Genomic DNA, 57671 nt, shown 5'->3' on the forward strand with positions numbered 1-57671 from the left:
CGCCGGCGGTGCGGTGGGCGACGGGCGGGCAGATGGTCGAACCCATGCGGTGGACTCCCTCTCCTACGACGTCGGTGCCTGGGACCAGCACTTCTGTCGGGCTCAACAGCGTTGGGGGGTCCGGCATTCCCGGCCGTCACCCGAGTGACGCGACCCACTGGGCGACCGCCTCCGTCAGCGTGCGCAGGGCCTCCTCCCGGGTGGTGTCCGCCCGCTTGGGAACGGCGAAGCCGTGATCGCCGTACGGGATCTCGATCAGCTCGTAGGGGCCCCGCGGGAACTCGGCGGGCTTCCCGAACGGGTCGTTGCCGCCCTGGACGACGAGCGTGGGCACCCCGGTGCCGAGCAGCTCCCCGGCACGGGACTTCTCCGGCCTGCCCGGCGGGTGCAGCGGGAAGCCCAGGGCGAGCACGGCGTGCGCCCCCAGCTCGGCCGCCGTACGGCAGGCGACACGCGCCCCGGCGCTCCGGCCGCCGGCGACCACCGGCAACCCGGGGCCTGCGAGGGCGGGCCAGAGCCCGCGCCAGCCGGCGTCCAGCGTCCCCGGCGCGGGCGCCACCTTCTTCCCGGCGACCCGCCAGGGCTGCTCGACCAGCGCCACGGTGACGCCGTGCCCGGGCAGTTCCCCGGCCAGTGCCTGGAGGTCCCGCGCCTCGATGCCGCCGCCGGCGCCGTGGCCCACGCCGAGGACGAGCCGCGCCCGCTCCGCCCGGTGCCAGGTGACACGGGCCGTGCCCGCCTCCGTCTCGACGATGTCGACGATCCCGCTCACGTCCGTAGTCACCTCGGATACCACCTCGGGACAACCACCCTGGAAGTCACGTCAGAAGAGTGTGCCCTCTTCCGGCGCGGGCAGCTCCTCGAGCAGCTCCGGTCCGTTGTTGCGGACGTTGCTGACGGCGGTGGACACCGGATAGGCGCGCATCAGCCCCGCGGCGGGCGGGTCGAGCAGGGCGCGCAGCTCCTCCGGGTCCGTGCGGGCCGGGTCCAGCCAGGCGTCCCAGCGGTCGGGGGTGAGCATCAGCGGCATCCGCGGGTGGATGTCGGCCAGTGAGCGCGGGCCCTGGGCCGGGCCCGCCGCCAGCGGTGTCCGCTCCGCCTCCGTGGTGATCACCGAGCAGGTCACCCACCAGGCCCCCGGGTGGTCGTCGGGGAGCGTGCGGTCCCGCCAGAACTCGTAGAGCCCCGCCATCGCGAACACCGACCCGTCGGCGGGGGTCACGAAGTACGGCTGCTTGCGCGGCCGCTTCCGCTTCCCCTCGACCTCCAGCTCCCGCTCCTCGGCGCCGGTGACCCACTCGTAGTAGCCGTCGGCGGGCACGATGCAGCGCCGGGCGGCGAAGGCGCGGCGGTACGACGGCTTCTCGTGCACGGTCTCCGCGCGCGCGTTGATCATCCGGGCGCCGCCCTCGGGGGACTTCGCCCACGACGGCACCAGCCCCCACCTGAGTTTCCGCAGCTGGCGAACCGGCCGTTTGTCGTCGGCGTCCTTCAGGGGGCGGTCGAGGACGACGTGGACCTCCTTGGTGGGGGCCACGTTGTAGTCGGGGGCGAGTGCCTCCTCGGGCTCCCACTTCTCGACCTCGAAGATTCCCGCGAGATCCTCGGGTCCGCGACTCGCTGCATACCGTCCGCACATACGTGCAACACTGCCAGACCCGTCCTGCGCAAGGGAGTCACTCCGCACCATGGACAGCCTCGCCTCGACCGCGCTGCCCGACCTCTGGGACCGGCTCCTCGGCACCCAGCCCCACCCGGACCTGTGGGTCGTGGTCGGCACCGCGCTCGCCGCGCTCGCCGTCGTCGTGCCGCACGCCCCGTGGCGTGTGGCGCGCAACGCGATCACCATCGCGCACGAGGGCGGCCACGGCCTGGTGGCGCTGCTCACCGGCCGCACGCTGACCGGCATACGGCTGCACTCCGACACCAGCGGCCTCACGGTCAGCCGGGGCAAGCCGCACGGCCTCGGCATGATCCTCACGGCCGCCGCCGGCTACACCGCTCCCCCGCTGCTCGGCCTCGGCGGCGCGGCCCTGCTCGCCGCCGGGCGCACCACGCTGCTGCTGTGGGCGGCCACGGCGTTGCTGGTGGCGATGCTGGTGATGATCCGCAACGCGTACGGCGTGCTGACCGTGGTCCTCACCGGCGGCGCGTTCCTGCTGGTGTCCTGGCTGGCCGGGTCCCAGGTGCAGGCCGCCTTCGCCTACGCGGTGGTGTGGTTCCTGCTGCTCGGCGGCGTCCGGCCGGCCTTCGAGCTACAGGTCAGGCGGTCCCGTGAGGGCGCCGGGGAGTCGGACGCGGACCAGTTGTCCCGGCTGACGCACGTGCCGGCCGGCCTGTGGCTGTTCCTGTTCCACGCCGTGTCGCTCTGCTCGCTGATGGGCGGGGGCCGCTGGCTGCTCGGGGTGTGACCGGGGCGGACGGCGACGCCAGGGCGACGGCCCGTCCGACGCCACCCCGTACGCGTCCCGCCCCGCCGCGCCGCCACCCCCTCCGGACGGCGGCCGCCCGTCGGACCCGCCGCCCGGACGTTCACGTCCCCGCCCGGAACCGCTGTCCGGACGTTCACGTCCCCGACCGGATCCACCGCCCGGCCGGTCCCGCCCCCGCCCGGATCCCGGTCCGTCCGGTCCCCGCCTCCCCGCCCGGAGGACGGCTCGCACGACCGCCTCCTTATAGAGTGGGCCCATGGTCCCGAACCCCGCACACACCGCCCTGTGGCCCGCCCCGCACGCGAGCGGACCCGTCGACGCGACGGTCCACGTACCCGGGTCCAAATCGGTCACCAACCGCGCCCTGGTGCTCGCCGCCCTCGCCTCCGAGCCGGGCTGGCTGCGCCGCCCGCTGCGCTCCCGCGACACGCTGCTGATGGCCGGCGCCCTGCGGGCGATGGGCGTCGGCATCGAGGAGACGGTGTCCTCCACCTCCGGCGCGGGCGGCTCCGGCGAGGCCTGGCGCGTGATCCCGGCGGGGCTGCAGGGCCCGGCGACGGTCGACGTCGGCAACGCCGGCACGGTGATGCGCTTCCTGCCGCCGGTCGCCGCGCTGGCCGACGGTCCGATCCGCTTCGACGGCGACCCGCGCTCCTACGAGCGGCCGCTGAACGGCGTCGTCGACGCGCTGCGGGCCCTGGGCGCCCGGATCGACGACGACGGCCGCGGCGCGCTGCCGCTGACCGTGCACGGCAGCGGCGCGCTGGACGGCGGTCCGGTGGAGATCGACGCCTCCTCCTCGTCCCAGTTCGTCAGCGCCCTGCTGCTGTCCGGGCCGCGCTTCAACCAGGGCGTCGAGGTCCGCCACGTGGGCGCCACCCTGCCGTCGATGCCGCACATCCGGATGACGGTCGACATGCTGCGCGCGGTCGGCGCCCAGGTGGACACCCCCGAGTCGGGCGGCGAGCCGAACGTGTGGCGGGTCACCCCCGGCGCCCTGCTCGGCCGGGACCTGACCGTGGAACCCGACCTGTCGAACGCCCAGCCGTTCCTGGCTGCGGCGCTGGTGACCGGCGGCAAGGTCGTCGTCCCGGACTGGCCGACCCGGACCACCCAGCCGGGAGACCGGTTGCGGGAGATCTTCACGGAGATGGGCGGCTCCTGCGAGCTCACCGACTACGGGCTGGTGTTCACCGGCTCCGGGTCCGTGCACGGCATCGACGTGGACCTGAGCGAGGTCGGCGAGCTGACCCCGGGCATCGCCGCGGTCGCCGCGCTCGCGGACTCGCCGTCGACCCTGCGGGGCGTGGCCCACCTGCGGCTGCACGAGACCGACCGGCTGGCCGCGCTGACCAAGGAGATCAACGAGCTGGGCGGCGACGTCACCGAGACCGCCGACGGCCTGCACATCCGTCCCCGCCGCCTGCACGGCGGGGTCTTCCACACCTACGAGGACCACCGCATGGCGACTGCCGGTGCGATCATCGGCCTGGCGGTCGAGGGCGTACAGATCGAGAATGTGGCGACGACGGCGAAGACCCTCCCGGACTTCCCCGAACTGTGGACCGGGATGCTCGAGGCGTAGGACGCGGGGATCAGGTCATGCGCCGCTACGGCAAGCACACCGACGAGGACGACATCCGTGCCCGGCCCAACCGCCGGGGCAACCGGCCGCGCACGCACATCCGCCCCAAGCACGAGGACGCCGCCGAGGGCATGGTGCTCACCGTGGACCGGGGGCGGCTGACCTGCCTCGTCGACGGCCGTCCGGTCGTCGCGATGAAGGCCCGCGAACTGGGCCGCAAGGCCGCCGTCGTGGGCGACCAGGTGGCCCTCGTCGGTGACCTGTCCGGCAAGAAGGACACGCTCGCGCGCATCGTCCGCATCGAGGAGCGCAGCTCGGTCCTGCGCCGCACGGCGGACGACGACGACCCGTACGAGCGCGTGGTCGTGGCCAACGCCGACCAGCTCGCCATCGTCACCGCGCTCGCCGACCCCGAGCCGCGCCCGCGTCTGATCGACCGCTGCCTGGTGGCGGCGTACGACGCCGGACTGGATCCGCTGCTGGTCATGACCAAGTCCGACCTGGCACCGCCGGACAAGCTCCTGGAGCTGTACGGGGCGCTGGACATCCCGCACGTCGTCACCAGCCGGGACGAGCTGGCGAGCGGCGACGCGGCCGACCGGGTGCGCGCACACCTCGACGGACGGGTCACGGCCTTCGTGGGCCACTCCGGCGTCGGGAAGACCACGCTCGTCAACGCCCTGGTGCCCGAGGAGCGGCAGCGGACGACCGGGCATGTGAACGCGGTGACCGGCCGGGGCCGGCACACCACCACCTCGGCACTGGCCCTGCCCCTGGCCGGCGCCCGGGGCTGGGTCGTCGACACCCCGGGCGTACGGTCCTTCGGGCTCGCCCACATCGACCCGTCCCGGGTCATCCACGCCTTCCCCGACCTGGAGCCCGGTACGGAGGGCTGCCCGCGCGCGTGCAGTCACGACGAGCCGGACTGCGCGCTGGACGCGTGGGTGGCCGAGGGTCACGCCGACCCGGCCCGGCTCTACTCGCTGCGCCGGCTGCTGGCCACCCGGGAGCGCACGGAGGGCGACTGAGCGGCGACGGAACCGCGCGGCCGACCGGTGATCTCCGAGTTGTTTGCCGCCGCCCCGGGCTGGTAAGTGCATAATCGCACCCAGCCGGAGCGGTCACGGAGACGCGGACACGACATACGGAGGACGGCACATGGCGTGGCTGCTGGTCATCGTCGCGGGGCTGCTGGAAACCGGCTTCGCGGTGTGCCTGAAGCTGTCCCACGGTTTCACCCGGCTCTGGCCGACCATCGCCTTCGCCTGCTTCGCCCTCGGCAGCTTCGGTCTGCTCACGCTGTCCCTGCGCAAGCTCGACGTGGGCCCCGCGTACGCGGTGTGGACCGGCATCGGGGCCGCGGGCACCGCGATCTACGGCATGGTCTTCCTCAACGACCTGGTGTCCACGCTGAAGATCGTCTCAATCAGCTTCGTCATCATCGGCGTGATCGGTCTCCAGCTGTCCGGCTCCTCGCACTGAGACCGCCGTGTCCACCGGGGCGGCCGACGGGCCGTGACTCAGACGGCCCGGTGCCGCCGGAGCGCGTCGCGCACCAGTTCGGCCGTCCCGCCCTCGCCGGGCGGCGCCGCCACACAGGACAGGGCCAGGCGGAACACCAGCTCGCAGGCGGCGGCCAGGTCGGCGCCGTCCGCGTCGGGCCCGCTCGGCGCGGACGCGGCGGACACCGCGGACAGGGCGGCGACGGCACGGTCACGGACGGCGGCCAGTAAGTCGCCGGGCGACGGCAGCGGGCCGTCCGCCCGGCGCTGCGCCGGCACGGCGGAGGCGGCCGGCGCGGCGGAGAGCGTGGGCGTGGGCAGCCGCTCGCTCCAGCAGCCGGTGAGCATGGCCCGCACCAGCGCGTTCCCACGGGCCGCCGAGGCGGTCCACTCCGCGGCGGCGGTCAGCCGCTCACTCGGGTCGGAGTGAGCGGCGAGCGCGTGTTCGACCCCGGCGAGATAGCAGTCCGCCTCTCTCCTGACGAGCGCACGCGCCAGGCCCTCCTTGCCGCCGAACTCGTTGTAGAGGGTCTGCCGGGAGACTCCGGCCGCCGCGGCCACGTCCACCATCCGCACCGTCGGCCACGGCCGGCGCGCCAGCGCCGTGTACGCGGCGTCCAACAGGGCTTCCCGCGCTGCAGGCATCGTCGCCTCCCCGGGCCGAGCGGCTCCGCCCCCAGATTTGACGCGCCCCCGGGCACTGTCAAGGGTCCGCGGAACAACCCGCCCGTCGCCCGCCGTGCGGGCCCCGTGTGCCTCCCCCACCGGCCCCGCGCCCGTCCTCACTCCCGCCCGCGCCGGGCCCTACGCCCGCCCGCGCCTCGGCCTCACGTTCCCCCGCGCCCCGGAATCGCGCCGCGACACGCCGCGACACGCCGCCGCGCGACCCGGCCTCGCCACGGCCGTACACCGCCCCGCACCTCGGCGCCGCGCCGCGCACGCCCGACGCCGGGCCCTCCCGTGCCCGGCCCCCGGTAGCCCCGCGCCGGGCCGGACGGATACCGTTTCCACCATGCCGGACTACCTCGACGACCTGCGCCTGGCCCACGTGCTCGCGGACGCGGCGGACGCCGCCACCATGGACCGCTTCAAGGCCCTCGACCTCAAGGTCGAGACGAAGCCGGACATGACCCCCGTCAGCGAAGCGGACAAGGCCGCGGAGGAACTGATCCGCGGCCAGTTGCAGCGCGCCCGCCCCCGGGACGCGGTCCTCGGCGAGGAGTACGGCGTCGAGGGCACCGGCCCGCGCCGCTGGGTGATCGACCCGATCGACGGCACCAAGAACTATGTGCGCGGCGTCCCGGTCTGGGCCACGCTCATCTCGCTGATGGAGGCCGGTGAAGGCGGTTACCAGCCGGTCGTCGGGGTCGTCTCCGCGCCCGCCCTCGGCCGCCGCTGGTGGGCCGCCAGGGGACACGGCGCCTTCGCCGGCCGCAGCCTGTCGCAGGCGTCCCGGCTGCGGGTCTCCCAGGTGGCGAAGCTGGCGGACGCGTCCTTCGCCTACTCCTCGCTCAGCGGCTGGGAGGAGCAGGGCCGGCTGGACGGCTTCCTGGACCTGACCCGCGAGGTCTGGCGCACCCGCGCCTACGGCGACTTCTGGCCGTACATGATGGTCGCCGAGGGCTCGGTCGACTTCTGCGCCGAACCCGAGCTGTCGCTGTGGGACATGGCCGCGAACGCGATCATCGTGACCGAGGCCGGCGGCGCCTTCACCGGCCTGGACGGCCGCCCCGGCCCGCACAGCGGCAACGCGGCCGCGTCGAACGGCCTGCTGCACGACGAGATGCTGGGGTACCTCGACCGGCGCCGCTGAGCGGAGACAGTTCTCTGCGCGCGCCCCCAACCAGCCGCGCGCGCCCCCTTGTTGACCCTTGCTTTGCCTGCGACTCTGAGAGTCCCCCCACTTGTGAACTTGTGAATCCACGCACGAAGTGGGTTCCTCGAGGAGGTGGCTCCATCCCATGCTCGTCCGCGACGCCATGAGCACGGTGGTCCTCGTCATCGGCCCCGCCCACACCCTCCGCCAGGCCGCCACGCTGATGTCCGCCCGCCGGGTCGGCGCGGCCGTGGTCCACGACCCCGACGCCGACGGCATCGGCATCCTCACCGAACGCGACATCCTCGACTCCGTCGGCCTGGGCCAAGACCCGGACGCGGAACCCGCCCACGCCCACACCACCACCGACGTGGTGTTCGCCGCCCCGTCGTGGACCCTGGAGGAGGCGGCGCGCGCCATGGCGCACGGCGGCTTCCGTCATCTGGTCGTCCTCGACCGCGGCGAACCGGCGGGCATCGTGTCGGTCCGCGACATCATCCGCTGCTGGGCGCCGGTCCGGCGGCGCTCGGAGCGGGTGCCCGCCTGAGGAACGGCGACGGGCCAGGCCCCCGAAGGGACCCGGCCCACCGCCTACGACAAGCGGTCCAGTCGCTGGAGTCAGCCGCGCAGGGCCTGGACCGCGGCCTCCAGCCGCTTGCCGAAGTCGCCGTCCGCCTGGCGGAAGTTGTTGATCGCGCGCTCGGCGATGTCCTCGCGCGAGACCTGCGAGATGGCGCCCGCCAGGTTGCCGATCAGACGGTCCTTCTCCTCGTCCGTCATCAGCCGGTAGAGGTTCCCGGCCTGCACGAAGTCGTTGTCCTCGGCGTGCAGCGGCGCCTCGTGGTCACCGGTGACACCGGAGACCGGAACCGGCTGCCACAGCGGCCGGTCCGTCTGGAACGGGCCGCCGAAGCTGTTCGGCTCGTAGTTCTTCGCGCCCTTGTGGCGGCCGTCGTACAGGTAGCCGTCACGGGAGTTGGTGCGCGCCTCGGTGGCGTGCGGGCGGTTCACCGGCAGGTGGTCGGCGTTGATGCCGACGCGGTAGCGGTGGGCGTCGCCGTAGGCGAACAGGCGGCCCTGGAGCATCTTGTCCGGCGAGGGGCCGATGCCCGGCACGAAGTGAGCCGGGGAGAAGATCGACTGCTCGACCTCGGCGAAGATGTTCTCCGGGTTGCGGTTGAGCTCCAGCTTGCCGATCTCGATGACCGGGTAGTCCGCGTGCGGCCACACCTTGGTCAGGTCGAACGGGTTGAAGCGGTAGGTCGCGGCCTCGGCGGCGGGCATGATCTGCACGCCGACGGTCCAGGACGGGAACTCACCGCGCTCGATCGCCTCGCGCAGGTCGCGCTGGTGCGAGTCGGGGTCCTTGCCGGCCAGGACATCCGCCTCCTCGGCGGTCAGGCACTTGATGCCCTGGTCGGTCTTGAAGTGGTACTTGACCCAGAAGACCTCGCCGGCGGCGTTGTTCCACTGGTAGGTGTGGGAGCCGAAGCCGTCCATGTGGCGGTACGACGCCGGGATGCCGCGGTCGCCGAACAGCCAGGTCACCTGGTGCGTCGACTCCGGGGACAGGCTCCAGAAGTCCCAGACGTTGTCCGCCTCGGTCGAACCCGTGTAGGGGTCGCGCTTCTGGGTGTGGATGAAGTCGGGGAACTTGATGGCGTCCTTGATGAAGAACACCGGGGTGTTGTTGCCGACGAGGTCGTAGTTGCCCTCCTCGGTGTAGAACTTCAGCGCGAAGCCGCGCGGGTCGCGGACGGCGTCCGCCGCACCCAGGTTGCCGGCCACGGTGGAGAAGCGGAGGAAGGTCTCCGTCTCCTTGCCGACCTCGGAGAGGAAGGCGGCGCGGGTGTACTTGGTGACGTCGGCGGTGACGGTGAAGGTGCCGTAGGCGCCGGCGCCGCGGGCGTGCACCACGCGCTCCGGAATGCGCTCGCGGTTGAAGTGGGCGAGCTTCTCCAGGAGGAGCTGGTCCTGGACGAGAACCGGGCCGCCGACACCCGCGGTCTCGCTGTTCTGGTTGTCGGCCACCGGAGCACCGGCCTCCGTAGTGAGCGGTCCCTGGGTCACGTCGCCTCCTGGGGCAATTCCGTAAGTTCCTGTCGCTTGGCCAAAGCCATGCTCGATCCTACAATGGACAATGTCTAAGTCAAGCAGAGCTCCAAAGTCACACTCGTTCGGGATCTGTTTCCCCTGCTGTTAGGCTGGTGAGTATGAGCGACCTTCTGGAACGGCTGCGTGGACGCGGGTGGCGGATGACCGCACAGCGGCGCGTCGTCGCCGAGGTCCTGGACGGCGAGCACGTGCACCTGACGGCCGACGAGGTGCATGCGCGGGCTGTGGCCAAGCTGCCCGAGATCTCCCGCGCGACCGTCTACAACACGCTGGGCGAGCTGGTCACGCTGGGCGAGGTGCTCGAGGTCAGCACCGACAAGCGAGCCAAGCGGTACGACCCCAACGCCCACCGGCCGCACCACCACCTGGTCTGCGCCGGCTGCGGTGCGATCCGGGACGTCCATCCGGGCGGCAACCCGCTGGCCGACCTCCCGGACTCGGAGCGCTTCGGCTTCACGGTCTCGGACGTCGAGGTGACGTACCGCGGACTCTGCCCCGCCTGCTCGGCGGCCTGACGGACACGGAACAGAAGCCCCGGCACGGGAGTGCCGGGGCTTTTCGCCGCGCGCCGACGGCTCCCCGTACGCGGACGCCCGGGCGCGAAGCCGTCGGGCGGACACATCACCGGCGCAAACACCGAGGGCCGGAACCCTGATCGGATTCCGGCCCTCGGCCTTCAGTAGCGGGGACAGGATTTGAACCTGCGACCTCTGGGTTATGAGCCCAGCGAGCTACCGAGCTGCTCCACCCCGCGTCGATGAATAGAACACTACGTGACCGGCGGGGGAAGAAGCAAATCGCTTCCGCCAGGCGGCACGGACAGCGCGACGCGCGGCCCGGCAGGCGGCTGACGCGCGGCCCGGGTCGCACCGGGCCGGCCGCACGCGGACCGCGTCCCGTACGGACCGGCTCACGCGTGCGCGGGCACTCGGGCCGCTCCCGGGCCGGGCGGGCGGCCAGCCCGGCCTCACGCGGACAGTTCCTCGCGCAGCGCGTCCCTGAGCCGTGCCGCCCGCTGCGCGACCTCGCGCGGCCCCAGCGCCACGGCCCGGTCGGCCCACCGCTGCCCCTCGTCCAGTTCTCCGCGCCGTGCGTAGACCAGGGCGAGGCGCAGCGCCGCCCGCCCGTGTCCCGCGTCGGCGGCCCGGGTCCACCACACGGCCGCCTCCGGCTCACTGCCCTCCCGGGCCAGCAGCAGCCCCAGGTTGAACGCGCCGTTGCGGGAACCGGCCTCCGCCGCGGTCCGGTACCACCGCGCCGCCTCGACCACGTCCCCGCGGGCCGCGGCCAGCATCCCCACCCGTACCTGCGCCCGCCGGTGCCCCTGGGTCGCCGCCCGCTCGTACCACTCCTCGCACTCGCTCTTCTCGTGGGCCGCCGACTCACCGAGCTCGTGCGCGGGAGCGGGCGGCCGCCGTGCGTCGAGCACGGTCGCCAGCCGGTACGCGGCCTCCGCGCTGCCGCCACCGGCCGCGCACCGCAGATGCCGCTCGGCCCCCTGCTCGTCGCCCGCGCGCAGCCGGGCGATCCCCACCTGGAGCGCCGCCTCCGTGTGCCCGGCGGCGGCCGCCCGCTCGTACCAGCGCAGCGCCTCGGTCTCCTTGTCACGGCCCGCGTAGAGGATCCCCAGGTTGAACGCCGCGTCCACGCTCCCGGCCTCCGCGGCCTTAGAGAACCACGGCTCGGCGCCGGTCGTGTCCCCGCCCTGGAGCAACAGGATGGCCAGCGCGTTCGCGGCCTCGCGGTGGCCGGCGTAGGCCGCGCGCCGGTACCACTGCTCGGCCTGCGGGGTCCGGCCCTGCTCGGCGCAGAGCAGGCCGAGGTTGTACGCGCCGTTCACGTCGCCGGCGTCCATCGCCGCCCGGTACCACCGCTCGGCGGTCTGGGTCTCGCCCCGCTCGGCGTGCAGCGCGCCGAGCGCGTTCGCCGCGTTGCCGTCGCCGTCCTGCGCGGCCCGCAGCCACCACACGGCGGCGCTCTCGGTGTCCCCGGCGTCGCGCAGCAGGAACCCGAGCGCGCAGGCGGCCCGCGCCTCGCCGTCCTTGGCGGACGTCAGGTACCAGCGGCCGGCCTCCCTGAGCCGCCCCCGCTTCTCCAGGATCGCGCCGAGGTGCAGCGCGGCCCGCCTGTGGCCGCGGGCGGCGGCCTGCCGGTACCACTGTTCGGCCTCCGTGCGCGGACCGGCGTCCTCCGCCGTCCCCTTCAGGGGGCGCCGGTCCAGTGCGCGGGCCAGCCGGTAAGCGGCCTCGCGGTGCCCCCGCTCGGCGGCGACCCGCATCCAGCGCTCGGCCCCGGCGTCCCCCCGGTGCTCCAGCAGGTCGGCGAGCGCGTAGGCGCCCAGGACGTGTCCCTGCTCGGCGGACTGGCGCAGCCAGTACTCGGCGGCGGGCTCGTCGCCGCGCTCGCGGTGGTGGCGGCCGAGCGCGTGCGCGGCCGGCGCGGAACCGGCTACGGCGGCGATCCGCCACCAGCCGGCCGCTTCGTCCGGGTATCCGCGCTGCTGGAGGAGGACACCCAGGTTGTTGGCGGCGGCGCGGTCGCCGGCCGCGGTGGCGGCCCGCAGATGAGGTTCGGCTCCGTCGAGATCGCCCCGCCGCAGCAGCATGGCGCCGAGAACGCTCATCGCCTCGGTGTCCCCGCCCTCGGCGGCGAGCCGGCGGCGCGCCAGCTCGGCGACCTCCTCGGCGGCGGCGCCGGTCTCGTCCCGGGCTTCACCCGCGATCTCCACGGGATCGGAAGCCTGCACAAATCGCCCTGACTCGAACAGAGTTACCTTGTCCCCCATAACGTCCATCGTCGCACCACCCGCTACCCGGGTACACCTGGTATACCGCAGCCAGTGAGGTCACTTCAGCGTTTTGTCGACATGCCCACAGAGAGACAAGTCAAACACAGATCGCCCAACTCCCCACCACGGCACGGCGGCCCCGCGCGTCGGCACATGCGTTCGTCCACCACGAAGGCCCGGATCCGCACCGGATCCGGGCCTTGTGTCGAGCGCGCCGTGATCAGCCGCCGCTCTTGTCTCCTCCGGCGGTACCGCCGCCACCTCCGGAGCCCCTGCCGCCGTCACCGGCGCCGTTCTTGCCGCCAGCGGCGGCCTTGTCCGCCTTGGACTGGGCGTCCTCGGCCCGCTTGAGCGCGTCCTCAAGGGCCTTCTGCGCCTTGTCGTACGCCGCCCAGTCGGGCCCCTTCCGCATGGCCGCCTGGCCGTCGTCGAAGGCCTTCTGGGCGTCCTTCAGCGCCTGTTCGACCGTCGGATTGCCGGACTTGGGCGGATTCGTACCGCCGGTGCCCGGTGGCGGGTTCGAGGAACCCGACTTCCCGAAGACCTTGTCGAGGGCTTCGCCGAGGGTGTTCTCGAACGCGGTGGTACCGCCGTAGGTGACCAGGACCTTGCGCATCAGCGGGTACTTGAGCTGCCCGCCGCGCACGTACACCGGCTCCACGTACAGCAGTCCGCCGTCGAGCGGGATCGTCAGCAGGTTGCCGTACTCGATCTCCGAGTCACCGCCCCTGATGAGTTTGACGAACTCGGCGATGTTCTGCTGCGAGTTGGAGTTGAACTGGCTCTGCACCTGTTTCGGGCCGCCGACCGTCGTGCTCGCCGGCAGCTTCAGGATCCTGATCTTGCCGTAGTCGGGCGTGCCCGCCTGGGAGTCGACCGCCATGAAGGCGCTCAGGGTCTCCCGGCCGTTCGGCGTGAACGTCGTCGTCAGCGAGAACGCCTGCGCGTCCTGGTCCGGCATCTTCATCGTCAGGTAGTACGGCGGCACCGCGTTGCCCGACTTGTTGGTCGGGTCCTCCGGCACCCGCCACACCTCGCTGCCGCTGAGGAAGGTCTGCGCGTCCTGCACGTGGTAGCGGGTGAGCAGCTCGCGCTGGACCTTGAACAGGTCCTGCGGGTAGCGCAGATGGGCCATCAACTCGGGCGAGATGTCCGCCTTGGGCCGCACCGTGTCGGGGAACGCCTTCATCCAGGTCTTCAGGACCGGGTCCTCGGTGTCCCACTGGTACAGCCTGACCTCGCCGGTGTAGGCGTCGACGGTCGCCTTCACCGAGTTGCGGATGTAGTTGACCTGGTTCTGCTGGGCCACCACCGCGCGCTGGTCGTTGTTGTAGGTCAGCGAGTCGGCGGTGGTGTCACCGAGGGTCGTGCGGGAGGCGTACGGGTACCCGTTCGTCGTCGTGTAGGCGTCGACGATCCACTGGATGCGGTGGTCCACCACGGCCGGGTAGGCGTCGCCGTCGATGGTCAGCCAGGGCGCCACCGCCTCCACCCGCTCCTTGGGCGTGCGGTTGTACAGGATCCGCGAACCGTCGCCGATCGCGCCGGAGTAGAGGATCTGCGGCTCGCCGAACGCCAGCGCGTACGCTGCCCGGTTGAGCGGGTTCGACAGGCTGACGCCGCTCTTGCCCTGGTACCTGGTGCTCTTCTCACCGCCGTTGTCGGAGTAGTCGATCTCCTCCTGGGGACCGCCGACGATCGAGTAGGTGGTGGTCTTCTCGCCGTAGTAGACCCGCTGTTCGTACGACGGCAGGTCGCCGGAGGACGGCAGGTTCTTCTCGGTGAAGACCGGCTCGCCGTTGGCGGTCTCGGTGCCCTTGGCCGCGACCATGCCGTAGCCGTGGGTGTAGCGGAAGTGGCTGTTGATCCAGTTCTTCTTGACGCCGGCGAGGTTCAGCTCGCGCAGACCGACCACCGTGTCCTGGGACTTGCCGTCGGCGGTGGGGTACCGGTCGACGTCCAGGTTGTTCGGGAACGCGTAGAAGCCCTTGATCTGCTGGATCTGCTGGAAGGTCGGCGAGACGACGTTGGGGTCGAGTATGCGCATGCTCGCCGTCTTGTCGACCTCGTCGCGCAGCGTCGATCTGTCCTTGGCGTTGCCCGTGCCGGAGTACCCGGACACCTTGGTGTCGTCGATGCCGTACGCCTCGCGCGTCGCCTCGATGTTCTTCGCGACGTACGGGGCCTCCTTGGCCTGCTCGTTGGGCTGGACCTCGAACTTCTGGACCAGCGCCGGATACAGGCCGCCGATGAGGATCGCCGAGAGCACCATCAGGCCGAAGCCGATGACCGGCAGCTGCCAGGTGCGCCGCCACAGGGTGGCGAAGAACAGCAGGGCGCAGATGACCGCGATGCAGAACAGGATGGTCTTGGCCGGCAGGTAGGCGTTGGCGTCGACGTACCTCAGGCCGGTCCAGTCGTCGGTCGCCTTGAAGTCGCTGGACTTGACCGCCAGTCCGTACCGGTCGAGCCAGTAGGCGACGGCCTTGAGGGCGACGAACACGCCGAGCAGCACCGACAGGTGGCCGGTCGCCGCCGCCGTGGCCCGCGCGCCGGGGCTGGTGACCCGCAGCCCGCCGTACAGGTAGTGGGTCAGCGCCGCGGCGATCAGCGACAGGACCGCGGCGGCGAAGCCGAAGCCCAGCAGGAACCGGTACCAGGGCAGGTCGAAGGCGTAGAAGGACACGTCGAGGTGGAACTGCGGGTCCGTCCGGTGGAACGGCACCCCGTTGACCCAGAGCAGCCAGGTCCGCCACTGCCCGGCCGCCGATGCGCCCGCGACCAGGCCGACCACGGCGGTGACCCCGCTCAGCAGCCACTTGCGGTACGGCGCGATGCCCATCCGGTAGCGGTCGAGGTTCTGCTGCTCCAGCGACATCGCGCTCAGCGGGGGCCGCAGCCGGTGCGCGAGCCAGATGTTGAAGCCGACGGCCGCCGCCATCAGCAGTCCGAAGACGAAGAACAGCCCGATCTTGGTCGACAGGGTGGTGGTGAAGACCGACGAGTACTTCACCGACCGGTACCACAGCCAGTCCGTCCAGAAGCCCGCGAACATCGTGAACGCCATGCCGAGGACGGCAAGGACGCCCAGTGTCGTCAGAAGGGTCCGGGCCCGCCGGGACGGGCGGCCGACTCTGATCCGCGGCCCCGTGGGGCCTCCGCCGCGGTCCGGCATCTGGAAAGCCAAGGTGCGCACCTCGAAGTTCGCTGTTGGTTCGCTGTCGTCGCGTCTGGCCCCCGTGTCCGCGGACCGTACGGTGCGCCCCCGATCGCGGGCACACACCTATGCAACTTACTCACCGTTTACTCGGTTCCCGATTCCGGGCCGGAACGAGGCAGGATTGTGACCATGTCCAACACTCCCATGGCAGCGAGCCCGCTCACCCGGGCCGTACTCGAGATCGACGAGTACGCCTCCGGCCTCGGCTGGGACCAGCCCGCCCGCCTCTTCGCCCTCGTAGACACCGCGCGGCTGCGGTCCCAGGAACCCGCCCTCGCGGCCCAGCTCGGCCTGGAGGACGAGCAGGAGACCACCGGTCTCACCCCGATCGAGCAGGACGAGATCCCCGCGGGCCGGCCGCTCGACGAGTTCCTCGGCACGATCGCCTGGCCCGACGCGGTGGCCGGCTGCGCGCTGACCGTGGAGCGCCTGATGCTGCCCCCGTCCGCCGAGGCTCAGGTCCCCCAGGGACTCGACGGGGCCAAGCTGGCGAAGTGGGTGGCCGAGCACCCCGAGCGCCAGGAGGTCCGCATGACGGTCGCGGTGCTGCGCGACGGGGCCCGGGAGTCGGCGCTGCGGCTGCGCGAGAAGGACTCCGCCACGGAGGTCCTCACGGGCTCCGGGCTGGTGCCGGGCCTGGCGGACGCGCTGGCGGCGACGTTCGAGGACTGAGGCCGGCCCGGGTGCTGCCCGCCGCCCGGGCCCCTTCCCCGCCGCTCCCGGCCTCTTCGGCGCCGGCCTCTTCCGCGCCCGGCCGGCGGCCCGGCGCGGGGGCGGGGGCCGGTCCGGGGACGGGAAACCGGTCCAGAGGCAGGGACCGGCGTGCGGGCGGGGCCCGCTCCGGGCCGTGGTCCGGTACGCGCACGGGGCGCCCCTGTCACGGGGCCCCGGCCCCCGGGTTCCTCAGCCCTTGACCGTGCACTTCGGCAGGCCGGCGGTGTTCCCCGAGCGGATGTCCTTCAGGGCGCCGAGGGCGTCGCCGATGGTGTTCACCTTTACGAGGGTCAGCCCGGAGGGGGTGTCCTTGGCCGCCGCGGCGCAGTTGTCCGCGGGCGTCAGGAAGTACCGGGCGCCCTTGCCGCGCGCGCCGACGGTCTTCATCTCGACGCCGCCGATCGGGCCGACCTTGCCGTCGTCGTCGATCGTCCCGGTGCCGGCCACGAACTTCCCGCCGGTCAGACTGCCCGGGGTGAGCTTGTCGTAGATGCCGAGCGCGAACATCAGACCCGCGCTGGGACCGCCGACGTCGGCGAGCTTGATGTCGATCGTGAACGGGAACGTGTGATCGGTCCCGGCGGAGATCCCGACGATGGCGCGCTTGGCGCCGGTGTCGTCGGACTCGGCCGTCCTGATGGTGATGTCCCGGGTGGTGGTCGCCGTCCTGTGCTGCTTCGCGGCGGCGGCCTGGTCCTTGGCCGGCACGACGGTGAAGACGACGTTCTGCCCGGGCTTGTGCCTGGTGACCAGCTTGGCGACGTCGGTGGGCTGCTTGACCGCGGTGCCGTCCACGGCCTTGATGACGTCACCGGCGTGCAGCTCGCCCTGCGCCGGGGTGCCCTTGACGACCGTGGCGACGATCACCCAGGACTGCACCGGGATGCCGAGCTCCTTCAGGGCCGCGACCTTGGCGCTCTCCTGGGACTGGCTGAACTCCTCGGCGTTCTCCTGGGACGACTGCTCCTCCGTCTTGCCGTCCGGGTAGAGCGTGTCGTGCGGGACGATCTTGTCGTCGTGCGCGAGCCAGCCGTAGACGGCCTCGACGAGGTTCATCCGGTAGTCGGCGCTGGTGACCCGGACGGTGGTCATGTTGAGGTGGCCGTCCGTCGGGTAGGTCTTGTGACCGGCGATCTGCAGCACCGGTTCGCCGCCGTGCTCGCCCAGAGTGTTGACCGTCGGCCCCGGGGACATCTCCGAGTACGGCACACGGAGGAAGACCCCCGCGCACAGGATCGCGATCAGCATCAGGGTGGAGGCGAGCATCGTCGCGGTGCGGCGTGGCATGACTCGACAGTACGGGACGGGTGTGTCGGGCCACCGTCAGGGCCGCGGTCCGCCGCCGCCTCAGGTGCCGGACGTGGAGCGCTCCATGGCCTCGCGGAACCGGGCGTACCCGTCCAGCTCGGGGCCGTCGCTGCGCACCTTGCGGGTGCGGTTGGCCCAGCTCCCCCACAGTCCGGCGACTATCGCCGCCACGAGCGGAATCAGCAACCAGGCGAGCGCCGCCATGCCGACCTCCCAACCCCAATCGAGCGACCGCAACTGACTGATCAGCAGATTAACCATCCGCTGTGACAACGCTCATGCCCGGGGGGCGGTTACGCAACCGGAGGGCGCGGCGCGGCCGTGCGGGGGCACGGCGCCCGCGGGGCCGGTCAGCAGGCGCCCACCCATTCCTCGGTACCGTCGGAGAACCTCTGGTGCTTCCAGATCGGCACCTCGTGCTTGAGGTCGTCGATCAGCTTCCGGCAGGCTTCGAACGCCTCCCCCCGGTGCGGGCACGACACGCCGACGACGACGGCGAGGTCCCCCACCCTCAGATCCCCCACCCGGTGCACGGCGGCCAGCGCCCGCACCGGGTACCGGGCGACGACCTTCTCGGCGATCCGCCGCATCTCCGCCTCGGCACTGGGATGGCAGGAGTAGCCGAGCTCCTCGACGTCGGCGCCCCCGTCATGGTCGCGCACGGTTCCCACGAAGAGCGCGGTGCCGCCGGCGGCGTCGTCCCCGACGGCCTTGAAGACCTCGTCCAGGCTGAGCGCGGTGTCCCGGACGGCGATCAGCTTGATGGGATCGTCGGCTGCGTGCTCGCCGGGGTGGTCGTAGGTCGGTGCCATGCGTCCATCCTCCCGCACTCGCGCGGCGAGGCGGAATTGCTTTATCACCCGGCACGCGCGCGTGGGGGTTGGAGCCTCCTACAGACCCGGCCGGCCCGCGAGGACCACGCTGTCCGGGCCGGCCGCCGGTCCTGCGGCCGACGGGGACGGGAGGCGCTGGGGGCGAGGAACGCGGGCGCCCCCGCGAGGGCGCACGGCCGCCGCCGGGACGGGCGCCTGCTCAGATCCGCCGCCGGGCCTTGCGGGCCCGCCGCACCACCGCGGCGGCGCCCAGCAGCGCGACCGTCGCGCCCGCGGCCCCGGCCGCCGTCGCGTCCTTGCGGCCCAGCCGTCGGCCGGCCACGGTGTGCCGCCCGGCGGCCTCCTCCAGCAGTTCCGCGAGGACCTCCTCGTTGGTCCACTTCGGCCGCCACCCGGCGTCGTGCAGCCTGCTGCCGCTGACCACCCAGGGGTACATCGTGTACGCCAGGTCCCCCGCCGGGGACGGCGTCAGGCCGATCCGGTGCAGCCGGGCCGCCGCGCCCAGCGCGACCGCCGACGGCAGCTCCATCCGGCGGATCCCGCTGAGCTCCTCGACCTCCTCCTGCTCCAGCCAGCCGTCGCACCCGACGGCCAGTTCCCCGTCGACCTTCTCCAGCACGGCGTACTCCAGCGCGCCGCACAGGTCCTCCACGTGGCAGAACTGCCACGCGGGCCGCGACCCGGCGACGACCAGCAGCCGGGGCGACTCGAAATACCTGGTCAGCGCGGTGTCGGTGCCTCCGACCAGCACGGCGGGCCGGACCACGGTGACGTTCAGCCCGGGGTGCGCCCGCGGTGCGCGCCGCGCCAGCCGCTCCACCTCCAGCAGGTCCCCGACCCCGGTCGCCTCGGCGGTCGCCCGCAGCTCCGCGTCCTCCGACAGCGGCAGCTCGTTGTCGGGCAGCGCCCCGTAGACCATCGCGGAGGTGCACAGCACGACCCGGTGCACTCCGGCGGCCGCGGCGGCCGTCAGCACGGTCTGCGTCCCCCGGACGTTGTAGGCCGTGCGCGCGACGGCGTCGGTCTCCAGGTCGAGGTCGAGCGCCAGGTGCACCACGACGTCGGCGCCGCGGAGCTTGTCGGCGATCGCCGGGTCCCGCACGTCGAGGACGTGCCAGCGCGCCGCCGCGCACTCACCGCGCCGCTCGTCGATGGCGATGACCTGCCTGATCTCGTCGGACGCGGCCAGCCGCTCGGTGAGCAGGGCGCCGACGCCGCTCGCGGCTCCGGTGACCGCGACGACGGGACCGCGCACGGCGGGAGTGCTTTCATGGTTTCGCGCTGCGCGAACCTGTGGATCTGGGGAACTCACCGGGCGTCTCCAGCGGTTGTCTTCCATACGGGCGCGAAGGACGCGTACGTACCAGGTGGCTCCATCCTGCCGCAGGCCTCCTGTCGGCGAAGCACCGAGGCCCTAACGGCTCGGGGTGTCTACGCTGGGTGGTGTTGTCGGGCAGCCGCGCCGCCGGAGAGAACCGGTGGCCTTACCAGCCGAGGAACCCCGTGAGTGACACCCCATTCGGATTCGGCCTTCCGCCGGAGGAGCCGGACGACGGCGACGAGGGCAAGAAGAAGGACCAGCAGAGCGGTGGTGGGCAGGGCCCGGCCAACCCGTTCGGTTTCGGGCTGCCCGGAGCCGGAGGCCTGGGCGGGCCCGGCGCAGACAATCCGCTCGCAGCCATGTTCGGCTCGCTGAACCCCACCGACCTGGGCGCCGCGTTCCAGCAGCTCGGCCAGATGCTCTCGTACGAGGGCGGCCCGGTGAACTGGGACATGGCCAAGCAGATCGCCCGCCAGACGGTCGCCCAGGGCACCTCTGACGGCACCAAGGACGCGAGTGTCGGCCCCGCCGAGCGCTCCGCCGTCCAGCAGGCCGTCCGCCTGGCCGACCTGTGGCTGGACGACGTGACGTCCTTGCCGTCGGGGGCGGCCTCCGCGGTGGCCTGGTCCCGTGCGGAGTGGGTCGAGGCGACCCTGCCGGCCTGGCAGGAACTCGTGGACCCGGTCGCCGAGCGGGTCGGCACCGCCATGGGCGATGTGCTGCCCGAGGAGATGCAGGCCATGGCCGGCCCGCTGATCGGCATGATGCGCTCCATGGGCGGCGCCATGTTCGGCACGCAGATCGGCCAGGCCGTCGGCGTGCTGGCCGGCGAGGTCGTCGGCTCGACCGACATCGGCCTGCCGCTCGGCCAGGCCGGCAAGGCCGCGCTGCTGCCGGTGAACATCGAGAAGTTCGGCAAGGACCTGGGCGTGGCGCAGGACGAGGTGCGGCTGTACCTCGCGCTGCGCGAGGCCGCCCACCAGCGCCTCTTCGCTCACGTGCCGTGGCTGCGCTCGCACCTGTTCGGCGCGGTCGACGGGTACGCGCGCGGGATCAAGGTGGACACGGCCAAGCTGGAGGACGTGGTCGGCCAGTTCGACCCGCAGAACCCCGAGCAGTTGCAGGACGCGCTCCAGCAGGGCATGTTCCAGCCGGAGGACACCCCCGAGCAGAAGGCGGCGCTGGCCCGTCTGGAGACCGCCCTGGCGCTCGTCGAGGGCTGGGTGGACGCGGTGGTGCACGCCGCCGCGAAGCCCCGGCTGTCGTCCGCGGACGCGCTGCGCGAGACACTGCGCCGCCGCCGGGCCTCGGGCGGCCCGGCCGAGCAGACGTTCGCCACGCTGATCGGCCTGGAGCTGCGTCCGCGTCGTCTGCGCGACGCCTCCCGCCTGTGGGCGTCGCTCACCGACGCGCGCGGGGTGGAGGGCCGTGACGCCCTCTGGGCGCACCCGGACATGCTCCCGACCGCCGGCGACCTGGACGACCCGGACGGGTTCGTCCACCGTGAGCAGCTGGACTTCTCCGAGCTGGACAGGATGCTCGGCGAGGCGGCGAGCGGCAACGCGCCCAAGCCGGACCTGCGCAAGAAGGACGCGGAGGAGGACGACGAGGGCGACGACGCCGAGTGAGCCTCCACGACGACGCGGTCCTCGTACTGAAGGAGTACGGGGACCAGGAGGAGCTGCGCCAGGTCTACCTGGACCATCTGGCCGCCCATCCGGACGGCATGTGGAAGTCCTGCGGCGAAGGGCACATCACGGCGAGCGCCCTGGTGATCGACCCGGAGCGCGGACGGGTGCTGCTGACCCTGCACAGGAAGCTCCGGATGTGGCTGCAGACGGGCGGGCACTGCGAGCCGGGCGACCCGGCGCTCGGGGCCGCCGCCCTGCGCGAGGCGACCGAGGAGTCGGGCGTCCCGGGCCTCGCCCTGCTGCCCGGAGGCCCGGTGCGCCTGGACCGGCACCACACTCCGTGCGCCTGGCACCTGGACGTCCAGTACGCGGCGATCGCGCCGCCCGGGGCCGTGGAGGCCATCAGCGACGAGTCGCTCGACCTGCGCTGGTTCCCCTACGCCGAGGTGGGCGACGTGGCGGACGACTCGGTCGTACGGCTGCTGGAGGCCACGCGCGCCCGGCTCTGACGGGCCGGCCGAGCGAGCCGGACCGGCCCCCGCGGGGCCGGTCCGGTCACGGGTGAGGGGCCCCCGACGGCCCGGGCTCAGCTCCAGACGTTCCCCTGGTTCTGCCCTCGCGCTCCCTGCTGGCCCATGCCGAACTGCGCGGCCAACCCCTGCCCGATCACCGCGTTCTGCGGCGGCAGCAGCTCGCTGGGCTGGACCAGCGCGTAGCCGTTGCCCATGAAGCCGAGCTCCCAGCCCTCACCGGTGCTGCCGCGTCGCCGCCACACCCCGGAGGAGTGCGTCTGGGCCTGCATCTGCACCCGCAGACCGGTGGACCAGGCCACGATGGCGTCGGCGTCGCAGTTGACGTACTTGTCGGGCGTCACCTGCATCAGCAGCGGCGCGCCGGAGGTCATCAGGGCCACCTTGCCGCGGCCGGTGATGTTCAGCTGGTACTTCCCGGAGCCGGAGATGCCGTACATGCTGTCGACGGCGATGACCTCGTGGTGCAGCGAGGAGTCCATCGCCAGCACGTAGGCGCTGTCGACCGTGAGGCCGTCCTGCTCGACCTCCATCACATGGACGTACTGGGCGAGGTTGGCGAGGTAGACGATGCCCTGCCCGTGGCAGCGCATCAGGTCCAGGCCCTCCCCGGTGTACGCGTGCGAGCGGGCCTGGTCGTTGCTCCGGTACTCGGCGTCGAACTCGACGAGACCCTGGTAGGCGACCATCGTGCCCTTGCGGGCGAGGATGTCGTCGTGGCCCTCCAGGGCGACGCGCAGCATCTGCTTGTTCTGCAGGCTCCAGCGCTCCTGGGTCTGGACGTCGTTGAAGGCGAAAAGCGGGCTCTGCATGTTCCTGTCTCCCCCTCAGCCCCGGATCCGGAGGCGGTCGGTGCTGTCCTCGCTGGGCTGCACAACGACGATGCCCTGGCCGGAGAAGGCCATCTGGTAGGCCTCGCCGCTGCCCCGCCCGATGAGGGACTGCGCCTTGAAGCTGCGCTTGCCCTTCACCTTCAGGTTCGGGGACCAGGCGACGAGCGCGTCGGGGTCGACGTAGGTCTCGTCCTCGCCGCCGCCGCAGTCGACGACGATCGGCTTGCCGCGGGAGGTGAGCGCGACCCAGCCCTGTCCGGAGATCCTGGTGTTCCACAGGCCCTGTCCGGCGAACTTCGCCAGTCCCTTGACCCGCTCGACGCCCCACTGCAGTCCGGCGTCGAAGGCCAGCAGGTTGGTGGCGTTGACCGAGATGGCGTCGCCGCCCAGGTTGATGACGACGACATCGGCTCCGTAGTCGGCCAGGTAGAGCAGCCCGTCGCCGGAGCACTTCATCAGGGGGGCGCCCTCGCCGGTGATCCAGTCACGGGCGATCTGGCGCACGGCCGGCGGGTTGGGCTCGTACTGGACGAAACCCTCGTAGGCGACCATCGACCCCACGCGCGCGAAGAGATCGTTGCCGGTCTGCATGGCGACCTTCAGCATGTGATTGCCGTGGTTCTCCATACGGGCCGTGACGGGTGCGGGGGCGTAGCCCGCGAGCGGCTGGTTCATGACGGGCTCCCTCTAGACCTCGTAGGGCTGGACGACGACGAAGTTGCCGGGTGCGGCCCGGAACTGCAGGTTCACGCCTTCGCCGGTGTGGCCCGGATAGGCGTTGCGGCGCATGCTCACCTGGCTGGAGACAATCACCTGGGCGGCGGCGGACCAGGCGACGACGGCGTTGGAGTCGACGAAGGTGGTCGGTGTCACGGGCAGCACGACAGGCGTGCCGTGCGTCTTGACGACGATCGTGCCGGTCCCCTGGAACTGCATGGTGAACAGGGCGCCGCCCGGGATGCCGTGCCCCTCGATGCGGCGGACCTCGTACTGGAGGCTCTCGTCGAAGGCGAGGACGTTCTCCGCGGAGACGCAGATCGCGTCGCCCTGCAGTTCGACCGGGTGCAGGTGTGCGGAGTTCTCCGCGAAGAAGACCTGGCCCTGCCCGGTGCAGCGCATCAGCTGCATCTCCTGGCCGGTGGCGTTGCCCACGATGCGGCCGGCGAATCCGGCGCCCTTGTAGCTGAAGTCGACCTTGCCCTGGTAGAGCACCATGCTGCCCTGCCGGGCCAGCACGGGCCGGCCGTCCGTGCCGAGGTCGGCGCGGATGAGCTTGGCGTTCTGCGGCGTCCAGCGCTGTCCGGTGGGCGTCTCCTTGAACCGCTGCAGCGCGGCGGCCACACCGGCGGTCTGCGGGGCCCCGTACGGCGCGGGCTGTCCCGGGGCCTGCCCGTAGGGCTGCTGTCCGTACGGCTGCTGTCCGTAGCCGGGCGGCGGCGTGGGCTGTCCGTAGCCGGGCGGCGGGGGCGCGCTCGGGGCGGGCGCCTGGTGGCCGTACTGCGGCTGCTGACCCGGCTGACCGTAGGGCGGCTGCTGGCCGGGGTGGCCGTAGGGCGCGGGCGGCGGGACGGGCGGCGGGACGGTGCCGCCGGGCGGAGCCATGGGCGCGACGATGGTCGGCGCCGCGTGCAGGGAGGGCGCCGGGGCCGTGGGCGGCGGCGGGGTGATTCCCTGAGGCGGGGGCGGCGGCGGGGTTGCCCCGGGCGGCGGGTAGCCCTGCGCGGCGGGTTGCGGCGCGGGGGCGGGCGGAACGGGCGTCGACGGTCCGGAGGGCACGCCGAACGCCGGCGGCGCGGAGGCCTGTACGGGCGGGGCGAAGCCCGGGGCGCCACCGGCCTGGGGCTGCGGAGCCGGTGCCGGGTCCGGGGCCTCCTCCTCCAGGACCTCGCCGCCGAAGTTCCTCAGCAGGGCTTCGAGACCGCCGTCGAACCCCTGGCCGACCGCGGCGAACCGCCACACGTCCTTGAGGTAGACGTCGCCGAGCATCACCGCGCGTTCGGTGGAGAACTCCGAGCCGTCGAACGCGTACCGGGCCACTTCCTCGCCGCCCGCCACGATGCGCAGGTACCCGGGGGCGATCTGGGACATCTGCCCGGCGCCGTCGATGGTCGCCGTGAACGACAGCCTGCGGACGTGCGGTGGGATCCGGTCGAGCGTGACCCGGAAGGATTCCGTGTCGCCGGCCTGCGCGCCCAGCAGCTGGACGGCCTCCTCGGGGGACTTCGGCTGGTTGAAGAAGACGAAGTACCGGTCGTCGGAGAGCCGTTCGTCGGCGTCGAGGCCGAAGCAGCTGATGTCGAAGGTCAGACCCGGGGCGGAGATCTGCACGCCGACGTACAGATCCGTGCCCGCGGTCAGGTCACTGATCCTGGCCTTGTGGCCGCGTTGGAATTCCCTGGGCATGCGTGAGGACCGTCCCCCATCCCGATGTGCGAGTGCGTCGCGCCAGGCTAACGGCAAACTCCGGCGCGGGGCCGAGTCGGTACAGACCCGGTACACAATCCCTGCCGTACGGTGCCGTACGTCCTTCGAGTCTCCCGCGGCCGCGGGGCCGGGCCGGCGGTCACTCGCCGCGAGCGCCCGGCTGGTGCGGCAGGCGGCTCGCCGCGGCCACCCCTTCGAGGTAGCCGCGGGCCCGCTCGGTCCGCGGGTACGTCTCCAGCAGCCGCCAGAAGCCGGGGCCGTGGCCGGGGACGAGCAGGTGGGCGAGTTCGTGCAGGAGTACGTAGTCGACGACGTACTCGGGCATGCCCTTCAGGCGGTGCGAGAGCCGGATGCTGCCCTCCGCCGGGGTGCACGAGCCCCAGCGGGTGTTCTGGTTGGTGACCCAGCGCACCGACGCCGGGCGGGCACGGCCGTCGAGGTACTGGGCCGACAGCCGCCCGGCGCGCTCGGCCAGTTCGCCGTCGCCGAGCGCCCGTCGGCTCTCCTGGGCGGCCAGCTTGTCGAGCATGACGGTCACCCAGCGCCGCTCCTCCGCCTCGGACATCCGGGCGGGGATGAGCACGATGGTGCGGTCCCCCTCGCGGTAGGCGGAGACCGTCCTGCGGCGGCGGTCGCTCCTGCGCACTTCGATCGCGCTCGCCGCCGGGCCGCTCGGCGGCGGGCTCGTCTTGCTGCGCTGTGGCATTCCGGCACGGTGCAGTGGGTCGGCGGACACGCCCCGACGTTACCGGGTGCACGCGGGGGAAGTCCCGGGTCCGGGACGGTTCCGCACCGATCCCCCACCGACCGTCTGATTCGTACGACGAACACCCACCGCCTGTGGACAACTTTCCGCACCGATCCGCCGGTGCGGGCATGCTGGCTGTCGTCGGCGGGGCGACGACCTGCCCCGCCGGCCCGTGGCGCCCTCCGCGCCACTGCCTTTCCTTCCGCATGCGGACTACGGGGGTTCCTGTGCATCCGATGGTGAAGCCCGCGCTCCGGCGCGGCTGGCGGGACCTGAACACCGTGCAGTTCGGGATGACTCCGGCGCACGCGCTGACGCTCGGCCCCGTCGACACCGCGACGGGCAGTTTCCTGGAGCTGCTCAACGGCACCCGCGGTCTGCCACTGCTCCGGGAGGAGGGACACCGCATGGACCTCCCGGAGGGCCATGCGGACCGCCTCGTGGAGCGACTGGCCGGAGCCGGCCTGCTCGACGACGCGCGGGGCGGCGGCACTGCGGCCGCCGCGCTGCGGGAGAAGAAGGAGGTCATGGACCGGCTGCGGCCCGATCTCGCCTCGCTCTCCCTGGTGGCGCGCGAACCGGGCGAGGCGATCGACCGTCTGGCCGCCCGGCGCGCGCTTCGGGTGCAGGTCCGCGGCGCGGGCCGGGTCGGGGCGGTGCTGGCCGCCCTGCTGTCCGGGGCGGGGGTCGGCGAGGTCGACGTGCGCGACGGGGGCCTCGTCGAAGCGTGGGACGTCGCCCCGGGCGGGCTGCCGGCCGAGGCCGTCGGCGAGCGCCGGGACGAGGCGGCGCGACGGGTCGTGCGCCGGGCGGCGCCGGACCGGCCGGCGCGCCGCGGCCGGCGGGGGCCGTACGAGGAGGACGAGCCCGGGCACTCCCTGGTGGTCCTCGCCCCGCGCGACGACGTCGGCGTGCACGCGCCCGATCCGTCCGCGGCGGCTTCCCTGATCGCGTCGGGAACACCGCATCTGTACGCCGGCGTGGTCGAGGCCACGGGCGTGGTGGGCCCGCTGGTCGTGCCCGGCCGCACGGGCTGCGCCGAATGTCTGCACCGGGGCCGCACGGACCGTGACGAGACCTGGCCGCGACTGGTCGCGCAGTGGCGGTCCGGACGGCCGCGCCACGTGCGCCCCTGTGATCTGGCCCTCGCCACGACCGTCGCGGGGCTGGCGGCGGCACACGCGCTCGCCTTCCTGGACGGGGAGGCGCCCTCCAGCGCGGGCGCCCGCTGGGAGGTGTCCGCACCAGGGCTGAACTGGCACGGCCGGCCGGTGTGGCCGCATCCGGACTGTCCGTGCGCGGCGGCGCGGCGGGCCGTGGCGGAAGACACCTCAAAAGAGGGCGAGTCACGCGAGACAATGTCTGGGCAACGGCCGTCATCGACGCCATGCCGTCAGGCAGACGCGGCGCGGCTTGCTGGGACTTGGAGGGCGCATGTCTGATCTTCCCCGGAAGGCGGTCACCCGGACCGCCAAGCTCGCCGCGCTCCCGCTCGGTTTCGCCGGGAGAGCGACCTGGGGACTCGGCAAGAGGATCGTCGGCGAGTCCGCGGAGCTCGTCGGCCGGGAACTGCAGCAACGCACCGCCGAGCAGTTGTTCAAGGTGCTCGGCGAGCTCAAGGGCGGGGCGATGAAGTTCGGGCAGGCCCTGTCCGTCTTCGAGTCCGCGCTGCCCGAGGAGGTCGCCGGCCCCTACCGGGCGGCGCTGACCAAGCTCCAGGAAGCCGCGCCTCCGATGCCGACGCGCACCGTGCACGCGGTGCTGGAGGAGCGGCTCGGCGAGGACTGGCGCGAGCTGTTCGAGGAGTTCGAGGACAAGCCGTCCGCGGCGGCCTCGATCGGGCAGGTGCACCGAGCCGTGTGGCACGACGGCCGCGAGGTGGCGGTCAAGGTGCAGTACCCCGGGGCCGGGGACGCCCTGCTGTCGGACCTCGGGCAGCTCAGCCGATTCGCCCGTCTCCTGGGACCGCTGATCCCCGGCATGGACCTCAAGCCCCTGATCACCGAGCTCCGGGACCGGGTCTCGGAGGAACTGGACTACGGCCTGGAGGCCGAGGCCCAGCAGGCGCACGCGGAGGAGTTCGCGGACGATCCGGACGTCGTCGTCCCCGCGGTGGTCCACCAGTGCGACCAGGTCCTGGTCACCGAGTGGATGGACGGTGTCCCGCTGTCGGAGGTGATCGCGGACGGCACACAGGCGCAGCGCGACCGCGCCGGCCAGCTCCTCGCCCGTTTCCTCTTCTCCGGTCCGGCCCGCACCGGCCTGCTGCACGCGGATCCCCACCCGGGCAACTTCCGCCTGCTTCCCGGCGGCCCGGGCGGCGAGGAGGACTGGCGCCTGGGCGTGCTGGACTTCGGCACCGTCGACCGGCTGCCCGGCGGCCTGCCGGAGCCGATCGGCGAATCCCTGCGGATGACCCTGGACGGCGAGGCGGACGCGGTCTACGAGATGCTGTGCGCGGAGGGGTTCGTCAAGGAGTCGATCGAGCTGGACCCGGACGCCGTGCTCGACTACCTCCTGCCGATCATCGAGCCGGCCCAGGTGGAGGAGTTCACCTTCACCCGTGGCTGGATGCGCAGCCAGGCGGCACGCATCGCCGATCCCCGCTCCCCCGCCTACCAGCTGGGCAAGCGACTCAACCTGCCCCCGTCGTACCTGCTGATACACCGTGTGACCTTGAGCACGATCGGGGTGCTGTGTCAGCTGGGGGCGACGGTGCGGCTGAGGGAGGAGCTGGAGGAGTGGCTGCCCGGCTTCGTGACGGAGGCGGATGACGAGGAGTCCGCGGTCGAGGCGTGAGCGGGGACGGCCGGCGAGGTCACCACCAGGCCGAGTCGAGCCGGCTCTCGATCGAGCGGAGGTTCTCGCGGCAGCAGGCGTCGCAGAAGTAGCGGCGGACGCCGTTCTCCACGGAGCAGGTCCAGGTGGGCGGCGGGCCGTCGCCCGGGGCGCCGCAACGCGCGCACGCCAGGGGCGGGGGCTTCGTGCAGGGGCCGCCGTGGTCGGGGTCTCCGGGAAGACTCGTCACCCCGTGACGATACCGCCGCGCGGCGCGGACCGGCGGGTGCGACGCCCCGCGGGGCCGGTCCGTCTCGACGGACCGGCCCCGCGGGGGAGCTCGCCTTGAGGGCGGGAGGCCACCGCTTCGCGCCATGGGCGGTGGCGGTGGGGGGCGGTCAGTGCATGACCGCCATGGCGAGCGCACGACGGGCGCGGCGCGAGGCCCGCTCGGCGCGGCGCTGCATCCGGCGGGCGGTCGCCAGGCGCACGGCATGGCGTTCCACGTCCGCCTCCCGCAGTCGGTCGTGCATATGCGCACGAGCCATGGCTTCAGGGATGAGTTGCATCTCTCGGGTCCTGTTCTGACGCGAGGCGTTCGCGCCGGTGGTGGTGACGTGTTCGGTCGCGGAGCCTGCGGGCTCGCTGGTGGACGGCTTCATCGGGGCCTGCTTCTGGGGGTCTCGCGTGAGGGGGCGGTCGATCGTTCCTGCGGTGTTCATGCTGTGACCGGGTTCTTGCGCGGGCGGCCGCGGGGCCGCTTGCGGGCGACGACCACACCCTGGACGAACAGCTCGCCACCCCAGACGCCCCAGGGCTCACGCCGCTCCTTGGCGCCGGCGAGGCAGGCCTCGATCAGCGGGCAGGTGCGGCACAGGGACTTGGCGTACTCCACGTCCGCCGGCGACTCGGCGAAGAAGACCTCCGGGTCGTAGGAGCGGCAGGGGACGGGCACGCCGAGGTTCTCGATGGCGTCGTCGAGCGCGGTGAGCGCGGTGAGCGGGATCAAGGCGGGGTCCTCCGTGAGACCGGGCTTGGGGATCGTGTCGGAAGGCGGTACGGACGGGGCGTGCGCTTCGAGTTGCACGGATCGTCTTCCTCGTCTGGTCGGTCCGGCCGGTGGGCCGGGGGTCGGCTGGGTACCGGGTTCTTTTCTTGTCCCGAGGCCCCTTCGTTCCGCCGTCCCCGATTCGGGGAAAACAGAAGGGCCGCGGATCCCGGATGGGGTTCCGCGGCCCTGAAGGCGCCGGCCTGATCGGCGATCAGGCTGGATCACTCCAGGGTTCTGGCCCACGGAAGGCCCACATCAGGTGGTGCTGCGTCGTCTGCTTCCGGTCACCGGCACCGGCCGCCGCAAAGGCATAGGCATGCGCCTGTGCCGCTACTGCTTCCAGTGCCTTGGTCGGTCGCTCATTGCGCTCACGGACGGGAAGGCCCGCGAGGGACACGGAGGACTCCGGACGCACGGCGCGAATGCCGGACAGACCGGTGCCCTGGTCCGAGACGCCGAGCATGCACAGGGAGACGACCGAGCGATCGGTCATTTTCGCGGTGGTGAAGAAGCTGCTCTCGATGCTGATCACTGGGCTCGCCTCCTCTCGGCGTCTGGGGGACTGGGGGTGAGCCAGTCCGATCGGATGTGTAAGTACAGCACGGAATCAGGACCTCAGGAAGGTCGCCGTTCCCGTGAGCAAGAACCTATGGGGATTCGCGGGGCATGCGCAAACTATTTTTTCGACGAGTTGGCGTCAGTCCCCGGCGTCCGCGGCGGCGGGCTCCCGGCCTGCGCAGATGGCGAGAACGTCGGCGCCGTGGCGACGCAGCTTGCGCATGTTGACTCCCGGGATGCGGGCCAGTTCCCGCTCGTCGTCCGGGGCGGCCTCGGCGATGGCCATCAGGGTCCTGTCGGTGAAGACGCAGAAGGCGGGCTGCCCGCTGCGGCGCGCCTGCTCCTCCCGCCACTCGCGCAGCCGCCGGTAGAGACCCTCGTCCATGTCGGAGGGACAGTCGTCGCAGCGCATCAGTTTCATCTCACCGGCGTCGCTGAGCGTGCGGCCGCAGACCCTGCACCGGGCCGGGGTGCGCTGGGCGCGCCGCGGGACGGCCGTCAGGGGCCTCGACGCCCCGGCCCCGGCGGAGGTGCCGTACCCGCGCTCGACGCCTCCGGAGGCGGCCGCCGCGCCGGGGCGCGCCTTGGCGGCCGACCCCGGACGCAGCCCGTCGAGGAACCGGCTGGGGCGGCGGTTCGGGCGGCCGCCGGGCGAGCGGGACAGCGACCAGGAGACGTGCAGCAATTCGCGGGCGCGGGTGACGCCGACGTACAGCAGGCGGCGCTCCTCCTCGATCTGCTCGTCGGTCCTGGCGTAGGCGATCGGCATCATGCCCTCGGCCACGCCGACCAGGAAGACGACGTCCCATTCCAGGCCCTTGGCCGAGTGCAGCGAGGCGAGGGTGACGCCCTGGACCGTGGGGGCGTGCTGGGCGTTCGCGCGCTCGTCGAGTTCGGCCACGAGGTCGGCGAGGGTGGCGCCGGGCCGGGCGGCCACGAAGTCCTGTGCGAGGTTCACCAGGGCGGCCAGCGACTCCCAGCGCTCCCTGACGGCGCCGGAGCCGGCCGGGGGCTGCGGGGTCCAGCCCTCGCCGGAGAGCACGGCACGCACCTGCGAGGGCAGGTCGACGGCGTCGGCGAGAAGGGAGTCGTTGCCGCCGAAGCGGGCGGCGCCGCGCAGGGCGACCCCCGCCCTGCGCACCTCGGGCCGGTCGAAGAACCGCTCGGCGCCCCGCAGCTGATAGGGCACGCCGAGGTCCGCGAGGGCCTGCTCGTAGGTCTCGGACTGGGCGTTGGTGCGGAACAGGATCGCGATCTCGCTCGCGGGGACACCGGAGTGGAGCAGGTCGGCGATGCGGCGGGCCGCGCCCTCGGCCTCGGTGGGTTCGTCGGTGTACTCGGTGTAGTCGGGCTCCGGGCCGGCGGGACGCTGGGAGACCAGTTCCAGCCGGTGGTCGGCGGCGCGGCCCCGGGCCTGGGCGAGCAGCCCGTTGGCGAGGTGGACGACCTGGGGGGTGGAGCGGTAGTCGCGCACCAGCTTGACGACGGTGGCGCCGGGGTGGCGGGCGCGGAAGTCGAGCAGGTGGTCGGGGGTTGCTCCTGTGAACGAGTAGATCGTCTGGCTGGCGTCACCGACGACGCACAGGTCGTCCCGGTCGCCGAGCCAGAGTTCCAGCAGGCGCTGCTGCAGCGGGCTGACGTCCTGGTACTCGTCCACCACGAAGTGCTGGTACTGGGCGCGGACCTGTTCGGCGATGTCGCGCCGGTCCTGCAGGACGGCGACGGTCAGCAGCAGCACGTCCTCGAAGTCGATGACCGAGCGGTCCCGTTTGAGGTCCTCGTAGACGGAGTAGAGCTGGGCGACCTCGGCCGGGTCGCGGGGGGCCTCACGGCCGGACTTCGCGGCTGCGAGGGCGTAGTCGGCCGGTACGGTCTGGGTGACCTTGGCCCATTCGATCTCCGCGGTGACGTCCCGCAGCTCTCCCCGGTCCAGCCGGATGCGGCAGGCGGCGGCCGCGTCCGCGACGAGCTGGACCTTGCGGTCGACCAGCCGGGGCATGCCGCCACCGACCGCTTTCGGCCAGAAGTACTGCAGCTGGCGCAGGGCGGCCGAGTGGAAGGTGCGGGCCTGCACGCCGTGCGCGCCGAGCTGTCGCAGCCGGCCGCGCATCTCCCCGGCGGCGCGGTTGGTGAAGGTGACGGCGAGCACGCTGGACGGCTGGAGGATCCCGGCGCGCACCCCGTACGCGATGCGGTGGGTGATCGCGCGGGTCTTGCCCGTGCCGGCTCCCGCCAGCACGCACACCGGACCGTGCAGCGCGGTGGCCACCTCGCGCTGCTCCGGGTCGAGCCCGTCGAGCACCGCGTCGGCCGAGTCCGGAACCTGCGGGAAGAGGGTGGAGTGCGTTGCTGCTGTCACATGGCCATGCTGCCAGGTCGCGAGAGACGGCCGAGCCGGTTGTCCACAGGCGGGCCCCTGCGGTCGTACTGATGCGACAGGAGTCACGTCCGACTGACGCGGCCGGTGCCGGGAGCGGCGGTCCCGGGCCGTGCGGGCACCCATACCCCCGGTGGGAATGCGGGGCCGGCGGGGTACGTTCTCCCACTGCGACCACCAAGTCCCCGACCCGCCGAAGGAGCGCGAGAGACATGCCGGGCACCGTGACGATGTACAGCACCACGTGGTGCGGCTACTGCCGCCGGCTGAAGAGCCAGATGGACCGCGAAGGCATCGCGTACAACGAGATCAACATCGAGCAGGACCCGGAGTCCGCGGCCTTCGTGGAGAAGGCGAACGGCGGCAACCAGACGGTTCCCACCGTGCTCTTCGCCGACGGGTCGACGCTGACGAACCCGTCGCTGGCGCAGGTCAAGCAGAAGATCGGCGTCTGAGCCGACCAGCCGTCCGACCGCGTCCGGCCGTCCGGACGCGTCCGGCCCCGGGACGCGTTCCCCGGTCAGCCGTCCTCGGTCCGCGCCCGCGGACCGTCCCCGGACCGTTCGAGAAGGCGGCCCCCACGATCGTCGGGGGCCGCCTTCTCGTTCATCGCGCCGACCGTCTCAGACGAAGCCCCGCGTCGGCAGCGGTTCGCCGTACCAGAGCTCGATGAGCCGGGCCGCGATGGAGATGCCGTACGGCGGCAGGACCTCGCCGGACTCGAAGGCCGTCCGCAGTTCCTCTCGGGAGAACCAGCGCGCCTCGTGGATCTCGTCGCCGTCGACGTCGATCTCCGTCGACGTGGCGTGGGCCATGAAGCCCAGCATGAGGCTGGAGGGAAAGGGCCAGGGCTGGCTGGCGACGTACTCGACCGGGCCGACGAAGATGCCGACCTCCTCGTGGACCTCGCGGCGCACCGACTGCTCGATGGACTCGCCGGGCTCGACGAAGCCGGCGAGCGTGGAGAAGCGGCCCTCGGGCCAGTGCACCTGACGGCCGAGGAGGATGCGGTCCCGGTCGTCGGTGACCGCCATGATCACCGCTGGGTCGGTGCGCGGGTAGTGCTCGGCACCGCAGGCCGGGCAGCGGCGGATGTGACCGGCGGCGGCGATCACGGTGCGCTCGCCGCAGCGGGAGCAGAAGCGGTGCAGGCGCTGCCAGTTCTCCAGCGCCACCGCGTGCACCATCAGGCCGGCGTCGCGGGGCGACAGCAGCAGGCCGGCCTCGCGCAGGCCCGCCGGGCGGGCGGACTGGTCCATGCGGCCGGGCAGTGAGTCCTTCTGCAGCGCGAAGAAGCTCACGCCGTCCTCGTCGGTGCCGAGGAAGTAGCGGTGCGCCTCGGTGAGCGGGGCCTCGAAGGACGGGGTCATGACGAGTTCGGTGCGGCCGTCGGGCGTCTCGTCGATGAGTACCTGGCCGCCGGAGACCACGAAGCAGCGGGTCGTGGGGTGGCTCCAGGCCGCGGCGAGCCAGGCCTCGTCGAGCCGGTGGTGGGCGGCCCGGTCGATGCCGCTGGCGGCGGTGAGCGAGATGGGTCGGTCGGCGGTTCGGTCGGTCCAGGTGGTCACGGGTGCTTCCAACTCCCCCGGTGCAACGGATGGTTTCGGCGGCGGTTCAGCGGGACGTAGGGCGGGAGGCGGTCGGGTTCGGCGGGGCGCGACGGCGCGGCGGCTCCTTCAGTGTGCTCCGCGCGGGACGGCGCCCCGGACGACGGCCGCCCGTCAGGGCGCCTCGCGCCAGTGCTCGGCGAGGTCGCCCCACAGGTACGCGCTGGTCTCGACCCCCTTGAGCAGGAGGTCGAGCTCGACCTTCTCGTTAGGCGCGTGCCAGCCGTCGGACGGGACGGAGATGCCCAGGAAGAGAACGGGAGCGCCGAGGACCTCCTGGAGGTCGGCGGCCGGTCCGGAGCCGCCCTCGCGGGTGAAGCGGACGGGTTTGCCGAAGGCCCGGCCCATCGCGCGGACCACGGACTGCAGGGCCGGGTGGTCCAGCGGGGTCAGGCACGGTCGGGTGGCCGAGCCGAACACCGTGTCGTGCCGGATCCCTTCGGGCACGTGTTCGTCCACCCAGGCGCGGACGGCCTTCTCGATGTGGGCGGGGTCCTGGCCGGCGACCAGGCGGAAGGACAGCTTCACCATCGCCGTGGACGGGATGATCGTCTTGCTGCCGGGGCCCTGGTAGCCGCCGCCCATGCCGTTGACCTCTGCGGTGGGGCGGGCCCAGATGCGCTCCAGGGTGGTGTGCCCGGCCTCGCCGTGGGTGGCGTAGGACTTGGCGGTGCGCAGCCACTGCCGCTCGTCGAAGGGGAGCTCCGCGAAGAGCTCGCGCTCGCGGTCGGTGAGCTCCACGATGCCGTCGTAGAAGCCGGGGACCGCCACCCGGGCGTGCTCGTCGTGCAGGGCGGCGACCAGGCGGGCGGCGACGGTCGCCGGGTTCGGCACGGCACCGCCGAAGGAGCCGGAGTGGATGTCCTGGTCGGGCCCGGACAGCCGGATCTCGCACTCGGCGAGGCCGCGCATGCCGGTGCAGACCGTGGGGGTGTCCTCGGACCACATGCCGGTGTCGGAGACGATCACGGCGTCGGCGGCGAGCCGGTCCGCGTGGCTCTCCACCAGTGCCCGGAAGTGCGGGGAGCCGGACTCCTCCTCGCCCTCGATCAGCAGCTTGAGGTGGACGGCCGGGGCGGTGCGTCCGGTGGCGGCGAGGTGGGCGCGGACGCCGAGTGTGTGGAAGAACACCTGGCCCTTGTCGTCCGCGGCGCCGCGCGCGTAGAGGCGGCCCTCGCGGACGACGGGCTCGAAGGGCTCGCTGTCCCAGCCGTCCTCGCGGGTGGCGGGCTGCACGTCGTGGTGGCCGTAGACGAGGACGGTGGGGGCGTCGGGGTCGTCGGAGGGCCACTCGGCGAAGACGGCCGGGGCGCCGGGGGTCGGCCAGACCTCGACGGTGTTGAAACCGGTGTCCGTCAGCTTGGCGGCGAGCCAGTCGGCGCTGCGCCGTACGTCGGGCGCGTGGTCGGGCTGGGCCGACACGGAGGGGATGCGCAGCCACTCGGCGAGGTCGTCGAGGAAGGCGGTGCGGTGCTGCTCGATGTACGTGCGGACGGCGCTGTCCGGGGTCTGGCTCATGCTCCCGAGCCTAGCGGCACTCGGTGCCATCCCGTTCGGGCGGTTCGTCACACTGCTGCTCCGGCCGAGGCTCGTCGAGCAGCAGACGCTCCAGCGCGGCCCGGTCCGGCAGGTCCCGCGGGCGCACGGTCTCGCCGGTGCGCACGTACAGGAACGCGGCCCCGACGCGTTCCAGCGGTACGCCGTGCTGCTCGGCCCAGGCCAGCCGGTAGATCGCGAGCTGGAGCGGGTCGGCGGTGCGTGAGAGGTTCGTCTTCCAGTCCACGATCTCGTACCTCGCCCCGTCGCCGTCGCCCTCCTTGTAGACGGCGTCGATCCGGCCGCGCACGACGCGGCCGGCGACGGCGAGCTGGAACGGGGCCTCGACCCGGTGGGGCGTGCGCCGCGCGTACTCGGTGCGTTCGAAGGCTTCCTTGAGGGCTTCCAGGTCGCGTTCGTCGGCGATCTCGGCGTCGGCGCCGGGCAGCTCGTCGGGCTCCAGCATGGGCAGGGTGAGCTCCTCGAAGCGGCTCTCGACCCAGGCGTGGAAGCGGGTGCCGCGGCGGGCGGCGGGCTGCGGGGGATTCGGCATGGGACGCGCGAGCTCCCGCGCGAAGGCCTCGGGGTCGGCGGCCAGGCGCAGCAGCTGCGACGCGGTCAGGGTCGTCGGCAGGGGTACGTCGGTGACGCTCCGCCGGGCGCGCCGGAGCTCCCCGGCGAGCGCGTCGAGGTCACGGTCCCAGGAGGCGACGGCGCGCGCCTCCTCGGGGGTGAACGGCTCGGGCCCGGGGCCGTCGGGGTGCGGGCGCGCCGCTTCCCGGTCGCCGGGGTCCGGGCCCACGGGCTCCGGGGCGCGGGGGTGGGCGGGCTGCGGGGTGGCGCGCTGATCCGTTCCGGACGCCGGGTGTCGGCCCGGGGCCGTCGCCTGGTGCGGGACCGTGGGACGGTCGCTGCTCCAGGAGTCCCAGTCGCCGGGATCGTCCTCGAAGGGGACGTCCTCCTCGTAGGGCGGCTCGTCGTCCTCCGGGGGCGCCGGCCAGTCCGGGTCGCCGTGCGTCCCGGGGCCGTGGTCGGGGTCCGGGAAGCCGTCCGCGCGCGTGGCGAGGTCGTCCAGGTGGGCCAGGACGGTCGCCGCGGCGGCGCGCCGGCGGGCGAGCGCGGCCTCGTCCAGGGGCAGGGGCCAGACCTGGTCGGCGGCGGAACGGTGCAGGGCCGGGTTCTCCTCGTCCTCACCGGGCGCGTCCGCCCAGGCCTCGATCTCGCCGTGCCCGGCGGCGCAGTGGTCGTGCAGCGCCTGGAGGAAGTCGGACGGGCCGCGGGGCTTCTTCTGGCTCGGGCCCCACCAGTGGCCCGAGCCGAGGAGCAGGGAGCGGGGGCGGGTGAAGGTGACGTAGCCGAGGCGGAGCTCCTCGGTGTGCTGGTGCTCCTTCATGGCCTCGTGGAAGGCCTTCATGCCCCGCGCGTCCCAGGCACCGACGTCGGGGAGGGTGTCGGCGTCGCCGCGCAGCCCGTGCGGGAGCACCTTGGCCTGGGCGGTCCACTTCTCGCGGCCCTGGGCGCTGGGGAAGGTACCGGTGACCAGGCCGGGGACGGCGACGACGTCCCACTCCAGGCCCTTGGACTTGTGCGCGGTGAGCACCTTGACGGTGTTCTCGCCCCCGGGCAGCGCGTTGTCGAGGCCCTTCTCGTACTGGGCCGCGGTGCGCAGGAAGCCGAGGAACGCCAGCAGGGACGCCTCCCGCTCGTTGGCGGCGAAGGAGGCGGCGACGTCCAGGAAGTTCGACAGGGTCTCGCGGCGGCGGGCGGCCAGCGCGTGCGGGGAGGCCGACAGCTCCACCTCCAGGCCGGTCACGGCCAGGACCCGGTGCAGGACGTCCATCAGCGGGTCGGACAGCGAGCGGCGCAGATCGCGCAGTTCGGCCGCGAGCCGGGCGAAGCGCACGCGCGCCTCCGGCGAGAACGGCAGCCCGTCACCGTCCGGCCGGCCGTCCAGGGAGGTGTCGAGGAAGGTGTCGAGGGCGTCGGCGAGCGAGATCACCTCGGCGGGGTCGACGCCCTCGACGGCCTCGGCGAGCCTGCGGTCCGGGTCGTCGCCGGGCACGCCGGCGTGCGCCACGAGCGACCTGGCCCGCCGGCCCAGGAGCGCGAGGTCGCGCGGGCCGATCCGCCAGCGCGGGCCGGTCAGCAGCCGCACCAGGGAGGCGTTGGCGCCAGGGTCCTGGAGTACTTCGCAGACGGCGACGAGGTCGGCCACCTCCGGCAGGTGCAGCAGCCCGGACAGGCCGACCACCTCCACCGGAACGTCGCGGGCGACCAGGGCCGCCTGGATCTCGGCGAAGTCGGTCGCCGTACGGCACAGGACGGCGATCTCGCCGGGCGCCTTTCCGGTCCGCACCAGGTGGGAGATCGACTCGGCTAGCCATTCGAGCTCCTCGGCGTGGGTGGGCAGCAGGGCGCAGCGCACCAGGCCGTCGCGTTCCGCCCCGGGGGCGGGGCGGAGGGCCGCCACGCCCGCGTGCATGGCGCGCAGGGGCGCGGCGAGGGAGTTGGCGAGGTCGAGGAGGCGGCCTCCGCTGCGCCGGTTCTCGCTGAGCGCCTGACGGGTCGCCGGGCGGCCGTCGGCGTGCGCGAAGTGGTCGGGGAAGTCGTCGAGGTTGGCGACGGAGGCACCGCGCCAGCCGTAGATCGCCTGGCAGGGGTCGCCGACGGCGGTGACCGGGTGGCCCGTGCCGCCGCCGAAGAGGCCGGCCAGCAGGATGCGCTGGGCGACGGAGGTGTCCTGGTACTCGTCGAGGAGGACGACCCGGAACTGGTCGCGCAGGACGCGGCCCACCTCGGGCAGCCGGCCGAGCTGTGCGGCCAGGGCGATCTGGTCGCCGAAGTCGAGCAGGTCCCGCTCCCGTTTGGCGGTCCGGTAGCGCAGCACCAGCTCGGCCAGTTCCCGGCGGGCGGCGGCCGTCTCGGGGACCTTGCGCAGGTCGGCGTTGGACAGCTTGGCGTCCGCCAGGGTGCTCAGCAGCCCGGCGTCCCAGGCGCGCAGGTCCTCGGGGCGTACGAGGTGTTCGGCGAGCTCGGCGTCGAGGGCGAGGAGGTCGCCGACCAGGTCCGGGAAGGAGCGGGTCAGCGCGGGGTACGGGCCGGGGGCCTCGCGGAGCACGCGCGCCGCGAGCTGGTAGCGGGTGGCGTCGGCGAGGAGGCGGGTGGTCGGTTCGAGTCCGATGCGCAGGCCGTGGTCGGTCAGCAGCCGGCCGGCGAAGGCGTGGTAGGTGGAGATCGCCGGCTCGCCCGGGGGGTCGTCCGGGTCCGGCCGGAGGGGATCGGCGCGAAGCGCCGACGCGGGGGGCTGGTGGCCGGGTGCCGGGATGGGGTCGGGATCGGTGACGCCGGCCCTGATCAGCGCCTTGCGGACGCGCTCGGCGAGCTCGGCGGCGGCCTTGTTGGTGAAGGTGAGTCCGAGGACCTGTTCGGGGGCGACCTGGCCGGTGCCCACCAGCCAGACCACACGGGCCGCCATCACGGTCGTCTTGCCTGACCCGGCGCCGGCCACGATCACCTGCGGGGCGGGCGGCGCGGTGATGCAGGCCGTCTGCTCCGGGGTGAACGGGATCCCCAGGAGCTCCTTGAGCTGCTCGGGGTCGGTGATACGGGCGGGCACGTCGAAGAGGTTAACGGCGGGCACCGACAACATGCGGCGGATCGCCCCGCCGACCGGGAGAACCCCCAGGTCAGAGCCTGGGTGCCGTTGGTCACTCAGTTCACTCGACGACCTGCCGGCCTTCCGGCCGGGCGCTGCACGACGCACGGAACGAGCAGTGCGCGCAGTGCTGTCCGGCGGTCGGGGTGAACCGTTCGTCCAGGACCTTCCCGGCGGCGGTCGCCAGCAGCTCGCCGACCCACTCGCCCTCCAGCGGCTCCTGGGCCTGCACCTTGGGCAGGCCGTCGCCGCCGTCCCGCCTGGCCGCGCCCTGGCGCAGCTGGACGAGTTCCGCGCCGCCGGGCTCGGGGCGTGCGCCGTCGAAGGCCGCGTCGACCGCGCCCTCGCGGACGGCGAGCTGGTAGACGGCCAGCTGCGGATGGCGGGCCACCTCGGCTCCGGTGGGCGCCTGCTTGCCGGTCTTGAAGTCGACCACGTAGGCCCGGCCCTCGCCGTCCTTCTCCACCCGGTCCATGGAGCCCCGGACGCGCACCTGGTGTCCCCCGGCGGTCAGGGTCACGTCGAAGTCGTGCTCACTGGCCACCGCGGTGCGTCCGGCGCGGTCCAGGACGTGCCACCTCAGGAAGCGTTCCAGCGCCACCCGTGCGTTGTCCCGCTCCTGGGCCGACTTCCACGGCGCGTCGAAGGCGAGGGCGTTCCAGACGGTCTCCAGGCGCTCCATGAGAGCCGCGAGGTCGGCGGGGGTGCGGCCGGAGGCGACCTCGTCGGCGAGGACGTGCACCACGTTGCCGAACCCCTGGGCGGCGGTCGCGGGGGCGTCGGCCCGCACCTCGCGGCCGAGGAACCACTGCAGCGCGCAGGTGTTGGCGAGCTGGTCGAGGGCGCTGCCGGACAGCACGACGGGCTGGTCGCGGTCGCGCAGCGGCACCTGGCTCGCGGTCGGTTCGGCCATGCCCCACCACCGGTAGGGGTGTGCCGAGGGGACCAGCGGGCGGCCCTCGTCGTCGGCGAGCGCCGCGAGCCGGGCCAGTCGGCGCGCGGCCGCCTCCCGCAGGGCGTCGGACGCGTTCGGGTCCACGGTCGTCGCGCGCAACTCGGCGACCAGTGCCGCGACGGACAGCGGCCGGCGGGGGCGGCCGGTGACGTCCTGGGGCTCGACGCCGAGTTCGGTGAGGAAGCGGGAGGGCTGGTCGCCGTCGTCCGCGGGCGCCTTCACGGCGGTCACGACCAGCCGTTCGCGCGCGCGGGTGACGGCCACGTAGAACAGCCGGCGCTCTTCGGCCAGCAGCGCGCCCGGGGTGAGCGGCTCGGCGAGTCCGTCCCGGCCGATGCGGTCGGCCTCCAGCAGGGAACCGCGGCGCCGCAGGTCCGGCCACAGTCCCTCCTGGACGCCCGCGACGACGACCAGCCGCCACTGCAGGCCCTTGGAGCGGTGCGCCGTCATCAGGCGCACCGCGTCGGGGCGTACCGCTCGCCGGGTGAGGGTGTCGGCGGCGATGTCCTGAGCCTCGATCTCCTCCAGGAAGTTCAGCGCGCCCCGGCCGCCGGTGCGCTCCTCGGCGCGGCCGGCGGTCGCGAACAGCGCGCACACGGCGTCGAGGTCCCGGTCGGCGTTGCGCGCGGCGGCTCCGCCGCGTCGGGCGGCCCGCTCCAGGCGGCCGGGCCACGGGGTGCCGTCCCACAGGTCCCACAGCGCCTCCTCCGCGGTGCCGCCGCCCGCCAGGCGCTCCCTGGCCTTCCTCAGCAGCGCGCCCAGGCGCTGGGCGCCGCGCGCGTACGCCGGGTCGTGCGCCACCAGGCGCTCCGGTTCGGCCAGTGCCTGGGCCAGCAGTTGGTCGGAGGGGGGCGGCAGGGGGTTGCCCGCGGCCCGCTCCTCCTCGCGCAGTGCGCGGCCGAGTCGGCGCAGGTCTGCGGCGTCCATGCCGGCGAGCGGCGAGGCGAGGAGGGTGAGGGCGGTCTCGATGTCGAGCCAGCAGGGGTCCGTCCCGGCTCCCCGCCGGAGCTCCTCCGCCTGCTCCTGTACCTGCTCTCGCGCCGGTTCCTCCGCCTGCCCCCGCGCCCGCTCCCCCGTCGGCTCCTGTGCCTGCTCCTCGGCCTGCGCGCCCGTCGGCTCGTTCGTCTGTTCGCCCGTCGGCATGCCCTGGGGCGTGTGCCGCGGCTCCTCGGCCGCCGTCTCCGCCCCGGGGCGCCGCGCGGCCTCCGCCGTCGCCACCGCGCGCAGCGCCGTCAGCAGGGGCGTCACCGCCGGTTCGTGGCGCAGCGGCAGGTCGTCGCCGTCCACGTCCAGCGGGACGCCGGCCGCGGTCAGGGCGCGCCGCAAGGTCGGAATGGTGCGGGCGCCGGCTCGCACCAGGACGGCCATCTCGCTCCACGGGACGCCGTCCTCCAGGTGGGCGCGGCGCAGGATGTCGGCGATGTTGTCCACCTCGGTGCCCGGCGTCGGGTAGGTGTGGACCTCGACGCGCCCGCCGTCCCGTGCCGCGGTCAGCTCCCGGTGGGCGCGGATCCGGTCAGCCGGGAGGCGGGTGAGCGGCATGCGCTGGGTGAGCAGGCGGGTGGCGGCCAGCAGCGTCGCGCCGGAGCGGCGCGAGGTGCGCAGCACCGCGACGGGCGCGGGACCGCCGTCCGCACGGGGGAACGTCTGCGGGAACTGCGTGATGCCGTTGACGTCCGCGCCCCGGAACGCGTAGATCGACTGGTCGGGGTCGCCGAAGGCGAGCAGGGTCCGGCCGCCCCCGGCCAGTGCCCGCAGCAGCCGCACCTGGGCCGGATCGGTGTCCTGGTACTCGTCGACGTAGACCGCGTCGTACTGGGCGGCGAGCCGCTCGGCGACCTCCGGGCGCCGGGCGAGGAGGACCGCGCGGTGGACGAGTTCGGCGTAGTCGAGTACGCCCTGCAGGTCGAGGACGTCGAGGTACTCGGCGAGGAAGGCGGCCGCGGCCTGCCAGTCGGGGCGGCCGATGCGGCGCGCGAACGCCGCCAGGGCGTCGGGGCCGAGGCCCAGTTCGCGGCTGCGGGCGAGCACGGCGCGGACCTCGTCGGCGAAGCCGCGGGTGGTCAGGCAGGCGCGCAGCTCGTCCGGCCAGCGGACATGGGCGAGACCCAGCCGCTCCAGGTCGACCTGGCCCGCCAGGAGGTCACGGACGGTGACGTCCTGCTCGGGACCGGACAACAGCCGCAGCGGTTCCACGAACAGTCCGCTGTCCTGGTGGGCGCGGACGAGGGCGTAACAGAAGGAGTGGAAGGTGGTGGCCCGGGGAGCGTGCGCCGTCCCGGTGCGCTGGGCCATGCGGTCGCGGAGTTCCACGGCGGCCTTGCGGCTGAACGTCAGCACCAGGATCCGCTCGGGGTCCTGGCCGCGGGCGACCCGCCGGGCGACGGACTCGACCAGGGTGGTGGTCTTGCCGGTGCCCGGACCCGCGAGGACGAGCAGCGGACCGGACTCGTGGTCAACCACGGCGCGCTGTGCGGCGTCCAGACCAGGGGGATCCGGCATCGTCGGCGGGGTGCGCACCAGTCGGTAGGCGCCACGGTCTCCCTTCCGCACCGGGGGGTGCGGAAGGGGCCTGGTGGAGGAAGAGGAGCTCACGTGGTTCGCCGGTCCTGGTGGGTGTGCTGGGGTCTGTCATGGCCGGCGCGGGGCGCCGTGGTCGCGGGCCCCGCGGCGGGCGGGCGCCCCGGGGTGCGGGGCACGCGTCCCGCCGACGGTACGCCGGTGCCCGCGGTGGAAGCACGGCTTCCCCTTGTCCTCCGTACTCACCCTGGGCGCTGTCTTCACGGCTGTCCCTCGACGCACGAACGTACGGCATGTCCCGGACGTGCCCGGATTCGCCCGTACGGGCCACGCGCTCCCCTCGGGGCCGCCGGATGGCGGAAGCTGTCAGGTGTGACCCTGCGCACGTCCGCCGCCGTCGCCGTCCCAGCGCGCCCGTCCCATGTCGAGCCGCGGCAGATGGCCCTCGGCCGCTCTGCCCGCCGCCCTCAGGGGGGTGCCCTCGGCACGGTAGTGGTCGAGCGCCCGCAGCTCGTGGCCGGGGAGCAGCCTGCCGTCGGCGCGTACGACCCGCCACCAGGGGACGGCTCCGCCGTAGAGGGCCATCACCCGGCCGACCTGGCGGGGCCCGCCCTCCTCCAGCCATTCGGCGACGTCCCCGTAGGTCATGACGCGGCCCGGCGGAATCAGTTCCGCAACCTCCAGGACCCGCTCGGCGTACTCCGGGTACTCGGGCGGCGCCTCGGGACGTTCCGGGTGGTCCACGCCCGGGGGACTCGTTTCACTCATCCGTCCCATCCTGCCGCACCCCACCGACAGTGTGCGGCGGACGTGGCGGAGCGTGCCCTCGCAGCCGGGCGGGGCTTCCGGCAGACTGTCGGATCCCGCACATGCACCCTGATGCCTCCGAGTGTCGGCGCGGCATGCCACCATCGTGCGGGCGGTGACCGTTGATACGAGACCAAGAAGAGAGCATGAAGCAGCAGGGTGTGCACCCCGACGGCGCGGAGGGCACCTCTGGGGTCTCGTCGCGCCCGGACGCCGACGGCACGGGCGGTGCCGGCCGCGCGGCCGGCCACCGGGACGATCGGGACCGAACGGGCGGTGAGGATGCGGCCGCGGCGCGTGAGTCCGGTCGGGGCGCCGAAGTGACGCACGTCGGCGAGCTGGAGAGCGACGAGCCGCTGCTCCCGGCGCGCGTGCACCGCCCCTCGGACCTGATGCGCCTCCTCGTGGGCGTGCTCGCCGTCGTCGTCCTGCTGGCGATCGCCGCGTTCGCGCACGGCACGACCTCGGGCTTCGAACAGGACATCAACAAGGGCACCGGACAGGCACCCGACCTGCTCATCAAGATCGCCGGGCTGGCGTCCAGCATCGCGATCCTGCTGGTCCCGGTCGCCTTCGCGATCGAACGGCTGATCAAACGCGACGGGCTGCGGATCGCCGACGGCGTCCTGGCGGCGGTCCTCGCGCACGGGGTGACGCTCGCCACCGACCTGTGGGTGGCCAAGGCCGCCCCGCACTCGATCCAGGAGGCGCTCACCCAGCCCTCCCCCGGCGACATCCACGCGCTGACCGACCCTGTGCACGGCTACCTCGCCCCGGTTATCGCGTACATGACAGCGGTCGGCATGTCCCGCAGACCGCGCTGGCGCTCGGTGCTGTGGATCGTGCTGCTGCTGGATGCCTTCTCGATGCTGGTCACCGGCTACACGACCCCGTTCTCGATCATCCTGACGGTGCTGATCGGCTGGACCATCGCCTACGGCACCCTGTACGCGGTCGGCTCGCCGAACGCCCGTCCCACCGGTCGCACACTGATGACGGGGCTGCGGACGGTCGGCTTCCACCCGGTGAGCACGGCCCGTGTGGAGGCGGCGGAGAGCGCGGACAGCGCCGACCGTGGCCGGCGCTACTTCGTCACCCTGGAGGACGGTCCGCCGCTGGACGTCACGGTCGTCGACCGGGAGCAGCAGGCGCAGGGCTTCTTCTACCGCCTGTGGCGCAACCTCACCCTACGCAGCTTCGCCACCCGCAGCAGCCTCCAGTCGCTGCGCCAGGCCCTGGAGCAGGAGGCCCTGCTCGCCTACGCGGCCATCGCGGCCGGCGCCAACGCGCCCAAGCTGATCGCGACCTCCGAGCTCGGTCCCGACGCCGTGATGCTGGTCTACGAGCACACCGGCGGACGTACGTTCGACTCGCTGGCCGACGAGGAGATCACCGACGAGTTGCTGCGGAACGCCTGGCACCAGGTGCGGGCACTTCAGTCGCGGCGCATCGCGCACCGCAGGCTGGCGGGTGACGCGATCGTGGTGGATCGTTCCGGCAGGGTGATCCTCACCGATCTGCGCGGGGGCGAGATCGCGGCCGGGGACCTGCTGCTGCGCATGGACGTCGCGCAACTGGTGACGACACTCGGCCTCCGGGTGGGCGCGGAACGTGCCGTGGCCTCGGCCGTGGGCGTGCTGGGCCCGGACGCGGTGGCCGACTGCCTGCCCATGCTGCAGCCCATCGCACTGACCCGCGCCACGCGGGCGACGCTGCGCAGACTGGCCCGGGAGCGGGCGCAGCGGGAGCGCGAGGCGGTCCTGGAGGCCTCCAGGCAGGCCAAGCTGGCCCGCCTCGAACAGTCGTCCCAAGACGGCGCGAGCGATGCCGGGCCGGTGGCCGAGAAGCCGGACAAGAAGGCCGAGCGGGCCGAGGCGCGCGCGGAGAAGCGGGCGATCGACGAGGCGCTGGAGGAGGCCCGCGAAGAGGACCTGCTGACCCAGATCCGACACCAGGTGCTGAGGATCAGGCCGCAGGCGCCGGTCGAGCCGGCCCGGCTGGAGAGGGTGCGGCCGCGCACTCTGATCAGCCTCATCGCGGGCGCCATCGGCGCGTACTACCTGCTGACCCAGCTCACCCACATCCAGTTCGGCACGCTCTTCGCCCACGCCCAGTGGGGCTGGCTGGTGGCGGCGGTGCTGTTCTCGGCCCTCAGTTACGTGGCCGCCGCCATGGCGCTGCTGGGGTTCGTCCCGGAACGGGTGCCGTTCGTGCGGACCGTGGCGGCCCAGGTCGCCGGGTCGTTCGTGAAGATCGTCGCGCCGGCGGCGGTCGGCGGCGTGGCCCTCAACACGCGCTTCCTGCAGCGATCCGGGGTGCGGCCCGGGCTGGCGGTGGCGAGCGTCGGCGCGTCCCAGCTGTTCGGGCTCGGCTGCCACATCCTGATGCTGCTGTCCTTCGGCTATCTGACCGGCACCGAGAAGACACCGTCGCTCTCCCCGTCCCGGACGGTCATCGCGGGACTGCTGACGGTCGCGGTGCTGGTGCTGGTGGTCACCTCGGTGCCGTTCCTGCGCAAGTTCGTCGTCACTCGGGTGCGGTCGCTCTTCGCCGGCGTCGTGCCGCGCATGCTGGACGTGCTGCAGCGGCCGCAGAAGCTCGTCACGGGCATCGGCGGCATGCTGCTGCTGACGGCCTGCTTCGTGATGTGCCTGGACGCCTCCATCCGGGCGTTCGGGGACGAGTCGACCTCGCTGAGCATCGCCAGCGTCGCCGTCGTCTTCCTGGCCGGCAACGCACTCGGCTCCGCCGCCCCGACCCCGGGCGGTGTGGGCGCGGTCGAGGCGACCCTGACGGTCGGGCTGATCGCCGTGGGCCTGCCCAAGGAGGTGGCCGCGCCGGCGGTGCTCATGTTCCGGCTGCTGACGCTGTGGCTGCCGGTGCTGCCGGGCTGGCTGGCCTTCAATCACCTCAGCCGCAAGGGCTCACTGTAGGAAGAGCCTCCCGCGCAAGGGGCCTGGCGGAAGGGTTCCACGGGGCCGGGTCCGCGTCCCCCGGACGGCCCGCGTCCCGCGCGGGAGACCGCCCGCGGCGTGAGGATGGAGGCATGCAGAACCCCCGCGGGCTGCGCGCAGCCGCCCTGACAGCGACCGCCGTGCTGCTGTCCGCCCTGGCGGCGGGTTGCGGCGGTGCCTCCCACCCCGCGGACACGACGGCCCAGAAGCTGCTCTGGAAGGACTGCCCGGCGCCGTCCGCGGCGGAGGGCGGCGGTGCGGCGCCGTCCCCGCTGCCGGGCGGCGGCACATGGCAGTGCGCCACCATGCGGGCGCCCCTGGACTGGAGCAGGCCGCGGGGCGAGACGATCGGCATCGCGCTGATCCGGGCGAGGGCGAGCGGGCCGGGCCCGCGCATCGGCTCGCTGATCTTCAACTTCGGCGGGCCCGGCGGCTCGGGCGTGAACACGCTGCCCTCGTTCGCCCCGGACTACGCCAAGCTGCGCACCCGCTACGACCTGGTCAGCTTCGACCCGCGCGGGGTGGGCCGCAGCGCGGGCGTCAGATGCCTGAGCGACGCCCAGCTCGACCAGTACTTCCAGCAGGACGCGACGCCCGACGACGCCGCCGAGCGGGCCGCCCTGTTGAAGAACACCGAGCGGTTCAACGCGAGCTGCGAGAAGAACTCCGCACGGATCCTTGCGCACGTGCGCACCACCGACGCGGCCCGTGACATGGACCTCATGCGGCGCGTCCTCGGCGACGCGAAGCTCCACTACTTCGGCATCTCCTACGGCACCGAACTCGGCGGTGTCTACGCCCACCTCTTCCCGCGGCACGTGGGCCGCGCCGTCCTCGACGGGGTGGTCGACCCCACGCAGACCCCCGAGCAGAGCGCGCTCGGCCAGGCCAGGGGATTCCAGCTGGCCATGGACAACTTCGCGCGCGACTGCGTCTCGAAGACCACCGAGTGCCCCATCGGCAGCTCCGCGCAGGACGTCGAGAACCGCGTCGCCGCGCTGCTCAAGAGGCTCGACAGCCGGCCGATCCCCGGCGTCTTCCCGCGCCGGCTGACCGAGACCGCAGCGACCAACGGCATCGCCCAGGCCCTGTACTCCAAGGAGCTGTGGCAGCCGCTCACCGAGGGACTGCAGGAGGCCTACGACGGCGACGGCAGGATCCTCATGCTGCTGTCCGACGCGCTGAACGGCCGCAGCGAGAACGGCGAGTACAGCAACCTCACCGCCGCGAACGTCGCCATCAACTGCGCCGACGAGAAGCAGCGGTACGACACGGCCCACGTGGAGCGGAAGCTGCCCGAGTTCCGGGCCGTCTCCCCGCTGTTCGGGGACTTCCTGGCCTGGGGCATGCTCAGCTGCACCGACTGGGCCGTGCCCGGCGCGGCCGAACACCCCGACGTGAGCGCGCCCGGCTCGGCGCCGATCCTCGTCGTGGGCAACACCGGCGACCCGGCGACGCCGTACGGGGGCGCGAAGAAGATGGTGGACGCGCTGGGCAGCGGTGTCGCCGTCGAACTGACCTACAAGGGTCAGGGACACGGCGCGTACGACAGCAAGAACAAGTGTGTGCAGGACGCCGTGAACGGCTATCTGCTCGACGGAAAGGTACCGGCCGCGGGGACGGTCTGTTCCTAGGATCGCGACAGGTGGCGTCTTCGCCTGCCGCGGCGACACCGGCACGGCCCCCACGCTCGGGCCACACCATGCCACTTTCCCCATGAAATCGCTGGTCAGCGGGTTATCCACAGGCTTGCTCCGACGCGCTCCGGCCCGCCTACCATGGCCTTACAGCTCCCGGCGGCCGATCCGCCGGAGCCCGTGAGGGGGGGATGCGCCATGTCGCGTTTCGCGCGGTGGGGAGCCGTGGCCGCCGCCGCGGTGCTGCTGGCCGGCTGCGGCGGCGGACCGTCCGGCGGAAAGGACGACGGGGGAAAGGGCCGGTCCAGCCCCGCGGTCCCGCCGACGGTGACGCCCGCCGACGGGCTTCCCCCGGGCCTGCCCGCCTCACTCGCCTCCCAGCGGCTCGACTGGGGCCGGTGCGGCGCCACCGCCGACTCCCCCGCACCGGGCGGCGACTGGCAGTGCGCGACGCTCAGGACGCCGCTGGACTGGTCCCGCCCGGACGGTGAGACCATCGGCCTCGCCCTCATCCGGACCAGGGCGACCGACGAGCGCACCGGCTCGCTGCTGTTCGACTTCGGCGGCCCCGGCGCGTCCGGGGTGGCCACTCTGCCCGCCTACGCTCCGGTGACCGGCACGCTCGGCGAGCACTACGACCTGGTGAGCTGGGACCCGCGCGGGGTCGGCGCGAGCAAGGGCGTCCGCTGCCGCGACGACCGGCGGATCCAGGCCGCCGAGGCGATCGACGTGACACCGGACACCCCGGCCGAGGAGCGCGCCTACCTCCGGGACGCGGCCGACTTCGGCAAGGGCTGCGCGAAAGCCGCCGGAGAACTGCTCACGCACGTCTCCACCACCGACACGGCGCGGGACATGGACCTGATGCGCCAGGTACTCGGCGATGCCCGGATGCACTACTTCGGCATCTCCTACGGCACCGAACTCGGCGGCGTCTACGCCCACCTCTTCCCGCAGCACGTGGGCCGGATGGTGCTGGACGCGGTGGTCGACCCGACCGCCGACACGGTGGGCCACGCACTGAACCAGACCCGCGGCTTCCAGCGAGCACTCGACGACTACCTGAGGTCCACCGGCCAGGATCCGCGGCAGGGCTCCCGGCGGATAGCGGACCTGCTGGAGCGGATCGACGCCGAGCCGCTGCCCACCTCGTCCGGGCGGAAGCTGACGCAGACTCTGGCGCTCACCGGCCTCGTCACACCGCTCTACAGCAAGAACAGCTGGCCGACGCTGACCGGTGCGCTCCAGGCGGCGCGCAAGGGCGACGGCTCCGGTCTGCTGTCGCTGGCGGACGCCTACAACGACCGTGACGCCACGGGCCACTACGGCACGACGACCCATGCGCAGCGGGTCATATCGTGCCTGGACGACAAGCAGCGGCCGACGCCCGAGCAGACGAGGGGGCTGCTGCCCGAGTTCGAGGAGGTCTCGCCGGTGTTCGGGCACTACATGGCCTGGGACACGGCCGGCTGGTGCCACGACTGGCCGGTGCCCGGCCAGTACGACACGCCCGAGGTCGCGGCACCGGGTGCGGCGCCGATCCTGCTGGTCGGCAACACCGGCGACCCCGCGACGCCCTACGAGGGCACCCGGAGGATGGCGGACGAACTCGGCCCGGGAGTCGGCGTCGAACTCACCTGGAAGGGCGAGGGCCACGGAGCGTACGGCGGTGGCAGCGACTGCGTGGACTCGACGGTGAACGCGTACCTGATCGAGGGGACGGTACCGAGGAACGGCAAGGTCTGTTCCTGACACCGGCGGCCGCCACGGGCGCCCGATGCGGACCCGCCCCGCGCCCGCCTCCGTACGGACGGGCCGAGCCGGCGTTCGGACACCGGCGGACCGGGCACCCTCCCCCACGCCGCCCCGCGCGTCGGTGACGTTGTCCCGGGAGGGATACGGATCGGACACAGTGATGCGGATGGGGTGGGGGTCACGGGCCGGCGCCCGGCATCTTCTGTGGAGGCAGCGTCACTCGGCCTTCACCGCCCCATCACACATCCAGGAGTCCGCCGATGAACGAGCAGTCAGGCGCAGGCCCCGCCGATCCGTCAAGGAACGTTCCGCCACCGCCCGCCTTCCCGCCCGCAGGGGCGGGGTCTGTCCCGCCCCCGCCGGCCTACGCCCCCGGCTACCCCCCGCCCCAGGGTCACCCGGCGGGAGGCGCGGCGCCGTGGCAGCCCCCGGCGAACCCCGGTCACCCGCCGTCCGCCGTGGCGCGGCGTCCGAGGACCGGGCTGTGGGTCGTGCTCGGTGCGGTGGCCGTCCTGCTGGTGGGCGGCGGGGCGTACGCGCTGGCCGGAAGCGACGGGTCACCGTCCAAGGACGCGGCGGCGGGCGGAAGTCCGGCCGACGGTGCGGGCCCGGCCGGTGGCGCGGGCTCCGGCTCGGGGAACGGTTCGGGCTCGGGCTCGGGCAAGGGCGAGCGGGTTCCGGCGCCCGAGGCGCAGCAACTGCGACGCGTCGAGTTGCCGAACTCGTACCTGGGCCTGGCCCGCAACGATGGCGGCGTGCCCGGGCTGGCGGAGATGGAGGAGGCGGCGAAGGCCGAGGACCCGAGCACGGAGGTCGTCGGCACGGTCTACACAGGCGGACAGTTCGGAGAGAAGCACGCCGTCGTGATCGGCGGATACAGGAACGCGGCGCTCACCGAGGCCGAGCGCCGGCAGGCACTCGCCAACGCGTGGAAGACCGACCCGCGAAGTGCGGTGCAGACCGTCGTCGGCCCCGTCAAGGACGTGGACCCCGGCCCGCTGGGCGGGATGATGCAGTGCGCGCAGACGGTCTCCACTCAGGACCAGCCGGACGTCCTCGGCAACACCATGTTCAGCTCGGTGCAGTGCGTGGTGGTGGGCGTCAACACGACGATCGAGTTCGTCGAGAGTGAGGAACTCTCCGGCAACAGCGTCAGCAAAACCGCTGACGACCTGCGCGGATTCCGGGCACAGGCCGAGGTGAAACGCTGACCGCGGTCCGGTCCCGAACGTCACGACGCCTTGTGCAGCACCACGGACGCGGAGTTCTTGTCAGCCGCGGAGTACCGGAGCGTCCCGTCGGCCTGCAGGTCGAGCAGGCGCTGCCCGCCGGTGTTGCAGTCCATCGCGTGGGAGCCGACGAGTCTCGACGTGTACCGAAGTCGGGTCCTGGTGATGGAGACCAAGGTCCAGGCCGCGTCGCAGTAGCCGGTCGAGCTGACGGCTTGCCCCTCTGCGGCGAACCGGTCACCGACCTGCGCGTCGCCGACGCGCACAGTGAACCTGGAGTTCTTGTCACTGCCGGTGTGGTCGGCCTGCCATGTGCCGAGAAAGGCCGCCGGTACGGTTTTCTCCGTCGCCTCGCTGGAGGACCCGGCCGACGGATCGCTCGACGGGCCGTCAGTGACGACAGGGGAGCCGTCGGCCCGGGGCGCCGTCGGAGTCGAAGAGGTGCTGTCCGGCGAGGCGGTGCCGCCGGGCGACCCGAGCTTCGCCGCCCCGTAGCTGCCCAGGGCCGCCAGTACGAGCACGGGCGTGACGATCGCGGTGATCCGTCGGCCGCGGCCGCGCCTCGGAGCGGGGGTCGGCGGTCCGAAGGCGGGCTGGGTGGCGGGCTGGGTGGCGGGCCGGCCGGCTCCCGGCACCGGGTGTGCGAGGCGGTGGCCCGGGGGCTGCGGCGGCGGGCCGGAGACGGTCGGCATAGCGTGTTCAGGCAGCGGCGCACCGGGGGCGACCGCTGTGGGCAGCGGGGTGCCGGGCTGCGCGGGTGTCGGGCTCTCGCTCTCCAGGTCGAGCAGCCGGACGGCGGTGCGGCCGACGGCGGCGGCGAGGTCAGCGGGCAGCCAACTGCTGCGGCCGAACCGGCCGGCGGCGGCGTTCTCGGGGTCCAGAAGCTCACGCAGTCGCCGCGGGGTGGGCCTGGCCTCGGGGCTCTTGGCCATGCAGGCGAGGATCACGGCGCGCAGCGGGTCGTCGATCGCCGACAGGTCGGGCTGTTCGTGCAGCACTCGGTACAGCAGGACGGCGGCGCTGACGCCTTCGCCGAACGGCTGGCGGCCGGTGGCGGCCAGGGCGAGCACCGCGCCGAGCGAGAACACGTCGCTGGCCGCGCCGACGGGCTGCCCCTGGGCCTGCTCGGGGGACATGAACCCGGGCGAGCCGATGACGTGGCCGGTCCGGGTCAGGCCGGAGGCGGCGTCCAGGGCGCGGGCGATGCCGAAGTCGATCAGCCGGGGGCCGTCGAGTGTCAGCAGTACGTTCGACGGTTTGACGTCGCGGTGCACCAGGCTCAGCGCGTGGACGTGGGCGAGGGCCTCGGCAAGGCCCACCCCGAGCAGCCGGACGGTGGCCTCGGGCAGCGGGCCGTGCTCGTGCACGGCGGCCGCGAGCGAGGGGCCGGTCACGAAGCCGGAGGCCACCCAGGGCCGCACCCCTTCCGTGTCGGCGTCCAGGACGGGCGCGGTCCACTCACCGCCCACCCTGCGCGCCGCGGCCACCTCGTGACGGAACCTCTCCCGGAACTCGGGGTCCCGGGCCAGATCCGGCCGGACCGTCTTCACCGCGACGGTCCGCCCACCCGGTGTCCGCCCCAGGTAGACCTGCCCCATACCGCCGGCGCCGAGCCGCCCGAGCAACCGGTAGTCACCCAGGCCCCTGGGGTCGTCCTGCTCCAGCGGCTGCATCTTGTCACCCCATCGAATGATCGCCTGTTCGGTGCAGAAAATATCGGTTGGGGGATGTGATGTGGAGGTTTCGAGGTCACGGTTTGGGCAGCCCGTCGGCTCCTGCCCGCCGGCGGTGGCGAGCGGTGAGCATCGCGCCTCGGCCCGCTCGCATCCACACCTGGCCGTGAGGATGTCGGCGGTGCCGCCCGAGGCGGTCTGACGCCCGTCGGCCGAAGCGGGCCGCGTCGAACGCGGGCCCGGCGCCGGGCCTGGCGGAGCGATTCGGGTCCGGGCCCTTCCCGGGCCGTGCGAGGCCGGTCGACATCGGCCGACAACGACCGAAGCCCACGGCGTCCGATCCGGTCGGAGCCGTGGGCTTCGTCAGTCTCGCCGGTGGGCGAGACCCTTGATTCAGTACACCGGCTTGTGCGGTTCGATCTGGTTGACCCAGCCGATCACGCCGCCGCCGACGTGCACGGCGTCCGAGAAGCCCGCGGACTTCAGCACCGCGAGGACTTCCGCACTGCGGACACCCGTCTTGCAGTTCAGGACGATCTTCTTGTCCTGGGGGAGGCTCTCCAGGGCGGTGCCCATGAGGAACTCGTTCTTCGGGATCAGCCGGGCGCCCGGGATGGAGACGATCTCGAACTCGTTCGGCTCGCGGACGTCGATGAGCTCGATGTTCTCACCGTCGTCGATCCACTCCTTGAGCTGCTTCGGAGTGATCGTCGAGTCGGCCGCGGCCGCCTGGGCCTCCTCGGAGACGACGCCGCAGAAGGCCTCGTAGTCGATGAGCTCGGTGACGGTGGGGTTCTCGCCGCAGACCGCGCAGTCGGGGTCCTTGCGGACCTTGACCTGGCGGTACTGCATCTCCAGGGCGTCGTAGATCATCAGGCGGCCGACCAGCGGCTCGCCGATGCCCGCGAGGAGCTTGATGGCCTCGTTGACCTGGATGGAGCCGATGGACGCGCACAGCACGCCCAGGACGCCGCCCTCGGCGCAGGAGGGAACCATGCCGGGGGGCGGGGGCTCCGGGTAGAGGCAGCGGTAGCAGGGGCCGTGCTCGGACCAGAACACCGAGGCCTGGCCGTCGAAGCGGTAGATCGAGCCCCACACGTACGGCTTGTTGAGGAGCACGCACGCGTCGTTGACCAGGTAGCGGGTCGCGAAGTTGTCCGTGCCGTCGACGATCAGGTCGTACTGGCTGAAAATGTCCATCACGTTGTCGGCTTCGAGCCGCTCCTCGTGCAGGACCACGTTCACGTACGGGTTGATGCCCTTGACGGTGTCACGCGCGGACTCGGCCTTGGAGCGGCCGATGTCGGACTGGCTGTGGATGACCTGGCGCTGCAGGTTCGACTCGTCGACCTCGTCGAACTCCACGATGCCGAGCGTGCCGACGCCCGCCGCGGCCATGTACATCAGCGCCGGCGAGCCCAGGCCACCGGCGCCCACACAGAGCACCTTGGCGTTCTTCAGCCGCTTCTGCCCGTCCATCCCGACATCGGGGATGATCAGGTGGCGGGAGTACCTGCGAACCTCGTCTACGGTGAGCTCGGGAGCCGGCTCGACCAGGGGTGGCAACGACACGGGGACTCCGTTGGTCGGTCGATCACTATGGTTGTTCTCCTCGTAACACTGCCACGGCCTTCTTCATTCCGAGACACCTGTTCCGGCACGCGAGACGATTTCGTCCCAGTAACCGGGCAGGCTCTCCCAGGGGTCGGTGCGGCCGCCGTGATCCGTGCGGTCGGTGAACCAGATCGTGGCCGCGCCCTGCCAGCGGGCGATGCGCAGCGCCTCGTCGAGATGGCCGCGCGGAACGCCGTGCACCAGGTGGCAGAAGCGCTCGGGCGGATGGTCGGCGGTCCACTCCGCGACCTGGGACCAGCGGTAGTCGTGCCACGGACCGCTGAACGTCACCAGTTGATCGGCGTTCTCGGCGTAGCCGGGGTGCGGGTGGGTGCCGTGGCCCAGGACGATGTGGGCGTCCTCGCGCAGCGCCCGGAGCGAGGTGAGCGTGCGCCGGGTCTCGGGCAGCTCCGCGCGGCCGGAGGGACAGCGGTCCAGCAGGAAGCCGTCGACCCGGTACCACTCGAGGTACCGGTGCGCGTCGGCGATCAGTTCGATGCGGGACCGGACGCCGTGGGCGGTGTCGAGCCGGCCGAGGACGCGGACACCCGCGTCGCGCAGCCGCCCGGCCGCGTCCTGACAGTGCGGGTCGGACCGGACGCCGGGGCCGTCGGCGATGTCGAGGACGACCCAGTCCAGGGGTGTGCCGGGCCGGGTTAGCGCGTGCCACTCGGCGGGGGCGAGCAGGGGGTGGGCGCAGCCGGGCACGCCGAGGCCGGTGCGGACTCCGGTGCTCGGCATGCCCGCCGGCGTGCCGGTCAGATGCGGCACGCCGCCTCCATCCAGATGTCGGCGAGGGACTCCTCGAGACTGATCCGGGGCCGCCAGCCGAGCCGGTCGCGCGCGGTGCGCACATCGGCCTGCTGCCAGCTGCCGCAGCCGTCGGGGTACGGGTACGCGACGGGGACGCCCTGGTCCCCGTCGGCGCGGGGGTGCCCGATGGCGGACCTGAGGTGGCCTCCGGGCAGACCGTCGAGTTCATGCAGGGCGCCGCCGTACCCGGCCACCCGGGCCAGCACCGAGGCGGCCTCCCGCAGTCGGACGGCCCGGCCCGAGCCGATGTTGATGACGCCCTGGGCGGCCGAGAGGGAGGCGGCGTGGACGGCGCGGGCCACGTCGCGGACGTCGACGAAGTCCCGCTGGACTCCCAGGCCGCCGAGCTTGAGGTCGTTGTCGCCGGACTGCATGGCGCGGCGCATGGCCTCGGCCAGGCGGCCGAGCGGCGAACCGGCCGGGGTGCCCGGCCCGGCGGGCGAGAAGACCCGGAGCACCACGGCGTCGAGGCCGGAGCCGAGGACCAGCTCGGTGGCGGCGAGTTTGCTGACCCCGTACGGGCCGCCGGGCCGGGGCACGGCGTCCTCGGCGGTGCTGGAGCCGGGCTGGCTCGGGCCGTACTCGGCGCCGCAGCCGATCTGCACCAGCCGGGCGCCGCAGCCGCTGCGGCGCAGGGCCTCGCAGACGGTGGCGACGGCGACGGTGTTGTGCCGGGTCAGCTCGCGGGCGCCGCCCCGGGTGGCGCCCGCGCAGTTGACGACGACGCCGGGGTGGACGGCGTCCAGGAAGCGGGTGAGCGCGCCCGGGCTGCCGGTGGCGAGGTCGAAGCGGACGTCGGCGTCGTCGCCGCGGCCGAGGGCGGTGAGCTGGACGGCCGGGTCGGCGAGCAGGCGGTCGGCGACGAACCGGCCGAGATATCCGTTGGCTCCGATCAGCAGGACCCTCATCGGACGGCTCCCGGGGTGTGCGCTCCGGTGGCTCCGGATGCTCCGGACGCTCCGGATCGGGCGGTGGTCATCTGGTGTTCTCCTTCAAGGGGGGTGGTGCGATCGGCTTCGGCTGTGCGGCCGGTGGCCCGCGGCGCGCGGAGGCCCGCTCCGCCTGCGGCCCGCGCGGCGGCCGGCTCCGGTCGCCGCGCTCGGGTGCGTGGGCGCGCCGGGAACGCGCGCCGGGCGCGTGCCCGGCCGCCGCGCCGACGGGCTGTTCGGGGGCCGGGCGCGGGCGGGCGGGGTGTGCGGGAGCGGGGGGCCGGGTGCCCGTCACTGCCGTCCCTCCGTTCCCGCGTGGGCCGAGGCCCGGCTGAGGTTGCGGGTCGCGTGGACCAGCAGGGCGAGGGCCGCGGCTCCGCAGGCCAGAGTGGGCACGCCGCCCGGGCCCCAGGCGGTCACGACGGTGTCGACCGGGCCGGCGAGCGCTTCGAGGCCCGGGAGGCGGCCCGCGAAGACGCTCGCCTGGGCCGCCGCCTCGGCCGTGGCGGCGGCGCCGAGGGCCACGGCCGGGGCGTGGCTGAAACCGTGTGTGGCCAGGAGGCGGGCGAGCAGCAGCAGGGACCCCAGGGTGAGGGCCTGGGCCCGGTCGGCGGGCTCGTGCAGGGCGGCGCCGCAGGCCGTGACCAGGACGGCCAGGGCGCACAGGAACAGGGTGAACAGGCCGAGGAGCAGGGGCCGGACGGAGGCGGCGAACTCCTCCAGGCCGCGGCTGGCCGCCAGTCGCCGCCGGGCGTGCGCGGTGAACAGGTGGGCGGTCCACACCGCCGGGGCGCAGGCCAGGGCGAGGGCCAGGACGGGGATGGTGGCCAGGGGCCAGGGGCCTGACGCGGTGCCGTCGGGCAGACCGTCGGGTCCGCCCCCGACGGCCGCGCCGAGCAGGCCGTCCCCGAGGGCGGAGTAGCCGAGGAGCCAGCACGTCCAGGCGCGGGTGCCAGGGGGCCGGGTGCCTGGCGGGCGGTGCGGTGCGGTGCTCAGTGGGCCGTGGCGGAGCACGGCGCGCACGGCCAGGGCGACGGCGAGGACCGCGGCCGCGGTCACCGTCAGGCGCGTGCGGCCCTCGGTCAGCCGCAGTCCGGCCACCGCCGCCGCGCACAGGACACCGGGCAGCAGGCCGAGCGCGAGCCGGCCGGGACCCGGCCGGGACGGGGTAGCGCCCTCGGGGCGCGGGGATGTCTCCATGTCGCGCTCGGCCCGCGCGTACATCTCCTCGGCGAGGGAGAAGACGTCGCGGTGGCGGAACCGGGCGGCGGTACGGTCGGTGACCCCGTGCGCCTCCAGGCCCGCGGCGATCTCCAGCGGGTCCACCGCCGACGCGCACAGCTCGCGGTGGCGGCGCATCAGCACCCTGACCGGATCGGCGGCGGCGCGCCGGGAGGCGACGGGCGTCCGGTCGGGAGCGGGG

46 protein-coding genes and 1 tRNA gene (1 of these 47 cut by a window edge) are annotated in these 57671 nt (G+C 73.2%); 17 read left to right on the forward strand and 30 right to left on the reverse strand.

Features of this window, described 5'->3' with window-relative positions; all coding sequences use genetic code 11:
* Window positions 1–136 precede the first annotated feature (136 nt).
* Both ACF061_RS05915 and ACF061_RS05920 read right to left on the reverse strand, forming a co-directional pair.
* Window positions 137–784: an alpha/beta family hydrolase gene (locus ACF061_RS05915; protein ID WP_392265584.1), complete on the reverse strand. Its 648-nt coding sequence runs from the start codon at window positions 782–784 to the stop codon at window positions 137–139.
* A gap of 39 nt (window positions 785–823) precedes the next feature.
* Window positions 824–1639: an SOS response-associated peptidase gene (locus ACF061_RS05920; RefSeq protein ID WP_392265585.1), complete on the reverse strand. Its 816-nt coding sequence runs from the start codon at window positions 1637–1639 to the stop codon at window positions 824–826.
* A gap of 49 nt (window positions 1640–1688) precedes the next feature.
* Between ACF061_RS05920 and ACF061_RS05925 the strand changes: the two genes are divergently transcribed.
* From ACF061_RS05925 to ACF061_RS05940, 4 genes are all read left to right on the forward strand, one after another.
* Window positions 1689–2411: a M50 family metallopeptidase gene (locus ACF061_RS05925; RefSeq protein ID WP_392265586.1), complete on the forward strand. Its 723-nt coding sequence runs from the start codon at window positions 1689–1691 to the stop codon at window positions 2409–2411.
* Between the two features lie 277 nt (window positions 2412–2688).
* On the forward strand, window positions 2689–4017 hold the full coding sequence (aroA, locus tag ACF061_RS05930) for a 3-phosphoshikimate 1-carboxyvinyltransferase (protein ID WP_392265587.1): 1329 nt from the start codon (window positions 2689–2691) through the stop codon (window positions 4015–4017).
* Window positions 4018–4034: 17 nt separating this feature from the next.
* Window positions 4035–5045, forward strand: coding sequence for a ribosome small subunit-dependent GTPase A (rsgA, locus tag ACF061_RS05935; protein WP_392265588.1), 1011 nt, complete (start codon window positions 4035–4037; stop codon window positions 5043–5045).
* Window positions 5046–5175: 130 nt separating this feature from the next.
* Entirely contained in the window at window positions 5176–5499 is a 324-nt protein-coding gene (locus ACF061_RS05940) for a DMT family transporter (protein WP_392265589.1), read from the forward strand.
* Between the two features lie 38 nt (window positions 5500–5537).
* Here ACF061_RS05940 and ACF061_RS05945 read toward each other — a convergent pair whose 3' ends face one another.
* Window positions 5538–6164, reverse strand: coding sequence for a TetR/AcrR family transcriptional regulator (locus ACF061_RS05945; RefSeq protein WP_392265590.1), 627 nt, complete (start codon window positions 6162–6164; stop codon window positions 5538–5540).
* Between the two features lie 367 nt (window positions 6165–6531).
* Between ACF061_RS05945 and hisN the strand changes: the two genes are divergently transcribed.
* Window positions 6532–7332 (forward strand): histidinol-phosphatase, encoded by an 801-nt coding sequence (gene hisN, locus ACF061_RS05950; RefSeq protein ID WP_392265591.1) that lies wholly within the window; start codon window positions 6532–6534, stop codon window positions 7330–7332.
* A gap of 148 nt (window positions 7333–7480) precedes the next feature.
* The gene (locus tag ACF061_RS05955) at window positions 7481–7882 is read left to right on the forward strand and encodes a cyclic nucleotide-binding/CBS domain-containing protein (protein WP_392265592.1); all 402 of its coding nucleotides are present in this window, start codon (window positions 7481–7483) and stop codon (window positions 7880–7882) included.
* A gap of 71 nt (window positions 7883–7953) precedes the next feature.
* Here the strand turns inward: ACF061_RS05955 and ACF061_RS05960 are convergent, their stop codons facing one another.
* Entirely contained in the window at window positions 7954–9405 is a 1452-nt protein-coding gene (locus ACF061_RS05960; protein ID WP_392265593.1) for a catalase, read from the reverse strand.
* Between the two features lie 143 nt (window positions 9406–9548).
* Here ACF061_RS05960 and ACF061_RS05965 point away from each other — a divergent pair, with 143 nt between their 5' ends.
* Entirely contained in the window at window positions 9549–9965 is a 417-nt protein-coding gene (locus ACF061_RS05965; RefSeq protein WP_392265594.1) for a Fur family transcriptional regulator, read from the forward strand.
* A 165-nt stretch (window positions 9966–10130) separates the two neighbouring features.
* Here the strand turns inward: ACF061_RS05965 and ACF061_RS05970 are convergent.
* The 3 genes from ACF061_RS05970 to ACF061_RS05980 all read right to left on the reverse strand — a co-directional run bounded on the left by ACF061_RS05970 (window position 10131) and on the right by ACF061_RS05980 (window position 15413).
* A tRNA-Met gene (locus tag ACF061_RS05970) sits at window positions 10131–10204 on the reverse strand.
* A gap of 213 nt (window positions 10205–10417) precedes the next feature.
* On the reverse strand, window positions 10418–12244 hold the full coding sequence (locus tag ACF061_RS05975; protein ID WP_392265595.1) for a sel1 repeat family protein: 1827 nt from the start codon (window positions 12242–12244) through the stop codon (window positions 10418–10420).
* Window positions 12245–12458: 214 nt separating this feature from the next.
* Window positions 12459–15413, reverse strand: a complete 2955-nt coding sequence (locus ACF061_RS05980; RefSeq protein WP_392266154.1) for a UPF0182 family protein — start codon at window positions 15411–15413, stop codon at window positions 12459–12461.
* Between the two features lie 174 nt (window positions 15414–15587).
* Here ACF061_RS05980 and ACF061_RS05985 point away from each other — a divergent pair, with 174 nt between their 5' ends.
* Entirely contained in the window at window positions 15588–16130 is a 543-nt protein-coding gene (locus ACF061_RS05985) for a PPA1309 family protein (RefSeq protein WP_392265596.1), read from the forward strand.
* 231 nt (window positions 16131–16361) lie between these two features.
* Here ACF061_RS05985 and ACF061_RS05990 read toward each other — a convergent pair whose 3' ends face one another.
* From ACF061_RS05990 to ACF061_RS06005, 4 genes are all read right to left on the reverse strand, one after another.
* A complete protein-coding gene (locus tag ACF061_RS05990) occupies window positions 16362–17459 on the reverse strand; it encodes a PDZ domain-containing protein (protein ID WP_392265597.1) in 1098 nt (365 codons plus the stop codon).
* Window positions 17460–17519: 60 nt separating this feature from the next.
* Window positions 17520–17741, reverse strand: a complete 222-nt coding sequence (locus tag ACF061_RS05995) for a hypothetical protein (RefSeq protein ID WP_392266194.1) — start codon at window positions 17739–17741, stop codon at window positions 17520–17522.
* Window positions 17742–17830: 89 nt separating this feature from the next.
* Window positions 17831–18292 (reverse strand): molybdenum cofactor biosynthesis protein MoaE, encoded by a 462-nt coding sequence (locus tag ACF061_RS06000; protein ID WP_392265598.1) that lies wholly within the window; start codon window positions 18290–18292, stop codon window positions 17831–17833.
* Between the two features lie 220 nt (window positions 18293–18512).
* Window positions 18513–19625 carry an SDR family oxidoreductase gene (locus tag ACF061_RS06005; protein WP_392265599.1) on the reverse strand — a complete coding sequence of 371 codons (1113 nt, stop codon included), beginning with the start codon at window positions 19623–19625 and terminating at the stop codon, window positions 18513–18515.
* Between the two features lie 191 nt (window positions 19626–19816).
* Between ACF061_RS06005 and ACF061_RS06010 the strand changes: the two genes are divergently transcribed.
* Complete coding sequence (locus ACF061_RS06010; RefSeq protein ID WP_392265600.1) at window positions 19817–21262, forward strand: zinc-dependent metalloprotease; 1446 nt, start codon at window positions 19817–19819, stop codon at window positions 21260–21262.
* Window positions 21259–21774, forward strand: coding sequence for an NUDIX hydrolase (locus ACF061_RS06015; RefSeq protein ID WP_392265601.1), 516 nt, complete (start codon window positions 21259–21261; stop codon window positions 21772–21774). The genes ACF061_RS06010 and ACF061_RS06015 overlap by 4 nt, the downstream gene beginning before the upstream one ends.
* Window positions 21775–21851: 77 nt before the next feature.
* Here the strand turns inward: ACF061_RS06015 and ACF061_RS06020 are convergent, their stop codons facing one another.
* The 4 genes from ACF061_RS06020 to ACF061_RS06035 all read right to left on the reverse strand — a co-directional run bounded on the left by ACF061_RS06020 (window position 21852) and on the right by ACF061_RS06035 (window position 25788).
* Window positions 21852–22607 (reverse strand): AIM24 family protein, encoded by a 756-nt coding sequence (locus ACF061_RS06020; protein ID WP_392265602.1) that lies wholly within the window; start codon window positions 22605–22607, stop codon window positions 21852–21854.
* A gap of 15 nt (window positions 22608–22622) precedes the next feature.
* A complete protein-coding gene (locus ACF061_RS06025; protein ID WP_392265603.1) occupies window positions 22623–23303 on the reverse strand; it encodes an AIM24 family protein in 681 nt (226 codons plus the stop codon).
* Window positions 23304–23315: 12 nt separating this feature from the next.
* Window positions 23316–25031: a TerD family protein gene (locus ACF061_RS06030; RefSeq protein WP_392265604.1), complete on the reverse strand. Its 1716-nt coding sequence runs from the start codon at window positions 25029–25031 to the stop codon at window positions 23316–23318.
* A gap of 160 nt (window positions 25032–25191) precedes the next feature.
* Window positions 25192–25788 (reverse strand): M48 family metallopeptidase, encoded by a 597-nt coding sequence (locus ACF061_RS06035; RefSeq protein WP_392265605.1) that lies wholly within the window; start codon window positions 25786–25788, stop codon window positions 25192–25194.
* Window positions 25789–26027: 239 nt separating this feature from the next.
* On the opposite strand from ACF061_RS06035, the gene ACF061_RS06040 reads away from it, so the two are divergent.
* Together ACF061_RS06040 and ACF061_RS06045 are read left to right on the forward strand one after the other, a co-directional pair.
* Window positions 26028–27242, forward strand: coding sequence for a TOMM precursor leader peptide-binding protein (locus tag ACF061_RS06040; protein ID WP_392265606.1), 1215 nt, complete (start codon window positions 26028–26030; stop codon window positions 27240–27242).
* A complete protein-coding gene (locus ACF061_RS06045) occupies window positions 27235–28599 on the forward strand; it encodes an ABC1 kinase family protein (RefSeq protein WP_392265607.1) in 1365 nt (454 codons plus the stop codon). The genes ACF061_RS06040 and ACF061_RS06045 overlap by 8 nt, the downstream gene beginning before the upstream one ends.
* A 19-nt stretch (window positions 28600–28618) precedes the next feature.
* Here ACF061_RS06045 and ACF061_RS06050 read toward each other — a convergent pair whose 3' ends face one another.
* The 5 genes from ACF061_RS06050 to ACF061_RS06070 form a co-directional block, all read right to left on the reverse strand.
* Window positions 28619–28828: a hypothetical protein gene (locus ACF061_RS06050; protein ID WP_392265608.1), complete on the reverse strand. Its 210-nt coding sequence runs from the start codon at window positions 28826–28828 to the stop codon at window positions 28619–28621.
* A 148-nt stretch (window positions 28829–28976) separates the two neighbouring features.
* On the reverse strand, window positions 28977–29300 hold the full coding sequence (locus ACF061_RS06055; protein WP_392265609.1) for a hypothetical protein: 324 nt from the start codon (window positions 29298–29300) through the stop codon (window positions 28977–28979).
* Entirely contained in the window at window positions 29297–29665 is a 369-nt protein-coding gene (locus tag ACF061_RS06060) for a WhiB family transcriptional regulator (protein ID WP_189705287.1), read from the reverse strand. Before ACF061_RS06060 ends, ACF061_RS06055 begins: the two co-directional genes overlap by 4 nt.
* A 175-nt stretch (window positions 29666–29840) precedes the next feature.
* Window positions 29841–30161 carry a hypothetical protein gene (locus ACF061_RS06065; RefSeq protein WP_392265610.1) on the reverse strand — a complete coding sequence of 107 codons (321 nt, stop codon included), beginning with the start codon at window positions 30159–30161 and terminating at the stop codon, window positions 29841–29843.
* Between the two features lie 165 nt (window positions 30162–30326).
* The gene (locus ACF061_RS06070; RefSeq protein WP_392265611.1) at window positions 30327–32546 is read right to left on the reverse strand and encodes an ATP-dependent DNA helicase UvrD2; all 2220 of its coding nucleotides are present in this window, start codon (window positions 32544–32546) and stop codon (window positions 30327–30329) included.
* Window positions 32547–32776: 230 nt separating this feature from the next.
* Between ACF061_RS06070 and ACF061_RS06075 the strand changes: the two genes are divergently transcribed.
* On the forward strand, window positions 32777–33019 hold the full coding sequence (locus tag ACF061_RS06075) for a mycoredoxin (protein ID WP_329401603.1): 243 nt from the start codon (window positions 32777–32779) through the stop codon (window positions 33017–33019).
* A 168-nt stretch (window positions 33020–33187) separates the two neighbouring features.
* Here the strand turns inward: ACF061_RS06075 and nudC are convergent, their stop codons facing one another.
* The 5 genes from nudC to ACF061_RS06100 form a co-directional block, all read right to left on the reverse strand.
* The gene (gene nudC / locus ACF061_RS06080; RefSeq protein ID WP_392265612.1) at window positions 33188–34132 is read right to left on the reverse strand and encodes an NAD(+) diphosphatase; all 945 of its coding nucleotides are present in this window, start codon (window positions 34130–34132) and stop codon (window positions 33188–33190) included.
* A 153-nt stretch (window positions 34133–34285) separates the two neighbouring features.
* Entirely contained in the window at window positions 34286–35689 is a 1404-nt protein-coding gene (locus ACF061_RS06085) for a dipeptidase (RefSeq protein WP_392265613.1), read from the reverse strand.
* Window positions 35690–35699: 10 nt separating this feature from the next.
* Window positions 35700–39323 carry a UvrD-helicase domain-containing protein gene (locus ACF061_RS06090; RefSeq protein ID WP_392265614.1) on the reverse strand — a complete coding sequence of 1208 codons (3624 nt, stop codon included), beginning with the start codon at window positions 39321–39323 and terminating at the stop codon, window positions 35700–35702.
* A gap of 100 nt (window positions 39324–39423) precedes the next feature.
* Window positions 39424–42912 (reverse strand): ATP-dependent helicase, encoded by a 3489-nt coding sequence (locus ACF061_RS06095; protein ID WP_392265615.1) that lies wholly within the window; start codon window positions 42910–42912, stop codon window positions 39424–39426.
* A gap of 291 nt (window positions 42913–43203) precedes the next feature.
* Window positions 43204–43605: an MGMT family protein gene (locus tag ACF061_RS06100; protein WP_392265616.1), complete on the reverse strand. Its 402-nt coding sequence runs from the start codon at window positions 43603–43605 to the stop codon at window positions 43204–43206.
* A 185-nt stretch (window positions 43606–43790) separates the two neighbouring features.
* On the opposite strand from ACF061_RS06100, the gene ACF061_RS06105 reads away from it, so the two are divergent.
* From ACF061_RS06105 to ACF061_RS06120, 4 genes are all read left to right on the forward strand, one after another.
* On the forward strand, window positions 43791–46577 hold the full coding sequence (locus ACF061_RS06105) for a lysylphosphatidylglycerol synthase domain-containing protein (RefSeq protein WP_392265617.1): 2787 nt from the start codon (window positions 43791–43793) through the stop codon (window positions 46575–46577).
* A 113-nt stretch (window positions 46578–46690) separates the two neighbouring features.
* Window positions 46691–48232 (forward strand): alpha/beta hydrolase, encoded by a 1542-nt coding sequence (locus ACF061_RS06110; RefSeq protein WP_392265618.1) that lies wholly within the window; start codon window positions 46691–46693, stop codon window positions 48230–48232.
* A gap of 201 nt (window positions 48233–48433) precedes the next feature.
* On the forward strand, window positions 48434–49987 hold the full coding sequence (locus tag ACF061_RS06115) for an alpha/beta hydrolase (protein WP_392265619.1): 1554 nt from the start codon (window positions 48434–48436) through the stop codon (window positions 49985–49987).
* A 494-nt stretch (window positions 49988–50481) separates the two neighbouring features.
* A complete protein-coding gene (locus ACF061_RS06120) occupies window positions 50482–51201 on the forward strand; it encodes a hypothetical protein (RefSeq protein ID WP_392265620.1) in 720 nt (239 codons plus the stop codon).
* Between the two features lie 20 nt (window positions 51202–51221).
* Here ACF061_RS06120 and ACF061_RS06125 read toward each other — a convergent pair whose 3' ends face one another.
* The 5 genes from ACF061_RS06125 to ACF061_RS06145 form a co-directional block, all read right to left on the reverse strand.
* Window positions 51222–52892, reverse strand: coding sequence for a protein kinase (locus tag ACF061_RS06125; RefSeq protein ID WP_392265621.1), 1671 nt, complete (start codon window positions 52890–52892; stop codon window positions 51222–51224).
* 393 nt (window positions 52893–53285) lie between these two features.
* On the reverse strand, window positions 53286–54464 hold the full coding sequence (gene moeZ, locus ACF061_RS06130; RefSeq protein ID WP_392265622.1) for an adenylyltransferase/sulfurtransferase MoeZ: 1179 nt from the start codon (window positions 54462–54464) through the stop codon (window positions 53286–53288).
* A 63-nt stretch (window positions 54465–54527) separates the two neighbouring features.
* The gene (locus ACF061_RS06135; RefSeq protein WP_392265623.1) at window positions 54528–55277 is read right to left on the reverse strand and encodes a spherulation-specific family 4 protein; all 750 of its coding nucleotides are present in this window, start codon (window positions 55275–55277) and stop codon (window positions 54528–54530) included.
* A complete protein-coding gene (locus ACF061_RS06140) occupies window positions 55265–56227 on the reverse strand; it encodes an NAD-dependent epimerase/dehydratase family protein (protein WP_392265624.1) in 963 nt (320 codons plus the stop codon). Before ACF061_RS06140 ends, ACF061_RS06135 begins: the two co-directional genes overlap by 13 nt.
* A 312-nt stretch (window positions 56228–56539) precedes the next feature.
* A protein-coding gene (locus tag ACF061_RS06145) for a hypothetical protein (protein WP_392265625.1) crosses the window boundary here: on the reverse strand, window positions 56540–57671 show its 3' portion. 44 nt of this gene lie beyond the right edge of the window; 1132 of the gene's 1176 nt are visible here — the last part of the coding sequence; its start codon lies off the right edge, out of view — the gene reads right to left on this strand; the stop codon is at window positions 56540–56542.

The organism is Streptomyces sp. NPDC015220, from assembly GCF_043079345.1.
Taxonomy (GTDB): Bacteria; Actinomycetota; Actinomycetes; order Streptomycetales; family Streptomycetaceae; genus Streptomyces.

Coding starts and splice junctions, on each gene's coding strand:
- ACF061_RS05920 (WP_392265585.1), bottom strand. CDS start 1,639: ATGTGCGGACGGTATGCAGCGAGTCGCGGACCCGAGGATCTCGCGGGA.
- ACF061_RS05925 (WP_392265586.1), top strand. CDS start 1,689: ATGGACAGCCTCGCCTCGACCGCGCTGCCCGACCTCTGGGACCGGCTC.
- aroA (WP_392265587.1), top strand. CDS start 2,689: ATGGTCCCGAACCCCGCACACACCGCCCTGTGGCCCGCCCCGCACGCG.
- rsgA (WP_392265588.1), top strand. CDS start 4,035: ATGCGCCGCTACGGCAAGCACACCGACGAGGACGACATCCGTGCCCGG.
- ACF061_RS05940 (WP_392265589.1), top strand. CDS start 5,176: ATGGCGTGGCTGCTGGTCATCGTCGCGGGGCTGCTGGAAACCGGCTTC.
- ACF061_RS05945 (WP_392265590.1), bottom strand. CDS start 6,164: ATGCCTGCAGCGCGGGAAGCCCTGTTGGACGCCGCGTACACGGCGCTG.
- hisN (WP_392265591.1), top strand. CDS start 6,532: ATGCCGGACTACCTCGACGACCTGCGCCTGGCCCACGTGCTCGCGGAC.
- ACF061_RS05955 (WP_392265592.1), top strand. CDS start 7,481: ATGCTCGTCCGCGACGCCATGAGCACGGTGGTCCTCGTCATCGGCCCC.
- ACF061_RS05965 (WP_392265594.1), top strand. CDS start 9,549: ATGAGCGACCTTCTGGAACGGCTGCGTGGACGCGGGTGGCGGATGACC.
- ACF061_RS05975 (WP_392265595.1), bottom strand. CDS start 12,244: ATGGACGTTATGGGGGACAAGGTAACTCTGTTCGAGTCAGGGCGATTT.
- ACF061_RS05980 (WP_392266154.1), bottom strand. CDS start 15,413: ATGCCGGACCGCGGCGGAGGCCCCACGGGGCCGCGGATCAGAGTCGGC.
- ACF061_RS05985 (WP_392265596.1), top strand. CDS start 15,588: ATGTCCAACACTCCCATGGCAGCGAGCCCGCTCACCCGGGCCGTACTC.
- ACF061_RS05990 (WP_392265597.1), bottom strand. CDS start 17,459: ATGCCACGCCGCACCGCGACGATGCTCGCCTCCACCCTGATGCTGATC.
- ACF061_RS05995 (WP_392266194.1), bottom strand. CDS start 17,741: ATGGTTAATCTGCTGATCAGTCAGTTGCGGTCGCTCGATTGGGGTTGG.
- ACF061_RS06000 (WP_392265598.1), bottom strand. CDS start 18,292: ATGGCACCGACCTACGACCACCCCGGCGAGCACGCAGCCGACGATCCC.
- ACF061_RS06020 (WP_392265602.1), bottom strand. CDS start 22,607: ATGCAGAGCCCGCTTTTCGCCTTCAACGACGTCCAGACCCAGGAGCGC.
- ACF061_RS06025 (WP_392265603.1), bottom strand. CDS start 23,303: ATGAACCAGCCGCTCGCGGGCTACGCCCCCGCACCCGTCACGGCCCGT.
- ACF061_RS06030 (WP_392265604.1), bottom strand. CDS start 25,031: ATGCCCAGGGAATTCCAACGCGGCCACAAGGCCAGGATCAGTGACCTG.
- ACF061_RS06045 (WP_392265607.1), top strand. CDS start 27,235: ATGTCTGATCTTCCCCGGAAGGCGGTCACCCGGACCGCCAAGCTCGCC.
- ACF061_RS06055 (WP_392265609.1), bottom strand. CDS start 29,300: ATGAACACCGCAGGAACGATCGACCGCCCCCTCACGCGAGACCCCCAG.
- ACF061_RS06075 (WP_329401603.1), top strand. CDS start 32,777: ATGCCGGGCACCGTGACGATGTACAGCACCACGTGGTGCGGCTACTGC.
- ACF061_RS06085 (WP_392265613.1), bottom strand. CDS start 35,689: ATGAGCCAGACCCCGGACAGCGCCGTCCGCACGTACATCGAGCAGCAC.
- ACF061_RS06100 (WP_392265616.1), bottom strand. CDS start 43,605: ATGAGTGAAACGAGTCCCCCGGGCGTGGACCACCCGGAACGTCCCGAG.
- ACF061_RS06105 (WP_392265617.1), top strand. CDS start 43,791: ATGAAGCAGCAGGGTGTGCACCCCGACGGCGCGGAGGGCACCTCTGGG.
- ACF061_RS06110 (WP_392265618.1), top strand. CDS start 46,691: ATGCAGAACCCCCGCGGGCTGCGCGCAGCCGCCCTGACAGCGACCGCC.
- ACF061_RS06115 (WP_392265619.1), top strand. CDS start 48,434: ATGTCGCGTTTCGCGCGGTGGGGAGCCGTGGCCGCCGCCGCGGTGCTG.
- ACF061_RS06125 (WP_392265621.1), bottom strand. CDS start 52,892: ATGCAGCCGCTGGAGCAGGACGACCCCAGGGGCCTGGGTGACTACCGG.
- ACF061_RS06140 (WP_392265624.1), bottom strand. CDS start 56,227: ATGAGGGTCCTGCTGATCGGAGCCAACGGATATCTCGGCCGGTTCGTC.